Genomic DNA, 57,420 nt, shown 5'->3' with positions numbered 1-57,420 from the left:
CTTTCAGCAAGCGTTTCGCAGCAATCCAGGGTGGCAAATACCCATCGATGGTGCAAGCCGGTGTTTACTCCAGCGTGATCCACTACCTGAAGGCTGTGGATGCGGCCAAGACCGATGACGGCGGCAAAGTCGCCGCCAAGATGAAAGAACTGCCCACCGACGATCCTTTGTTTGGCAAAGGCACCGTGCGCGCTGACGGTCGCAAGATCCACCCGGCCTACCTGTTCCAGGTCAAGAAGCCTGCCGAATCCAAAGGCCCATACGACTACTACAAGCTGGTGGCCACCATTCCTGCCAACGAGGCTTTCCGCCCCCTGGCTGAGAGCGAGTGCCCGCTGGTCAAGAAGTAATTTCAACCCTTTGTTCAAGCAAGTCGATACATCACCATGGAAATCTTTGGCATACCCTCGCAAGCCCTGTTCGGGCAATTGCTGATCGGGCTGATCAACGGCTCTTTTTACGCATTGCTCTCGCTGGGCCTGGCCGTGATTTTCGGCTTGTTGAACATCATCAACTTCACCCACGGCGCCCAGTACATGCTGGGCGCCTTTGTGGCCTATTTGTCGCTGACAAAGCTGGGCATCAACTACTGGGTGTCGCTCATCCTGACACCCATCCTGGTGGGTGCGACAGGCATGCTGATTGAGCGCACCATGCTCAAACAGCTTTACAAGCTGGACCACCTGTATGGCCTGCTGCTCACCTTCGGCCTGGCCTTGATCATCCAGGGTTTGTTCCGACACGAATTTGGCTCTTCGGGCATGCCTTATCCGGTGCCCGAGGTCTTCAAGGGTGCCTACAACACCGGCTTCATGTTCCTGCCCAAGTACCGCGCCTGGGTCATCGTGGCTTCGCTGGTCGTTTGCTTGTCCACCTGGTACGTGATCGAGCGGACCAAGCTGGGCGCTTATCTGCGCGCCGCCACTGAAAACCCCAGCCTGGTGCAGGCTTTTGGCGTCAACGTGCCCCGAATGATCACCCTGACCTATGGCTTCGGCGTGGGCTTGGCCGCTTTTGCCGGTGTGATGGCCGCGCCCATTTACCAGGTCAACCCCACAATGGGCGCCGACATCATCATCGTGGTGTTTGCGGTGGTCGTGATCGGCGGCATGGGCTCCATCATGGGGGCGATCCTCACCGGTTTTGGCTTGGGCCTGATCGAAGGCTTGACCAAAGTGTTCTACCCGGAAGCCTCCAGCACGGTGATTTTCATCATCATGACCATCGTTCTTTTGATCAAGCCTGCAGGCCTGTTCGGCACCCAGAAGTAAGACCATGACCACTGTCTCGACCCCCTCACTCAAGACCCAGTCGTTCACGCACCAGTGGGTGGCCTTTGCCATCATGGTGATGGTGCTGGTCATTGCCCCAATCTGGGTGTACCCGATCTTCCTGATGAAGGTGATGTGCTTTGCTTTGTTTGCATGTGCCTTCAACCTGCTCATTGGTTTTGGTGGTCTGCTCTCTTTTGGCCACGCCATGTTTTTGGGCACCGCCGGTTATGCCGCCGCCCACGCGGCCAAAGTCTGGGGCTGGAACCCCGAATTGGCCGTGTTGTTTGCCACCGCTTGCTCTGGCTTGCTGGCGCTGGTGACGGGCCTGTTGGCAATTCGCCGTCAAGGTATTTACTTTGCGATGATCACCTTGGCGTTTTCGCAGATGGTGTTCTTCTTTTACCTGCAAACGCCCTTCACAGGCGGTGAAGACGGCATCCAGTCGGTGCCTCGCGGCAAGCTGTTTGGCGTGTTTGATTTGTCAGAAAACTCGGTCATGTACATGTTTGTGCTGGCGATTTTCCTGGCCGGTTTTGCCTTGATTTGGCGCATCATTTATTCGCCCTTCGGCCAGATCCTCAAAGCCATCCGCGAAAACCAGGACCGCGCCATTTCGCTGGGTTACGACACCGACATGTTCAAGCTGATTGCCTTTGTGATCTCGGGTGCCTTGGCAGGCACCGCTGGGGCCACCAAGTCGCTGGTGTTTCAGTTGGCCTCGTTGACCGACGTGCATTGGTCCATGTCGGGTGAGGTGGTCTTGATGACCCTGCTGGGCGGCATGGGCACCTTGTTTGGCCCTGTGGTTGGCGCTGCGGTGATCGTCAGCATGCAAAACTATTTTGCCCAATTCGGTGCATGGGTCACCATCATGCAAGGCGTGATCTTTGTGGTCTGCGTGCTGGCTTTCCGCCGGGGCATCATTGGCGAGATCGCCAACTGGATCAAGAAGCCGCTGTGATGCAGCGTCACTGAGCTGCGGATCAACAACAAAAAAACCGCTCCTTGGAGCGGTTTTTTGATGGTAGCAAAGCCGTTCAGCGCATGAAGATCTTCACGTAATCCGCCCCCAAGCCCACCGCCTCAAAGTGGGCCCGGTACTTCTCGATGCGGGTGAATACATCGTCATAACCCGTGGCGTTGCCTTGCGTGTCCACGTACATCAACGCGCCATGCACGGTGAACATCGTCACCATGTCCTGGCAGTCGTCGGGCACCACCAGGGTGTGGGTTTCACCCGGGGGCTCGAACACGTAGCTGCCTTCTTCGGCCACCCAGTCGTGTTCCAGGTACAACCATTTGCCGCGCAGCACATGGGCATGCACCTGGCCCGAATGGCGGTGGCGCTGCAACAGACCCGAGCGCTTGACCTTGAGCAGGTGCACGTAAAAGCCACCCGTCACGTTCAGGTGCAGCGGGCGTGACCAAATGCCCGGGGCCACTGGTGCCCATAGGCGTTCGTCGTCGGTTTGCACGTCGTGCACCACCATGTCGGGGGCCATGCCCCAAGGTTGGGGCTTGGCGTAAGGCACGCGGTCGTCGGCGACCGCTGCTGGGGTGTGGGGAGCGTTCATGGCAATGAGTGCGAAGAGTTGAAGTGCGCAGCTTAAAACGGGTCGCCGGGCCTGTCTGCGTCATGCGCGACACTTTCCAGAACTCTTAATGTCCTTCGAACGACACCAGTGTGAACAGATTCAAGCCGCTGTCCTGGATGCGCTGCGAGCCTCCCAGTTCGGGCAAATCCACAATGGCCGCCCCTTCGATCACCGCAGCACCGAGTTTTTCAAGCAGCTTTTTGCCCGCCATCATGGTGCCGCCCGTGGCGATCAGGTCGTCGATCAGCAGCACCCGTTGACCCGGCATGACCGCGTCGGTGTGCAGCTCCACCGTGGCGCTGCCGTACTCCAGCTCGTAGGTTTCTTCTACCGTGGTAAAGGGCAGCTTGCCTTTTTTGCGGATGGGCACAAAGCCCAGGCCCAGTTCATAAGCCACCACCGAGCCCAAGATAAAGCCCCGCGCATCGAGACCCGCCACCACATCCGGGCGCAAGGCGGGGTGCATGTAGCGGTGCACAAAGACGTCGATCAGCACCCGGAACACGCGCGGGTCTTGCAGCAGTGGCGTGATGTCACGGAACTGCACCCCCGGCGCGGGCCAATCGGGCACCGTGCGGATGTGGCTTTTCAGATAATCGTTGACGCTCAGATCGTCCATGTCTTCAGCCTTGCAGGAGTTTTTCTTCGGCCACCGCCAGCGTTTGGGATTGGCCCGACAGCACCAGCGTGTCGCCCGCGTGCAACTCGGTGTCTTCGCTCACGTTTTCAGGTTGGCCATTGGCGCGGCGCAGGTTGACCACGCGCACCCCCATGGCATGAAAGGCCAGGTCTTTCACCCGCTTGCCCAACCAAAGCGAGGCCATGGGCAGCCCCACCGAGGTCAGGCGTTCGTGGTCAATCTCGTCCAGCGTGTCGTCGTCGGCTCCGTGGAAATACCCTCGCAGCAGGTTGTAGCGGGCGTCGCGCTGGTCTTGCACGATGCGGATCACGCGGCGCATCGGCACGCCCACCAGCGCCAGCGCATGGCTGGCAAGCATGAGAGAGCCTTCAATCGCTTCGGGCACCACCTCGGTGGCCCCGGCCAGTTGCAGCTTTTCCAGGTCCAGATCGTCCTTGGTGCGCACGATCACCGGCACCTGAGGTGCGTGGCTTTGGGTGTGGTCCAGCACCTTCATGGCAGCGGGCACGTCCAGGTAGGTGATCACCACCGCGCTGGCGCGGGCCAGGCCTGCGGCCATGAGCGACTGCAGCCGTCCGGCGTCGCCAAACACCACCGAGTCCCCGGCCGCAGCGGCTTGCCGCACCCGGTCAGGGTCCAGGTCGAGTGCCATGTAAGGGATGTTTTCTTTGTCGAGCATGCGCGCCAGGTTCTGGCCGCAACGGCCATAGCCGCAAATGATGACGTGCTTGCTGGTGTTGATCGACTTGCGGGCAATGGTGGTCATTTGCAGGGACTGCTGCAGCCACTCTCCGGCCACCACCTTGAGCACGATGCGTTCGCTGTGCATGATGATGAAGGGCGTGGCCATCATGGACAGCACCATGCTGGCCAACACGGGGTTGAGCAAGGCCGGCGGAATGATGTTGCTCTGCGCGCCCAGCGTGAGCAACACAAAACCGAACTCACCCGCCTGCGCCAGATACAAACCTGTGCGCAGCGCCACACCATTGGGCGCACCCGTGAACTTGGCCAAAGCGGTCACCAAAACCAGCTTGAAAATCACCGGCAAGGTGGTCAGCACCAGGACCAAGGGCCAGCGTTCGACCACGATGTGCCAGTCCAGCATCATGCCGATGGTGATGAAAAACAGCCCCAGCAACACGTCGTGGAAGGGCCGGATGTCCAACTCCACCTGGTGCTTGTATTCAGTCTCGGAAATCAACATCCCCGCAATGAAAGCGCCCAAAGCCAGGCTCAGCCCCGCCACCTCGGTGATCCAGGCCAGGCCCAGCGTGACCAGCAACAGGTTCAGCACAAACAGCTCTTCGCTCTTGCGCCGCGCAACCAAGGTCAGCCACCAGCGCATCACGCGCTGCCCGCCCGTCATGAGCAAGGTGATCAAGACGGTGGCTTTGAGCGCGGCCATCAGCAAGGCGGTGAGCATTTCGTCGGCCGGGGCGCTCAGGGCCGGAATCATCACGATCAGCGGCACCACTGCCAAATCCTGAAACAAGAGCACGCCCACCACGCGTTTGCCGTGCTCGGACTCGAGCTCCAGCCGGTCGGCCACCAGTTTGATCACGATCGCTGTGCTGCTCATGGCCATGGCGCTCGACAGGGCCAGCGCGGTTTGCCACTCCATTTTCCAAAGGGTGGGCGCCAGCGTGGCCACGAACAAGGAAAACACCGTCACGATCACCAGCGTCAGCAGCACCTGCAGCAGGCCCAGGCCAAACACATGCTTGCGCATGGAGCGCAACTTGGGCAGGTTGAACTCCAGTCCGATCACGAACATCAGAAACACCACGCCGAACTCGGCCAGATGTTTCACGCCCTCGGAGTTTTGCTCCAGTGCCAGCGCGTTGGGGCCAATCACCACCCCCACGGCCAGATAGCCCAGCATGGGCGGCAGCTTGAGCATGCGGCAGCCCACCACACCCAGCACGGCCGCCAGCAAATACAACAGGGTCAACTCCAAAGCGCTCATGCGTCCATGGTAACAAGCGCGCATGGCCCCGTGGTCTGCAACCGTTCCATTTCAAGGGCCATGTGCAGCGCCCGATAAAATACAAAACATGCTTGTCCATCCCGCCCACACCCTGCAACTCGCCCGCGAGACCCTTGACATTGAGGCCGCAGCCTTGCTCCAAGTGAAAGACAGGCTGGATGAGCGCTTTGTCCAGGCCGTGAACATGGTGCTGGGCGTGCAAGGCCGCGTGGTGGTCACCGGCATGGGCAAGAGCGGACACATCGGCCGAAAGATTGCCGCCACGCTGGCATCGACCGGCACCCCGGCCATGTTTGTGCACCCCGGCGAGGCCAGCCATGGCGACCTGGGCATGATCAAAACCGTGGATGTGGTGTTGGCCATTTCCAACAGTGGCGAGAGCGATGAGTTGGTGGCCATCCTGCCGGTGCTCAAGCGCCAGGGCGTGCCCCTGATCGCCCTGACCGGCGGCCTGCAGTCTTTCCTGGCCCGCCATGCCGACGTGGTGCTGGATTGCTCGGTCGACAAAGAGGCCTGCCCTTTGAACCTGGCTCCCACCGCCAGCACCACCGCCCAGCTGGCCATGGGTGACGCGCTGGCCGTGGCCCTGCTGGATGCCCGGGGCTTCAAGCCCGAAGACTTTGCCCGCTCGCACCCCGGTGGCTCACTGGGCCGCAAGCTGCTCACGCATGTGGGCGATGTGATGCGCAAAGGCGCCGATGTGCCGCAAGTCGGGCCAGATGCCCAATTCACCGCCCTGATGCGCGAGATGAGCAGCAAGGGCTTGGGCGCCACCTCGGTCACCGATGCCGAAGGCCGCGTGCTGGGCGTGTTCACCGATGGCGATTTGCGCCGTTTGGTTGAAAAAGGTGTGGACCTGCGCAGCCTGAGCGCCCGTGATGTCATGCACCCCAATCCACGCACCATCCGTCATGACGCGCTGGCCGTCGAAGCCGCCGAGATGATGGAGCTGCACCGCGTCACCAGCATTTTGGTGGTGGACGCGCAGGGCCTGCTGTGCGGCGCGATCAACTCCAACGACCTGATGCGGGCCAAGGTGATCTGAGATGCCAACCCTGAAAGCGCTCACCCCCGCCCTGCATTACCCGCCCGAGTTGCTGCTGCAAGCGCAAGGCATTCGCGTGGCCTTTTTCGACATCGACGGCGTGCTGACCGATGGTGGGCTGTATTTTTCTGAAAGTGGTGAGACCCTCAAGCGTTTCAACACGCTCGACGGCCAGGGCCTCAAACTGCTGCAAAAAGCCGGCATCACGCCCGTGGTCATCACCGGCCGCGACTCGGCCCCACTGCGCTTGCGCCTGAAGGCGCTGGGCGTCACCCACGCCCGCTTTGGCACCGAAGACAAGCGCCCGGCGGCCGAAGCCTTTTTGGGGGATCTGAATTTGAGTTGGGCGCAAGCGGCCGCCATCGGCGATGACTGGCCCGATTTGCCCGTGATGCAACGCGCTGCTTTTGCTTGCGCCCCGGCCAATGCCCATGCGCAAGCCAAAGCCATCGCCCACCACACCACCGCCGAACGCGGCGGCGAAGGCGCGGCCCGCGCCTTTTGCGACCTGCTGCTGGTGGCCGGCGGGCACTACGCCGCCTTGCTCGCACAAGTGGGGGTGCACGACCACCCGGGCGCATCGGCATGAACTTGCTCATGCGGCTGCGCCGTACTTTGGACCGTTTGACGATTTACCTGCCCTTGTTTCTGTTTGCCATTTTGGCTTTGGGCAGCTGGTGGTTGGTGCGCAGCGTGCCCGAGTTGATCCCGCCCGGTATCGACCCCCAGTTGCGTCAGGACCCGGATTTTCGTCTGAACCAATTCACGGTCAGATCGTTTGACGCTACAGGTCGCCTGACCCGCGAGATCAGCGGGCAAAGCGCCACCCACTTTCCGGCGACGCAAAGCCTGCACATCGAGGGCGTGCGCATTCTGGCCGAAAACGAGGAGGGCACACGGCTGACGGCCCAAGCCCAAAAAGGTATTTCCCGTGAGGCCGACCAACAGGTGACCCTGACCGGCGATGCGCAGGCAGTCAGACAGGCAGACGCTCAGGGCCCGCGCGTCGAACTGCGCGGCAAAACATTCACGGCTTGGTTAGAAGAGGAGCGGCTGGTTTCGGACCAGCCGGTGCGCATCACGCGCGGCGCTGAAGTGTTCACGGGCCAAAGCATGAACTTTGACACCCGAAGCGGTCATTATGAGCTGCAGGGCCGCGTGCGCGCCGTTCTGTCGCCACGTTAGACCCCTTAAGAGGACCAAAAACCGGAATAAGCCCGTTTCAAACACCGTCGATACCCCGGCGGATGGGGCCAGATTCTTCTGCAGGTTCGCGCCACGCAGGGCGTCAGAAACGACAAAGCCCTGCAACGCAGGGCTTTGGGCTTTCATGGACTGAGTGATCAGCCCATGTGCTCAATCAGTAGTCGCCACCGCCTTCGCGGCCACCTTCGCGACCACCTTCACGGCGACCACCACCACGGGGGCCTGCGCCATAGGGGCTTCGGAAACCGCCGCCATCACCACGGCCGCCGCCATCACCACGGCCGCCGCCTTCACCACGACCGCCGCCACCGTAGCCGCCACCGCCATCGCCACGACCGCCGCCGCCATATCCGCCGCCGCCATATCCGCCGCCGCCTTCACGGCCGCCGCCATAGCCGCCACCGCCTTCACGACCGCCGCCGCCGCCGCCGTAACCTCCGCCACCGCCGCCGCCGTAACCTCCGCCACCGCCGCCGCCGCCGCCGAACCCACCACCGCCGCCGCCGCCTTCGCGGCGAGGGCCGCCGAAGCCACCGCCGCCTGACCGTGGAGGGCGAGCTTCCATCGGACGTGCTTCGTTCACGACCACATTGCGGCCGCCCAAAGGCTGGCCATTCATACCGTTGATCGCGGCTTGGGCTTCGTTATCGCTGCCCATTTCCACAAAGCCGAAGCCTTTGGAGCGGCCCGTATCACGTTCCATCATGACTTTGGCACTGGTCACAGCACCGAATTCACCGAAGGCTTGTTCCAGATCACCGTCTCGCACCGAGTAAGGCAGGTTGCCGACGTAAAGTTTGTTGCCCATGAAAGGGACTCCTCAAAACACAGAGATAAAAGCGATGGAGTTCCGAAAGCGCATTCAACAAACCTGAAAACATCGGAAGGAAAGCGAAACTGACCTGTTCATCGCAAACTGGACTTCATTGAAAATGCCGCTGAAGCCTGTCCAGTATCTTCGAGAAAACAAAAATAAATGCAAGGCATTTTCATTAAATGCTTTGCAAAACCTGTGAGCTTACTCATATTTGTTGTTTTACCAACTCACTTCTCGCTCGGGCGAGGCGCTGATTTTGTGAATCGTCAAATCGGCCCCGTCATATTCTTCTTCTGGGCTGAGTTTCAATCCGAGGGTGATTTTCAATAGGCCGTAAAGCGCCACACCCCCCAACAGGGCCCAGCCCACACCGAGGCCAGTGCCGATTAACTGCGCGCTCAGGTTGACGCCGCCCAACCCCCCCAAACTGCTGGCCCCAAAAATGCCCGCCGCAATACCGCCCCAGGCACCGCAAATGCCATGCAAGGGCCACACGCCCAGCACATCGTCGATCTTCCATTTGTTCTGGGTCAGTGTGAACATCACCACAAACAAGGCTCCGGCCACAGCGCCGGTGACCAAGGCACCAAATGGGTGCATCAAATCAGAGCCTGCACACACCGCCACCAAACCAGCCAAGGGGCCGTTGTGCACAAAGCCGGGGTCGTTCTTGCCCAAGACCAAAGCCGACAAAGTCCCGCCCACCATGGCCATCAGGGAGTTGACCGCCACCAGACCCGAAATTTTGTCCAGCGTCTGAGCACTCATCACATTGAAGCCAAACCAGCCCACGATCAAAATCCAAGACCCCAGGGCCAAAAAAGGGATGCTCGATGGCGGGTGGGCCGAGACCACGCCGTCCTTGCGGTAGCGGTTGTAACGGGCACCCAGCAAGACCACGGCAGGCAGCGCGATCCAGCCGCCCATGGCGTGCACCACCACCGACCCCGCAAAGTCATGGAACTCATCGCCCGTGATGGCCTTGATCCAGGCCTGCACGCCGAAGTGCTGGTTCCAGACAATGCCCTCAAAGAAGGGGTAAACAAAGCCCACGATCACGGCCGTGGCGATTAACTGCGGCCAAAACTTGGCCCGCTCGGCAATGCCGCCCGAAATGATGGCGGGAATGGCGGCGGCAAAGGTCAGCAAAAAGAAGAACTTGACCAGGTCGTAGCCGTTTTTGGCGGCCAGCTGTTCGGCCCCCACAAAAAAGGTGGTGCCATAAGCCACGCTGTAACCGACCACAAAATAAACCACGGTAGACACCGAAAAATCCACCAGGATTTTGACCAGCGCATTGACCTGGTTCTTTTTGCGAACCGTGCCCAGTTCCAGAAAAGCAAAACCGGCGTGCATGGCCAACACCATGATGCCGCCCAACAAAATAAAAAGCGCATCTGCGCCCTGTTTTAGTGCTTCCACGATCGTCCTTCGAGAATTTTTGATTTGATTTGGTGCATTTCGGGGGCGGCCCACCCCCGCGCACCAAATAAAAGCAAGAAACGCACCCAAAGTCCCTCGCTGGTGCCGAGCGTCATGTCATGCCCCCAAACCGGTGCACAGGGCCCTCCCGTAAGATGCGCAGCTCTTACCAATTCGGTGTTCAGGCTTACGCCCGCATTCCCCCATGGAAGCATTCTTCGTCTCTACTGGCATCGTGGCTTTGGCCGAAATGGGTGACAAAACCCAGCTTTTGTCACTCGTGCTGGCCGCCCGTTTCCGCAAGCCCTGGCCCATCGTGCTGGGCATTTTGGTGGCCACGCTGGCCAACCATGGCCTGGCCGGTGCCGTGGGCAGCTGGGTCACGACCGTGATGGGCCCCGATGTGCTGCGCTGGGTGCTGGGCGCGTCTTTCATTGCCATGGCAGCGTGGATGCTGATTCCCGACAAGCTGGACGACGAAGAGGGCGACAGCGCCCCGCGCATGGGGGTGTTCCTGACCACGGTGGTGGCTTTCTTTCTGGCCGAAATGGGCGACAAGACGCAGATCGCCACCGTGATGCTGGCGGCGCAGTACAACGCCTGGTTTGCCGTGGTGGCGGGCACCACGCTGGGCATGATGCTGGCCAACGCCCCCGTGGTGTGGTTGGGCGACGCCATCACCCAGCGTGTGCCGCTGCGCCTGGTGCACCTGATCTCGGCGGGCATTTTTGCCGTGCTGGGCGTGATCGCGCTGTCGGGCTGGGGCAGCTGAGCGGTCCTTTGGCCCGAATGCTGGAGTTGCTGACCCTGGCTCAGCCTTGAGGTTCATCGCCCTTATACTCACGCCATGCGCCGATTTGAACCCGATTGCGGGCGCCGGAACCACCATGGTTTCGAAATTCAGCTAAATGGCGTGTGTTTCATCTCACAGAAACCCGGCCCAGCTGAGTGCGAAGCCGGGTTTTGTTTTTTTGCACACCAGAACACATTCGATGCTGATCGCCGAATCCCAAAGCATGCTGTTTGAAGCCCCTTTGCCTTTGCAAAGCGGCGCGTCCATCCGTGACTATTCACTCAGTTTCGAAACCTACGGCACGCTCAACGCCGACAAGTCCAACGCGGTGCTGATCTGCCACGCGCTCAACGCCTCGCACCATGTGGCGGGCGTGTACGCCGACCAACCCAAAAACCTGGGCTGGTGGGACAACATGATCGGCCCTGGCAAGTCGCTCGACACCGCCCGCTTTTTTGTCATCGGCGTGAACAACCTGGGCTCGTGCTTTGGCTCGACGGGCCCCATGCATGAGAACCCCGACACCGGCCGCGTGTACGGCGCCGACTTCCCGGTGGTGACGGTGGAAGACTGGGTCAACGCCCAGGCCCGTTTACTGGACGCCTTGGGCATCACGCAACTGGCCGCCGTGATGGGCGGCAGTTTGGGCGGCATGCAGGCGCTTTCTTGGACGCTGCAATACCCCGAACGCGTGAAACACGCGGTGGTGGTGGCCAGCGCACCCAACCTGAATGCGGAAAACATCGCCTTCAACGAAGTGGCGCGCCGCGCCATCGTGACCGACCCCGACTTTCACAACGGCCATTTTTACGCGCAAGGTGTGGTGCCCAAGCGCGGCCTGCGCATCGCCCGCATGATTGGCCACATCACGTATTTGAGCGACGACGTGATGAATGAAAAGTTTGGCCGCGAGTTGCGCGAAGCGGTGACGCACAACGCCACGGGCTACAAATACTCCACGCAAGAAGTCGAGTTCCAGATCGAAAGCTACCTGCGCTACCAAGGCGACAAGTTCAGCGAGTACTTTGACGCCAACACCTATTTACTGATCACCCGGGCGCTCGATTATTTTGATCCGGCACGCGCCTTTGGCGGCGACCTGTCCAAAGCGCTGGCCCGCGCCAGTTGCAAATTTTTGCTGGTCAGCTTTTCCACCGATTGGCGCTTTTCGCCCGCCCGCAGCCGCGAGATGGTCAAGGCCCTGCTCGACAACCGGCGAGACGTGAGCTATGCCGAGATCGACGCGCCGCACGGGCACGACGCCTTCTTGCTCGAAGACCCCCGCTACCTGAACGTGGTGCGCTCTTACTTTGACAACATGGCCAATCCCCTCTCTGAAGGAGGTGTGTCATGAGCGACCCCCTGACCATGCAAGCCATGGCCCGCCTGGTGCCGCAAGGCGCCCGCGTGCTCGATTTGGGCTGTGGCGATGGCGCCTTGCTGGCTTACCTGCAGCAACACAAGGGCTGCACCGGCTACGGCGTGGAGCTGGACGACACCAATGTGCACGCCTGCGTGCAGCGCGGTGTGAACGTGATCCAGCTGAACCTGGACGAAGGCCTGAGTCTGTTTGGCGATCAGTCGTTTGACGTGGTGCTGCAGATCGACACCTTGCAGCACCTGCGCAACGCCGAGACCATGCTGCGCGAGACGGTGCGTGTGGGGCGTGTGGGCATCGTGGCCTTTCCCAATTTTGCGCATTGGTTCAACCGCTTGAGCGTGTTGCGTGGCCGCATGCCGGTGACCAAGCGCCTGCCTTACCAGTGGTACGACACGCCCAACATCCGCGTGGGCACCTATGCCGATTTTGGTGACCTGGCGCGCAAAAACGAGCTGCGCGTGGTGGATGCTTTTGGCCTGCAAAACGGTCAGGAAGTGCGTCTGTGCCCCAACCTGATGGCGGGCACAGCGGTCTACAAGTTGCAGCGCGGCTGACATGGCCAGCGCGCCTGGGACCCAGGAAACGGCCGCCCACAGCCCCTGGCTGATCGCCAACGTGTTGGCACAAATCGCCTTTGGCCTGCTGGCCATGACGCTGTGCCTGCCCTCCATGCAAGAGTGGGGCGCGATTTTTGACACCCCCCAAGCCGATGTGCAGCTGACCTTCAGCGGCTACGTGGTGGCCTACGGGGCGCTGCAGTTGGTGTACGGCCCCTTGTCGGATCGGTATGGGCGCAAGCCCATCCTGATGCTGGGGCTGGTGGTCGCGGGGCTGGCCTCGGTCATGGCCGCGCTGGCCACCGACATCACCACACTGATTGCCGCCCGTGTGCTGCAAGGCGCGGGCTGCGCCGCCAGCATGGTGGTCAGCCGCTCCATGGTGCAAGACCTGTTTGTTGGGCCGCAGCGCACGCGGGTCATGGCCTACATCGGCATGGCGCTGGGCTTGTGCCCGCCCTTGGCCACGTTGATTGGCGGGCATATCCATGTGCGTTACGGCTGGCAAACCAACTTTACGTTGCTGGCTGTTTTGGCCGTGCTGCTCTTGGTGGCAGCGTGGCTGGGCTTGCCGCGTGGGGCCCAAACCGTGCCTGCAACGGGCCACTGGCTAAGGGCCATGCTCAGCGCTTATGCGCGCTTGCTGCGCGAGCCGCGCTTTTTGCTTTACGTCGCCATCCTGGCGGCCACCACCGCCACGTTTTACGCTTTCCTGGCAGGCGCACCCATCGTGCTCAAGGGCTACGGCATCGGGCCGGACGGCATTGGCTGGTTCATCATGGCCGTGCCTGTTTCGTACATTTTGGGCAATTTCATGACTTCGCGCCTCATCGCGCAAGCAGGCGAATCGCGCGTCATGGCCTGGGGCCAAGCCCTGACGCTGGGCGGCTTGGTGGTGATGCTGGCGCTGGGCTTGGCTGGCGTGCAGACGGCGCTGGCCGTGGCCCTGCCCTTGTTGCTTTTGGGCTTGGGTCATGGCCTGCTGAACCCACCCACGCTGGCAGGCACGGTGGGCGTGTTGCCCGCGCTGGCAGGCTCGGCCGCTGCGGTGGCGGGCCTGATGCAGCAACTCACCGGGGCCAGCGCCGGCTACCTGGTGGGCTTGGTGCCGCACGAAGGCGCGGTGAACTTGGGTTGGATGATGTTGGGCTTTGCGTTGGTCGGGGCGGCCGCGCAGTGGGGCATGCGCCGCGACCGGCGGCATTGAGAGCCTTCAGCTTGGCAGTTCGGCCTCGTGCATCCAGGCCGCGTGTTTGGGGGCGCGTTTGGTTTGCGCCCACTCGTTGAGCATGTCCCATTTGCACGCGTCGAGCTGGGCGTACATCTCGGGCGTGCCCACGTCGGCGGCCAGTTCCAGGCGGTGGCCGTTCGGGTCAAAGAAGTAGATGCTCTTGAAAATGGTGTGGTTGGTCGGGCCCAACACCTCCACGCCGTTGGCTTGCAGGCGAGCCTTGGCGTCTTCCAGCGCTTGCAGGCTCTCGACCTTGAAGGCGATGTGCTGCACCCAGGCGGGGGTGTTTTCGTCACGGCCCATCTCGGGGGAGTTGGGCAGCTCAAAAAAGGCCAATACGTTGCCGCCACCCGCGTCCAAGAACACATGCATGTAAGGATCAGGAGCCTTGGTGGAGGGCACCAAGTCTTCGGCGATGGCCAGCACGAAATCCATGTTTAGGTTTTTGGCGTACCACTCGACGGTGGCTTTGGCGTCTTTGCAGCGGTAGGCGGCGTGGTGGATGCGGTCAATTTTCATGGAGGTCTCCGGTATTTGTTTTGGCTTGTCTGTGGGCTCAGTCGGTTTGGCGGGCGGCTTGCAAGGCCTCACGCAGCACGCGCAAGTCGCCAATGTGGTTGGCCAACAGCAAAATCAAGCGGGCGTTGAACGCTTCGCTTTGTTCGTCGCTCAAGCCGTTGTGGGCGTCGATCAAGTTTTCGTAAAACTCGTCACCCGGTGAAAAGTCGCGAAAAAATCGGCGATCGGCTTCATGGAAGTTGGGGTCGGTTTTGAGGGCTGTGGGGGTGTCGGTGGGCATGTCGGCTCTCACTTCGGTTCAGGCGTGTTCGCCCACTTGGCCTAAGGCACGGGCCATGGCCGCTTGCAGCCGGTCGCTGTCCAGGGTGCGCCAGCGGGCGAGCACATGCTGGTCGGGGCGCAGCAAATAGGTGGTGCCGGGTTGGGCGTCGTAGCGTTTGGCCACCAGACCTTGGGTGTCGACGATGACGTTCATGCCGGGGATGTTCAAGGGGCTTGGGGCGACGATGAGAATTGTTGGCTTGATGGGAGAAGCAATCGCGCGCAGGGGCGTGCTCGCACCATGACAAGAGACATCCGGAAGTTGCGCCAGCACATCGGGCGAGAGCGGCGCATCCACAAACAACATGACCTGAAAACCCTTGCCCACTTGGTTGAGCAACCAAGCATCTTGTCCGTTCACCTGCACGGGCGCATCGTCCATCGGCGCGCCGGGCACCATGTTGCCTTCAAACGCGTCGGCATCGGGCGTGTTGAGCACCGAGCCAGTCAAGAAAGAGGGCACCGACAGGCGACCCGAATTGACCAGCTTGCGCGCAAACGGGTGGTGCTTGGCCAGCGCCAGCACTTGGTTGCGAAAGGTCTTGCTGGTGCGGCTCTTGGGCGTGATGAAGTCGGTCGAGCGCGTCGAGTTCATGATGTTCTCATCGGCCGCAAACTGGCGGTCGTGGGCGTAGCTGTCGAGCAATTTGTCCGAGGCCAAGCCCTTGATGACCAGCGCCAACTTCCACATCAAATCGTCGGCGTCCTGAAAGCCCGAATTGGCTCCGCGTGCGCCAAACGGCGAGACTTGGTGCGCCGCGTCGCCTGCGAACAGCACGCGGCCATGGCGGAAGTCGGTCATGCGGCGGCATTGGAAGGTGTAGATGCTGACCCACTCCAGCTCAAACGGCCGGTCATCGCCCAACATGGCTTTGAGGCGTGGGATGACTTTTTCGGGCTTCTTTTCTTCTTCGGGGTCGGCGTCCCAGCCCAGCTGAAAGTCGATGCGCCAAACGTTGTTGCTCTGCTTGTGCAACAGCACGCTTTGGTTGGGGTGAAAGGGTGGGTCAAACCAGAACCGGCGCTCTGCGGGGTAGTCGGCCTTCATGATCACGTCGGCGATCAAAAAGCGGTCCTGGAACACCCGGCCTTCGATGTCCAGGCCCAGGTGGCGGCGAACGGGGCTGCGTGCGCCGTCGGCCACCACCAGCCAATCGGCTTCGATGTCGAACGTGCCTTCGGGCGTCTCCACCGTCAGCGTGGCGTGCGCATCGTGGGGCGTGACGGCCGTGACTTTGTGCTGCCAGCGGATGTCGGCACCCAGCTCCAGCGCTCGGGCGATCAGCATTTCCTCCACGTGGTACTGCTGCAAGTTGATCATGCCGGGGCGTTTGTGACCGGCGTCGGGCACCAAGTTGAACTGGTACACCTCGTCTTCTTCCAAAAAAGTGCGGCCAATGTTCCAGCTCACGCCCAAGCCGCAGGCCTCGTCGGCAATGCCCAAGCGGTCCAGAATTTCCAGCGAGCGCTTGGCGTAGCAAACCGCCCGCGAGCCGACTGACACGGTCTTGTCGTCGTCCAGTACCAGCACCTCAAGCCCCTGCAAGCGGGCATCGATGGCCGCGGCCAAGCCCACAGGCCCCGCGCCAATGACGATCAAGGCTTTGCGCTGCGGCGGCGTGGCCATCAGGTCGGCAGGCGACTTGTACGGATAAATCGGGTTGACGTTAGCACCCATGTGCGAGCTCCAGAATGGTCAAAAAGCACCCTGCGGTGCCCAGGCCGTAATTTACCATTGATAAATCAGTTTACCTAAACGTAATTTTAATGGCGTTTGGTGTTGAGGGTTCAGCGTTCAGCGTGGTGGGTTGCACGCTCAACGCCCAACGCCCAACGCCCAACGCCCAACGCCCAACGCCCAACGCCCAACGCCCAACGCCCAACGCCCAACGCCCAACGCCCAACGCCCAACGCCCAACGACACCTTGTTGACAGCACCCCGCCGCACTGCCCGTTATGCTTGGTTTTGTTTTTTGTATGACAAATCCATGGGCCCGCACTTCACCCCCGTTTCCAGTGGCGCACGCCTGTCCGACCAGGTGGCGGAGCAACTGAGCGCCGAGATCAAGCAGGGCCGCCTGGCGCCGGGCGACAAGTTGCCCACCGAGGCGCGCTTGGTTGAGCAATTTGCCGTCAGCCGCACCGTCGTGCGTGAGGCGGTGTCGCGCCTCAAATCGCTGGGTCTGGTGGATTCGCGCCAGGGCAGCGGGGTGTTTGTCAGACAGCAACTGCCCTTTGCGCCGCTGCAGTTCGAAGCCCGGCAAGCCGCATCACAAGAGGCCGTGATTCAGATGGTGGAGGTGCGCCGCGCCTTGGAGGCCGAGGCGGCGGCGCTGGCGGCCGAGCGGCGCAGCGCCAGCGACCTGCTGGCCATCGAACGATCGGTCCAGGCTCTGGAACAGGCCGTCCAGTCGGGCGGCGATGGTGTGGCACAAGACGTGCATTTCCACAGGGCGATTGCCGAGGCCACACACAACCCTTTTTTGATTCAGACCTTGGGCTACCTCAGCCAGTTCCTGCACGGGGCCACCCAGGTCACGCGGGCCAACGAGGCCCGGCGGGGCGACTTTGCCGCCGCTGTGCGCAGCGAGCACCAGGCCATTTTGCAGGCCGTGCGGGCCGGTGATCCTGTGCAGGCCCGGCAAGCCGCCGCCGCGCACATGGGCAACGCCATCGGCCGCATCCGCAACGCCGACCCGGCCTTTTGGGTGCAAGAAGGCGAGCGGCTGGCGCAGCCCCTGGTCAAAGGGCTGCAGGGCTGAATCACTCGGCCTTGATGCCCGCCGCTTTGACCACCGCCGCGTAGCGCGACAAGTCACGCGCCATGTCGCGGCCAAAGCGCTCAGGGCCGCCTGGGCTGGCGGTGATGCCCAGGGTGTTCAGGCGCTCGCGCACCGCGGGGTCGTTCAGCACGGCGTTCAGCTCGGTGTTGAGCTTGTCCACAATCGCCCGGGGTGTTTGGGCCGGGGCCAGCAAGCCGACCCAGGAGTTGATGTCGAAATCGGCCACGCCGCTTTCAATGAAAGTGGGCACATCGGGCATGGACGGGGCGCGTTGCGCGCTGGACACCGCCACCGCATGCAGCTTGCCCGCCTTGACGTGTTGAATGGCACCCGCCACGGCGGTGTAGACCAGCGGGATGGAGCCGCCCATCACGTCGATCATGGCCTGACCGCCGCCTTTGTAGGGGATGTGGGTGAGGTTGGCGCCGGTGCGCTGCTTGAGCAATTCGCCGGCGATGTGCGGCGTGCCGCCTGTGCCGGAAGTGCCGTACGACAAACCGCCTGATTGTGTTTTGGACAAAGCGATCACTTGTTGCAGTGTCTTGGCGGGCACACCGGGGTGCGACACTAAAATCAAAATGGCGTCACCGATCTTGCCAATCGGCGCGAAGTCTTTGGCGGTGTCAAAACCCACTTTGGGAAACACATGCGGGTTGATCACCAGTGTGCCGTCAAAGCCCAAGAGCAAGGTGTAGCCATCGGGCGCGGCCGTGGCCACCATTTGGGTGCCGATGTTTCCCGAGGCGCCGGGCTTGTTGTCCACGATCACCTGCTGGCCCAAGCGCTTGGACAGCTGCTCGGCGATCAGCCGACCACTGGTGTCGGTCACGCCACCCGTGGCAAAGGGCACCACCAGGCGGATCGGTTTGGCAGGGTAAGCAGCTTGCGCAGCAGCCGTGCTGGCGCTCAGGGCCAGACCGCCGAAAGCCGCTGCCATCAGGGCTGCGTTCAAAGTGGTTTTGAGCCATTGGCGGCGGGGGGTTGAGGTCTTCATGGGCATCGTTGTCTCCTGGTGGTTTCAGAGGTGAATCAATCGGTCTCGGCGTAGCGCTTTTCGAAAGCCCACACGTCTTCAAAACCCATGAGCCGGGTCAGGTCGGCGAAGTCATAGAGCGGCGTGCTGCCCTTGGCAGATGAGCCCGTCTCTTTGAACTGCTGGTACACCTGCGTCATGGCCTGTACACCCGCCAACAAGGCGGTGACGGGGAAGATGGCGATCTTGTAGCCCAACGCTTCAAGGTCTGGCTTCGTCAGCACCGGGGTCCGGCCTTTTTCGACCATGTTGGCCACCAGCGGCAGGTCAAAGCTTTGGCCAATGCGGCGCATTTCATCTTCGGTCTCGGGCGACTCGACAAACAAAATGTCGGCCCCCGCCTTGGCATAAGCCTCGGCCCGGCGCAGCGCTTCATCGAGGCCCAGCGTGGTGCGAGCGTCGGTGCGGGCGATGACCAAAAAGTCTTTCGACGCGCGCGAGTCAACGGCCACCTGGATCTTGCGTACCATGTCGGCCGTGGGGATCACGCGTCGCCCCGGGGTGTGGCCGCATTTTTTGGGGAACTCTTGGTCTTCGAGCTGGATGGCGCAAGCGCCCGCCGCCTCATAGCCCTGGATGGTGTGGCGCATGTTGAGCAAGCCGCCGTAGCCGGTGTCGGCATCGGCAATCAGCGGCGTGCGGGCCATGCCCGCCATGGCGGTGACGCGGCCGACCATGTCGCTGTAGGTGGCCAGGCCCGCATCGGGCAGGCCCATGTGCGAGGCCACGGTGCCGTAGCCGGTCATGTAGAGCGCATCAAAGCCAAAACTGTCGGCCAGTCGCAGCGAGACCATGTCAAATACACCGGGGGCGACCACCAGACCCGGTTGGTTCAAACGCGCACGCAGGGCAGAGGTTTTGGTGTTCATGGGGCAAAGGAAAAAGAAGGGTGTTTAAATCACGAAATCCAAAATGTCATTTCATCAGAAGAGTCCCCCATGAATCTGCACCTAAGCGACAAGCATGTTTTGATCACTGGCGGCAGCAAAGGCATTGGCCTGGCTTGCGCTCACGCCTTTCTGGAAGAAGGCGCGAAGGTCACGCTGGTCTCGCGTGACGCGGCCAACCTGAACAATGCCCTGCAAAAACTGCATGTCCATTTTCCGGCCGAGCGCATCCACACAGTGGCGGCCAATTTGCGCGATGCGGCGCATGCCCTGGCGGCGCTGAACTCGGCCGAAGCCGCGTTTGGCCCGGTCGATGTGTTGGTCAACTCGGCTGGCGCGGCCAAGCGCACGCCCGCACCCGAGCTCACGCCCGAGGCCTTTGCCGATGCGATGCAGGCCAAATACTTCACCACCATCCACATGCTCACCCCCACCATCCAGCGCATGGCTGCGCGCGGCCAGGGCACGGTGGTCAACATCGTGGGCAATGGCGGCAAAGTGGCTAGCCCCATCCACTTGCCTGGCGGTGCGGCCAACGCGGCTTTGATGTTGGTGAGCGCGGGTATGGCCGCGGCTTACGGGCCACAGGGCATTCGGGTGAATGCGGTCAACCCCGGCCTGACCCTGACCGATCGCCTGCAAGAAGGCATGGTGGCCGATGCGCGTATCAAAGGGATCGGCACCGATGAAGCCATGGCGCAAGCGGTCGCCAAAATTCCCTTGGGCCGCATGGCCGAGCCCGAAGAAATAGCCCACGTCGTGCTGTTTTTGGCATCCATCAAAGCCAGTTACGTCACCGGCATTTGCATGAGCATGGACGGTGCGATGAACCCGATCGTGGTGTAACCGACCGACCCGGTGCGAGCGCTGTGGCAAGCTGCTTCGCAGCGGCCCAGACGCCCTGCGATACCCCCGAAAGGACCCCACCATGAACCCCACCCTCAACCCTGCAACCCGACCGTTGAACGCGCCACACCGACGGGCCTTCCCAACCGTTCATTCCGCCCTGACCTGCATGGCTGGCGGATGGCTGGCCCTGACCCTGAGCGCCTTCACGGCCATCGCCCCAGCACATGCCGAACCCGCGCCTTTGCAAACCGTGCCCTCGGTAGATGTGCCGCGCTACATGGGCACCTGGCACGAGATCGCCAAATACCCGAACTGGTTTCAGAGGAAATGCGCCAGCAGCACGCAGGCCACCTACACGCTGCAAGCCGATGGCCGGGTGCAGGTGCTCAACCGCTGCAAAACCGACAAAGGCGAATGGACCGAGGCGATGGGGGCAGCACGCCAAATCGGCGGACCTAACTCTCCACGGCTCAAGGTGCGCTTTGCCCCCGAATGGTTGTCGTTCATTCCGCTGGTCTGGGGCGATTACTGGGTCATCGACCTGGACCCGAACTACCAATGGGTGGTGGTGAGCGAGCCGAAACGCGAGTACCTGTGGATTTTGTCGCGCACACCGCAAATCCCTGCGGCCATTTACCAAGATCTTTTGGGCAAACTGCACGACCGCGGCTTTGACCTGAAACGGATCGAACCCAGTCGGCCCTGAGCTAAGGGATTCGAGCAGGGCCACCGCGTGCAGGTGCAGCGGTCCAGGTCATTGCCCTTGGTCCTGCAAGACTGCGCCGGCTGAACCACACTGGGGTTTTTCCAAACCTGCAGGCCATGGCCAGTTTTTCATTTTTTCAATCCCCTTGGCGCACGCAGCTGCAAACGCACCTGGAAGCGCAGATCAAGGACCAACTGGGTCAGCGCGTGCGGGCCATGACCGGGGCCACGGGCGATGCGCGCGACTTTTTGCAACCTGCGGGCGACCCCGGCCTGTTCGGCCCCGACTCGGCCGCTTGGCAGGTGCACGCCCAATTTGTGGCCATGATGACCGGGGGCTTGTCGTCGCTCATGTTGCAAGCCCTGCACCCCCGCGCTTTGGCCGCTGTGTGGGACCACTCCAGCTTTCGCACCCAACTGCAGGCGCGCTTGGGGCGCACCGCCTTGTTTGTGGCCACCACCACCTATGGCGGCACCGCTGCCGCCTTGCAAACCATTGAGCGGGTTAACCGCATCCACGCGCACATTCGCGGCACGCTGCCGGACGGCACGCCCTATGTGGCCAACGACCCGGAGCTCATCCGCTGGGTGCACCTGGGCGAGACCACCAGTTTTTTGCGGGCCTACCAAGACCTGTCGCTTCAGCCTTTGCGCACGGACAGGCAAGACCTCTACTTTGCCGAAATGGCGCACATCGGCGAGCGCCTGGGCGCGCACGACCTGCCTCTGACGCGCCACCAAGCCTTGAGTCAGCTGCAAGCCTTTCGGCCCGAGCTGCGGGTGGACGAGCGCACCCGAGAGACGATTGCGCTGATCGAAAACTACCCGTGTGCCCCCTTGGACCGGCCCTTGGTGAATTTGATCGTGCGGGCCGCGTTTCAGATGCTGCCCGATTGGGCGCTGGAGATGCTGGGGCGCGAACGCAGTTGCGCTCTGGAGCAAGCCGCTGTGCGCACGGCCTTGCAAGGCATGGGGGCCTCGCTGGCCTGGGCTTTTGCCGACACGGGGGTGGCCGCCCGTGCCCACCAGCGCATGGCGCCTGAACTCAAGGCTGTTGGATCGTCTCCAAGTATTTGAGTAAAGACACGATGCGGTTGCGTGCCGACCACTCAGCGGTGCGTGGTGAGTCGCTGGGGTGGGTCAGGGCACGGGCTTTGAACTCGTTCCCCCACACTGGCATCTCGCGCGAGCCATGAGGGCCGCCTTCACCAGACCAGCGGCCATCGATCACTTCCCACATCAGCTCTTGTGGAAATGTTCCGCCATGGCGTTGCGCAATGGTGGTCAGGTCAGATGGCGGCTTGACCAAAAACGAGTGCACTGGGCCGTCGCCTTTGCCGGAAGCCCCGTGACAGCTGGCGCAGTTGTCCTTGTAATCGGCGCGGCCCAGCCCGACCGAAGTCTGTGCCCAAGAAGAGGCGGTGATGCTGAGAACGCTGGCAATCACGCAACGGCAAATGCTTTGCTTGTCCATGTGGGCTCCTGTTGTTCTATGAGAGCCTCATGATCGTGATAACTGCAGCCAGCGTCTGTGCGTTGGCACGCCAAAACCCGAGGACAGGTCTACCCGTTTGCATGTGATGGGTTCTGGCGCACAGGCGGTACCCTTGATGAACAGCCCCCTTGATGAACAGCCCCTTTGTAGAAGCCCGCCCCGTGGGCGATGGGCGTGGAACACGCCCTCAATTCAGCTCAAAGTGCCGCCACTGATGGTCGCATCGCCCAAGCCCTGCTGCCGATGCGCCACCAGCACTTTCAGGGCGTGCTGCGCCGCCGCGATCTGAAGGCTGGCAGGCCAGCTGGGCAGGGTAGGGCCCTTCCAATGCGCGGCTTGTTCGGGCAACAGCGGCAGATGCACAAAGCCGCTGAGCACGCCTTGCCCCGCCAGCGCGTGCTGCAGGGCATAAAACACTTGGTTGCAGACAAAGGTGCCTGCCGTTTGCGACACCGATGCCGGGAAGCCGCCATCGCGCAAACCCGCCACCAGCGCCTTGATGGGCAAGGTGCTGAAGTAGGCTGCCGGCGCTCCAGCCACCACGGGCACATCGATGGGCTGCGCCCCCGCGTTGTCGGCGATGCGCGCATCCATCACGTTGATGGCCACGCGCTCGACCGAGAAATCGCAGCGCCCCTCGGCCTGGCCCAGCGCCAGCACGATGTCGGGCCGGTGCTGCGACAGGGCCTGCTGCAAGGCGGGCAGCGCCTGCACAAACACACAAGGCAGCTGCACCGACACGACCTGAGCTCCCTCCAGCGCCAAGCCATTCAAAGCACGCGCCACCTCCCACGACGGGTTGAGGCTTTGCCCGCCAAAGGGTTCAAAGCCCGTGACCAGGATGCGCACCACGGCCATTTTCTTCAGGCGTTGAAGATCGACACCGTCTTGGTGTTCAGGTAGGCCTCCAGCGCCTCGGGGCCGCCTTCGGAGCCGTAGCCCGAATCCTTCATGCCGCCAAAGGGCAGCTCGGGCCAAGGCGCGGCGGGCTGGTTGACCCACAGCATGCCCACGTCCAGGCGTTGGTTCAGCAGGTGCAGGGTTTTCATCGAGTTGGTGAACGCGTAGCCGGCCAAGCCAAAGGGCAGGCGGTTGGCTTCGGCGATGGCGTCTTCGATCTTCTCGAAACTGCGGACCGCAGCGATGGGGCCAAAGGGCTCGTTGACCACCACATCGGCGTCCAGCGGCACATGCGACAACACGGTGGGCGCAAAAAAGTTACCCTGGGTGCCGATGCGCTCGCCACCGGTCAGCACCTTGGCACCTTTGGCGCGGGCGTCTTGCACGATGGATTGCATGGCCGCCAAGCGGCGCTCGTTGGCCAAGGGGCCCATTTGGGTGCCTGCAGTCAGGCCGTCGCCCACCTGCAGCGCTTGGGCTTGCGCGGCAAAACGCTCGGCAAATTCATCGGCTATGGCGTGGTGCACCAAAAAGCGGGTGGGCGAGATGCAGACCTGGCCCGCGTTGCGAAACTTGGCCGCACCCGCAGTCTTCAGGGCCAAACCGATGTCGGCGTCTTCGGCCAGGATCACCGGGGCGTGGCCGCCCAGCTCCATGGTCGCGCGCTTCATGTGCTGGCCCGCCAGTGCGGCCAGTTGCTTGCCCACGGGGGTGGAGCCGGTGAAGGTGATTTTGCGGATCAGCGGGTGCGCGATCAGGTAATTCGAAATCTCGGCAGGGGTGCCATAGACCAGGCCGATCACGCCCGCAGGCACGCCTGCGTCGTGGAAAGCGCGGATCAGCTCGGCTGGGGCTGCAGGCGTTTCTTCTGGCGCTTTGACGATGATGGAGCAGCCGGTGGCCAGCGCGGCGGACATCTTGCGCACGGCTTGGTTGATCGGGAAGTTCCAGGGCGTGAAGGCGGCCACAGGCCCGACGGGTTGCTTGAGCACTTGCTGCTGCACGTTGATGTTGCGGGGCGGCACGATGCGGCCATACACGCGGCGGCCTTCTTCGGCAAACCACTCGATGATGTCGGCCGCCGACATGGCTTCGACCTTGGCTTCGGCCAGGGGCTTGCCTTGTTCTTGTGTGAGCAGCTCGGCGATTTGCGGGGCACACTCGCGCATCAGCGCGGCGGCTTTGCGCAGGATGGCGCTGCGCTCGTTGGCGGGGGTGTCGCGCCAGATTTCGAAGCCCTTTTGCGCGGCCTGCGCGGCACGCTCCAGGTCGGGGATGCCCGCATGGGCCAAGCGACCGATTTCGATGCCGGTGGCGGGGTTGAACACGGGCAGGGTGCGGCCACCCTCGGCATCGCACCATTGGCCGTTGATGAAGAGTTGGGTGTTGGGGTAGGTCATGTCGTGTTCCTGAATTCGAGGGGGTGGCGGTGAAAAAAATAGAGGCCTTTGGCCATGGGCAAATTGTGGCCGCATTTTGCGGCAAGTTGGTCAAACCCGAGACAGACAGAGAAGTGTCCGTTGCATTGGCCTAAAGTCGGGCACCTCAAAGCCACATTTTGAGAGCCAAATAGGAAGAACCAAATCAACGCCATGCACACACCTTCATCCGTTTTGTTTGTCCCCCATGGCTCGCCCATGTTTGCACTGCACCCCGGTGCCGCAGGCGCGGCCATGAGCGCACTGGTGCCCCAATTGGGCGCCCTGCGCGCCATTGTGGTGGTCAGCCCGCACTGGGAAACCGCTGTGCCCACGGTGGGCTTTGCCACCCGACCCGAGACCATTCACGACTTTGGCGGCTTCGACCCGCGCCTGTACGAGATGCAATACCCCGCCATGGGCAGCCCCGAGGTGGCGGCCCAGGTGGTCAGCGCGCTGCAAGCGGCAGGCTTTTCTGTGGCGCATGACGCCCAGCGCGGCCTGGATCATGGCGCCTGGACGCCGCTGCGCCAGATGTTCCCCGAATCCGAAGTGCCCGTGGTGCCCCTGTCGGTGCAAAGCCACTTGGGCCCCGAACACGCTTACCGCGTGGGTCAGGCGCTGGCCCCTTTGGCGCAGCAGGGCATTTTGGTGCTGGCATCGGGCAACATCACCCACAACCTGCGCGATTTGATGGCCGTGCGCATGCAAGGTGGCGCCACGCCCGCCTATGTGCAGGACTTTGCCGACTGGATCCACACCCACATGACGGCCCGTGATGTGCCCGGTCTTCTCGCTTACCGTCAGCAAAGTGCAGGCCAGCGTGCCCACCCCACGGATGAACACCTGCTGCCGTTGTTCACCGCATTGGGCGCGGCGGGACCCGATGCACAGCCCGAGGCTTTTTTCCGGGGCATCAGCGACCACGTCATCGCCATGGACGGCTACGCCTTTGTCTGAGACATGGAGCATTGGCGGTTTGAGCGGCTTGCTGACTGCCGCGTTGATGCGGTTGGCTTGATCGGCGGGAACGCCTGCAGGGCCAAGGAAGCCAAACCAGAATCAAACGGGTAGACCGGCAAACCGCTTTCGGCCATCGCAGGCAAGTCGGGCAGTTCTTTGCTGCGCTTCGGTGAAGTCACGTCCAGTAAGCGGATTTGAAGCCCTGGGTGACCCTTTCAGGGACCATGAAACATCAACGATGCCGATGACAATTCCGTCATCAAGCCATGCACTTTCTGCCATGACAGGCATCAAGTCAACCTCTTATGCGGGTCTGAGCGGTTTTGATTTGATTTGCTTGTTCAAGTGTTTAATCCAAGACCCGTAATGATCAAAATTATTTTTGCCTCAATGTAACAAAGCGCATGTCAAGTTTGATATTCATATTTTAATGTTTATATTAAAAATATATAACAACCTAAGTTATATTTTTAATTTCAATATATTCCTTCAGAAAGCATCTAGGTGCGCAAAAACGCCATGCAAATTCAATTGCGAAACGGGCTCATGCAAGAGAATGGCCTACGGGTGCCGTGACGACAAGCTGTTTGAAGGGGGATCTGGCAAAGGCATGAGCAGAGATATTTCTAATTTACCTACTCAATGAATGGATTTATCAGCGATGCTTTTGAGTTGAACAGGCAGGTTTTTGGAGGTAAAATCTGAAGTATTCAACGAGTTGAAGCTCCCCCACCAATCATTATCAAGGCACACAAGAAGATGACTTTTTCCAATATGCCAGCGATTTTCATTTCCTCGCGATTTTCTCTGGTTTTAACCCTTGTGCTGAGCTTCTTCATGGCCAGCGCAAATGCCCAGAAACCCCCTTCGGCAACTGAAAAACCTGCAGCCGCCACAGAATCTCGGGGCAGTTATTTGGTCAGCGTCCCGGGCGGGGGGCGCGCTGCGCCAGACATTGCTCGTATATTGAATCGGGGTGAATTGATTGTGGCCATGGTGGCCACCGACACGCCGCCCTTTTTCTCTGAAGTCAACGGTGTCATGGTCGGCATTGACATCGACTTGGTCAATGAAATTGCGGCCGAATTGAAAGTTCCCGTGCGTTACGAGCGCAGTGCCAAAACCTTTAACCAAGTGGTGGAGGTGGTGGCCGATGGCAAGGCCGATTTTGGCATCAGCAAACTGGCGCGCACTTTGGCACGCGCCAAAATGGTCAATTACACCATCCCCTACATGGGCATCAAGCATGCGTTGTTGGTGAACCGTTTGGGTTTTGCCAAAATTGCCAAAGACCGCCCTGCGCCCCAAGTCATTCGTGAGTTCAACGGTACTTTGGGGGTTTTGGCAGGTGCGTCTTGGGAGGAGTTTGCACGCAAGAACTTCCCCAAAGCAGAAATGGTTCGCTTCAAAACTTGGGAACTGGCGGTTGAAGCGGTCAAGCAAGGCAAGATCGTGGCGGCTTACCGAGACGAGTTCGAGGTCAACACCGTCTTCCAAGAAGACCCCAAGCTGACCCTGACCTTGCGCACGATCACCTTCAACGACCTGGAGTCTTCGCTGGCCATGCCTGTCGGCATCAATGACCGTGCCCTGTTGGGGTTCCTCAACGAATTCATCTCGCTGCGCGCTGAGAAGCCCTCTATTGAATCCATTATGAAAGCCATGAAATGAGCACGGCCATTCCCGCACCGCAGTTATCCTTGCAAAAATTTGTCGGCATCACCACCACGCCTTGGGCCGTGTTGGGGTGTTTGATTTTTGGCGGATTTTTAGGCACCCTTTTTCCTGAATTTTCCAAACCCCTGTCGGTCGTTGGCAGCGTCTATGTCGACCTGCTGACCATGATCGTGATGCCTTTTTTGGTTTCGTCTGTGATTTTTAGCTTGCAAAAGCTCTTCCGCGAAGGCGGTGCAGGCAAGGTGTTGGGCCGTTTGGTCACGGTCTTTTTGGTAGCCACTTTTGCCACGGCCTTGCTGTCCACCGTGGCCGCCAACGCGGTATCACCTGGCTCGTACATGTCAGATTTGGACCGCGAAACCTTGGGCAAAATCGTTGGCAAAGAGTCTGACGGCAACAACACCGTGATGGCCTTGCGGACGTTGGAGGAGCCCAAGAAGGACGTCACCCTCAAAGACGTGATGAATTCGTTGATTCCCTCCAATATTTTTGCCTCGCTGGCCAACGGCGAGACCTTGAAAGCGCTGATTTTTGCCTTGTTGTTTGGCATGGCTGCGGGTCAAGTGCCCACGCGCATCTCTGATGGTTTGAACCAAACCCTGGAAACCATTTACGGGGCCTGTCAAACCTTGACCAAATGGATCAACATCCCCCTGCCCATTGTGCTCATTTGCTTGTCCGCCAGCCAAATCGCTACGACCGGCCTGGAATCCATCTTGGCCATGGGCAATTTTGTCCTGAGCTTCAGCGCCATCGTGACGGTATTTTTGTTGATTTGCCTTTTGGTGCTGCGCTTTCGCTCAGAAATGCCCATGGGCAAAGTCATCAGCAGTCTCAAAACCGCTTTTGCCCTGGCCGTCGCCACCAACAACACCGCCACTTGCATGCCCGCCATGATCGATGGCATGACCAATGGTTTGAATTTCACCCGCAGCCGGGTGGAACTCTTGGTGCCCTTGGCCGCCTCTTTGATGCGCGCCGGGGCCGTGACCTATTTTGTCTGTGCCACCCTCTTCATTGCCGACATGTACGGCCGAAGCATCACCATGAATGAGTTGGGGATGTTGGTGGCCTTGGCCGCCATGGCCGGCTTTGCCACCGCGGGCATGACCGGCGTGGTCACGGTCGGCCTGGTGGGCACGTTGTGTACTTACCTGGGTCTGCCCTTTGAAGCGGCCTTCATTTTGTTTGTGGCGGTGGATCCGATTTGCACCATTTTCCGCACCTCGCTCAATGTGATCGGCAGCTGCGCCGCCATTTCAGTGATTTGCCCCACCCCACTCAAACTCTAAAGACCGGGTATCCATGCTGGTGACGAAGATTTCCAACGGGTCGCAAACGCCGCTTTGAGGCGTGTGATTACACTTTGTTTTCCAATACTTCCCGCATCCTGCAGCACCCGCTCTTTCTCTTGGTATGTGCGGCCATGGGCGGTCTGCTTGGCTATGCTTGGCCCGCAGCCAGCCCCACGCTGGAAGGGCTGGGCTATGTTTATCTTTTCTTGCTGGAGATGTGCGCCATCCCTCTGATCATGGTGGCCGTGGTGCTTGGGCTCAAGCAAATGATCAGCCTGCCCAATGCCTCAGTCAGGCTGGCTGGCATTTTGATCACCGGACTTGCTGCGGTATTGTTGGCAGGTTTGTTAGGCTCTTTTGGTGCTGCCGCCCTCATGGGCAAAGAAGTTTTGTCAGACAGCCAACGCGCCGTGCTGGGCGAATTCACTTCTTTGGCGGCACCCGCACTGGAAATCAGTCTGCGCGGCGCACCAGAAACAGCCAGCACGCACAACGTGCTCCAAGAATTGGTGCCCTCCAATCTTTTGATGGTTTTAGCCCAAGGCAGTGTGCCGGCCATTTTGTTGGGCTCGCTTTTGTTTGGCATTGCCTTGGCCCAACAAGTCGGTTCAAACTCCAAATCATTTTTTGGTACCTTGGAGATGATTTACCGATCCCTTGAGGTGTTGATTGACAGAATCAACTATTTGCTGCCATTGGCCGCCCTGTCTTTTGCGGGGGCCTTGACGGGCGCTAACGACAGCAAACTCATCGCATCCATTGGCGGATTCTTATGGCCTTTTCTCAGCTTGTCTTTCGTTCTGACCGGCTCGATCTTGGTTTTGATTGCCCATCTCAGTGGGCGCAGTTTGAGTGCCGTGCTGAAAATGATGATCAAGCCCATCACCACCTCCATGATCTCGCCTCTGCCCACGGCAGCAGTGCCCAATTACATCGAGATCATGAGCAACCAATTGGGGTTCACCCGCGCCATTTCAGAACTGGTGGCCCCCATTTCTCCTTATTTCTTTCGAACCGGAGAGGCCCTGTTTTTTGGCATGTTAGGGGTTTACCTGTCGCGCGTTTACAACCACGCCTTGCCGCCGATGGAGTTGGTCCAAATTGGGCTGTTGGCGGCCACTGCGGCTTTTGTCAGCGTGGGCTCTTTTGGCATCGCGCCGGTGTTGCTCAGTTCGGTGATGCTGGTGGCCTTAGACTTGCCACTCGAAGGCATTCTTCCCGCACTCCTGGCCATCGAGGTCATCTGCTCGGGCGTGCGCAACGTGGTTTCGTCCCTTTGCGCCTGTGGCCTGATTGCCTTGGCCTCAAAAGGCCTGGTTCGACGCAGCGCCGACGAACTCAGTGATTTGAAAAGCACGCTGATCATGGCGGTCTTTGACCGCAAACTGATGTGGGCCAGCTTGGCGCTGACCCTGTTGGCCTTGACCCTGACCTTCCTGACCGGGGTAGGTGTAGGCATGCGGCGTTGAACTCGCCTGAAACCGATGGGGCCGCCCTGCCAGGCACCACTTGATTCAGGCGATCAGCTTGAGGGTTTGCTCAAACGCAAACTTGGCCACCAGGGGCGACGTCATTTTGTGCAGGTCAATCACTGAGGCGTTGGGCGGAAAGCCTATCCGTTCAGACATGGCCACCAGTTTTCCGGTGTCAAATCCGTCATCCACAGCGTGGTATGCCACCTGTGTATGGGTGTGGCCATCGTCTTTCAAGGCTTGAAACGGGTTGGGGCCTGCGTACATCGAGGGCCAACGGTCGGCGAGGCAGGGGTGCAAGTTGAAAAATCCGAAACGCGGAAATGAGAACAAGCGTTGATCGATGCGCTGCCCGAATGTGGCCGAAATGCAAATATCCGGACGCCATTGCTGCTCATAGCGTTCATAAAAAGCCGCCGTCTTCACACGCTCTTTGTGAACCGGCAATCCATGTTTTTGCGCCAATTGCTCAACCATCAACTCCTCGTGCACTTCATGCGGGTACTGCCAAAGCCGCTTGTCCCTGCTGACGAAGGTTTGAGTCGGGTCGTCCGTGGCCACGCCGACCACCTCAATGCCGTGACGGGCACCCCGGTATAAAAACTCGTCCAACACGCAAAAACCTCGGTAAAAACTACCAAATATGACGAGTCTGATCATAAAACCTCTATGACAAGTTAAAAACTACGGTGCCCAGCATCAAGGCGAAGTCCAATCCGCAACCGTGGCGGGAAACACATTGGGCCAAGCCAGCAAATTGCGTTTGCCAACGGGACTGATGCCCAATTTGACAAATACTTTGGCCCTGGACTCAACGGGCATTTGCTGTGGACTGGCCCCCTTGGTTGAAACCGGGAATTCAAAGCGCAGCAGCTGTGAACGGTTGTCTCTTTGCGTGCTGGAGGTGGGCTCGCGGTGTTTGGCGATGAAACTCAAAAGCGCCCAGGGGTCAGAAAAACGGTAGCTGACCACCTTGTCATCCACTGCCATCCAAGGCTGCAGCAAATCGGGCATGGTTTGGGTGGGGCTATCTTTGGCAATGCGCATGGACAGCTCAATGTCTTTGCCTGGCTCCCAGCGCAAAGGCTTGGCCAGATCGCGTTGGCGCAACACCTGACCGCCGATGGTCAAGCGCCATTCGATGATTTTGTTGCCGTCGACCTCGTTGGCTTGGTTGGCCCTGAATTCGATCGAAACGTCATAGCCCGGTGTGGCGTTGTCGTCCGTTTCAAACAAGGGTGTCATGAAGGCACGCACTTGCTCCATTTGCTCGGCACTGCGTAAAACAGAAGCACTGTAAGCGGGTTTGGTGTTTTTGGATTTTTCAGGCCACAAAAGAACGGCCCGGGTATACAACTTCAGCACCGAGGCGATGGTGATGGCGTCTGCGGCCGTGCGACCTTGGGCCGCATTGAAAGTGCCTGTGGTGAAAGGTGAATTTCCAGCCAAATCACGATTGAAAGCTTCAGCAAAATTTGACCAAGCCGTCTGTTGTTCGATCGCACGCAGTTCACCGCAACGGCGTTGCAAGCCGCCTTGCATCTGCTGCAAGCGCTCTGAAAAAATGTCTCCGTCGTTTCGACCCACGGGCTTGACGCTGATCTTTTCGGCACAGTTCTTCAACTCAAGGTCCAAAGCACCGGCTTGCACAAACTGCTCTAAGGCCAACAGGTTGCTGCTCGGACTCTTGCTGCGGTAACGCTTGAGGTCTTTCACAATGCCTTGCCAGCGCCTGACCAACAAGCCTGAGGACTGGCTCTGCGAAATCAGGGGTAACAATTTTTCAGCTTCCTTGGACATGCCATCCAACAGGCTTTGCTGGTCGGCCACATAGCTGGACAGCGCCAAGGAATCGGCTACAGCAAAAGCCTGCAACATGGGATTTTTTTCACCCAACCAGCCTTTAAAATCTCTTTCTCGCACCAGATAAACCTCTGAGCGAAGCAGCACGTCGTCCAAGTCCCTCAAGCGCGCCATGGCGTCGTCCGACATCAATGCTTGCAAATCATTGGCCGCGGCTTTGTTGCCCATCTCCAGCAAAGCCGTTTGGATTCGGCTCAAGCGGCTACGTTCTGACTCTCCGCCCAAAACCGAGGCGCTGCCTCGGGGCATGGGCACCATGGCTTGCGTCAACAAGCTGGACATGTGAGCAGAGATCGCTTGCCTGACCACGCGGTCAATTTCCGAGCTGACGGCGGCTGGAAATTTGGGCAACAGGTCGGTTTGGAACTTTTTGCGCATGTCTGCCATGAGCAAGACTTTGTCTAACTTGGACTCATCCCAATTGATCATCGACTGCGTGCCCACCATGGGCAGCTTTTTCTGAATGGGGGTGTTCAAGTAGGACTGATTCAGCAAAACTGCCAGGCTGCTGCTCAAGGCCGCTCTCTCTGGAGAAAAGGCCCATTTGTTGTCTTTTTCTGACCAGGCCAAGCCATTGCCTAAACCGGGACTTTCTGACTCACGCAAGCGGGCCCACTCTCCGGCAAAAAGGGCGTATTGCTCATGGCCCTGCGCGATCATTTTGGCCAATGGTTCCGGCCCGATCAATGCAGATGTTTGAGCTCTTTGCATCAAGTCATCAAAGGCCTTGCCCAATTGCATGGTGGATTTTTGCATCCAAACGCCCTTGCCTGGCGTCATCAACTCATCTTGCAACTGCAAATCTTCCAGCAGCGACTTCAAGGACTGAATGCTCTGTTGCGTATCCAAGCCTGTGGAAGAGCCATCGACCAGCTGATTTAAGCGCTCAACGACCACATTTTCGGTTATCAGCAAATCATTTTCTACGAACAATTTTTGACGGATAGCCTTGAGTGACAGCTCCAAAGAGCAACTGGCTGCAGCCTGCATGGGCGCTAAAGCGATAGGCGGGAGGTTGCCAGCGTATTTTCTAAACAACGCGGCTAAACGATCTTCGTTACCCAAAACATCAAAACCCAACAGTGTTTTCATGATGAGTTTTACGTCTGCCCCGGCAGGCCGTTGTTTCACATCCGACAGTCTGGCTCTGGCCTGCAACACGCGGTCCAATGCTTCAACACGCGTCATGAATTGGAGCGTGGCGGAAAACTCAGCCAGCTCTTCCACGGAAAGTCCAGAGCTGGTTTTGTTGCCCACCAGCTCGTTCCATCCCGCAGGAAGGGTGCAGGGCGCGTTTTGAATCAACAAGCCTGTCGACGGATCCGTCGCAACCCCCGTTAATTCAGACAAGCGTGCATCCAAACCCAAGTGCACAGGCTTGAGGGCACTCTCCATGAAACTTTGCTCAATGCGCGCTTGCAATTTATCCTGAATCGGGTCGAAATAAGACAAAGACCCCGGCATGAAGAACGACACCAATTTGCCCGAGTCGATTTGCGCCAACAAGGACAAATCTTCCATGTCGCGGCGTTGATCAGCAGGCGCGTCAGAGGGCTTAAAACCACCTTGCCCAGCGCTGGTATTCATGCGCGAGATGGCCGCCACCATGTCGCTGACTTGGGTGTCGAGGCGAAAACTGCTGTAGGCCAGTCCAATGCTCCAAAAGCCAACCACGCCCACGCCCAGCCAGCGTGCCGTGCGGTTGATCATTGGCCGCTTCATGCGTTGGGTGGAGCTGGGTCGCACCAGGCCCGTCTCAGCGAAAACCTTGCGCTCGAAAATGTCTTTCAAGAAGGCTGGCCTCACGCCCCAGTCTTGCCCAACCAGCGCGCTCAAAGGCTCAGCCCCATCCAGGGCCGACATGTCGAGCGCCAGCTCGGAGGCGGTGGCCTGCGTTGCTTCGGACTGCGCACGCAACACCACGCTGTCGCTGCAATCGCCCGTCAAATAAAAACCGCGCAATATGAAGGGCTCGTGGTACGCGCTGGGTCGCATCAACTCATCGGCGAACAATTTCAAACCACCGCGCAAGCGTTCAACCGCGCTGGGCAGCAGGAAATAACTGGCGCTGTCTTCGCCCGGCAACTCCAAAGCGCTCATCTCTGCCGACGCATCGGACAAAGAAGAGACAACCGCATTCATCGCCTCGTCTACCCAAGACGATTGGTAAGGTGCCGACAGTTCATAAGGTGTTGACCAACCCAAAATGCTGCTTCTCAAAGCGTCTGGCAAGCCCGATGCAAAGCGTGAGAAGCCCGCCACTTGATCGCAATCGGACACCACCAAATAAATTGGAAACCGCAGCGCAAATCGGTTTTGCGCCAACCACAAGCGCCGGTGCAGTGATTTGGCCGTGGCCACCATCTCCAGCAATGCCTGTGGGTCATCGCGCAACAACAAATGGGCCGAAACCGACAACACCACCGAATCAAATGGCCGATCAGGCCGGTAATCACGGCAAAGCCCAAGAAACTCGTCCCAGGTTCGATGGTCTGAATCATCGCCCTCTGTCGAACCCAATGACTCCGCTTGCAACTGAACCGCAATGCCTTTGTCAAAAAAGTTCCAGGTCATGCCCTGGGCCGCGGCCTTCATGGACGCATCGGCGCTCAGGGCGCTTTGCAATCCCGACTGCACCAAGGGCAGGCCTTCAGAGCCGCCTTTTTCATTGATGACCAACACCCAGGGAATGTTGTAACGCTCGGCACGCGAGACCACATTGGTCTCAATCAACTCGACCGCATTGCGAAAAGACTGTTTCAACGAATCCACGCTCAACAGCGCGATTTGGCTGCTTTGGGGTTTCTTGGCCTCGTCGGCTCCGCGCACAGCGGCCCAAACCACCACGCCCAAAAGGATCAGTACAACAACAATGAGCCCCAGCAGGGTCATGATTGCCAAGTTGTCAGATAAAAAATTCAGCACAGCAAGACCCTTTGATGTTTTCAGCCTGCCAACAGGCTAAGCGCCTGCACAACGGCCACTGGCGCTTCCAGCAATTTGCGAATGGGCCAAGACTGCCAAAGCCACAACAGCTCAGACAAGCCCAGCAGCAGCAAGAGCGATAACAAAAAGATGAACGTCCAACGGTTGATGCGGCCCAGACGCTGGGCTTTCAAGTGCGACAAAGTGCTGGTGTAGGCCTGCGCCACGAGGACGCGGTCGCGGCCTTGCAAATCGGGGGCCCGCTGGTAGACAAACTGAAACAACTCGCGGCGCAACGCGGCCAGTTGTTCTGCGCCATCGGGCATGCCACGGTGTCGGCCCTGAAAGCCCAGAGACAGCACATGCAGGTACAGCGCAGCGGCACGTCGCTGCGCCGACTCGCGGGCCAACAAAATTTGCTCAATCTCGTTAAAAACCTTGTCACCCGCCAAACTGCTGCGAAACAACGTGGCCTCCAACAGCACATGCCTCCAAGCATTGCGCCCAGCCCAATCCAAATTGAGCATCAACTCGTCTGCCAGGACCGCCTTGAGGAAGCGGGACTGGTTTTCGGTGTCCACCCCGGCTTTGCCGCCCACGCGACGCACTTCAAGGGTTTGCATCTCGATGACTTGCACCAATTGCTTGCTGAGATTGGCCGCAACCGCCTCTGCATCGACTTCGGTTGCCCGCAAGGCCATGCGACGCGCACGCTCAATTTCACTGTAGAAAAGTCGAAAATGGGTGGTCGCCAGATCAACCGACTCCCCCATCACTGCAACAGAGGCGGAATCAGCCATGGGCGATGTCTCTCCAAAAACAAGGGGTGTTCATGTGGCTCATCCTTTGGTGAACAAAACCAGTTCTTGAGGCCGAGTGGCAGAACGCGATTCATTGGCGTTGCTGATGACCAAGGCCTGCGCCGCCACAATGGTGTCGCTTGAAACATCGATGCTGAACAAGGTGTAGCCCACACTCGAGCGCACCCCCAATTCGGGGGCCTCTTCAATGCGCTGGCGAGCCGCGCCCAGCACACGGCGGTCGCTCAATGAGGTCCAAACCGTTTCCGAGCCGATCACAGCACCGGCCATCCAATTCACCAACTCGCGCTCTGACGGCCCTCGCAAACCGATCACCAAGGTTTTGCCCAACCATTGCGGGTCCATGTCGAGGGAGAATGCCCCCTCTTTGAAGCCAAATACGCGGGAACGCCAGTCTTGACTGACCTCGCCCACCGAATCCTCAATGGACTGCAAAAGGGGCTCAAAAACACCCCAAGGGTCTGCATGGTCCCAAGGCGGCGGCATGAAGGGCACCGCCCCTGGACGCAGCATGGACAGCCCCCCCAATTGGGCACACAGGGCCAAAAACAGGGCATAAGGTGTGATGACAGGGGAACGCAAGACCGCTTCCAGCAACGGCAGCATCGACGACAAATGCGCCAAACGCTCACGCTGCTCCAGCATGTTCAACCGGTCCTCGATGCGCGACGACGGCACCGCCGTCTGCTTGGCCAAAAAAGCTGCCTTGCTGCGCATTTGAGCTGCCAATATCTGGGCACGGCTTTTCAAGAGGCTGCCAGGCGATACTTCCAGCAAAGCGGGCATGTAAGTGCCCAACTTGAACACCTCGTTGTCTTTTTGCACCGTCAAAATTTGCAAGTGCAACAGCACCGACGGCGGCACATCACCCGCCATCAAGGCCAAATTGGCACACATGCGCGGCACATCCACGGGCAAGGCTTCAGAGACTTCGTCTTCAACGGGCAGTGCGTTCATCGCCCTGAAACGCGAAGGCTGACCAGGGTCGCGCATCGAGCGAATCCGCCCCATGGTCAGGTACACCCCCATGGGGCCCTGCTCCAGCGATTCGGAAAATGGCAACAAATCGAACTCCAAGCCGCCCGCCAAATGGCTGCCCGACAAAACCACCGCGGTCCCATCGGGCATCACCACATCGAGCGCCGTCACCCGCAGCAAGCCCGTGGCCAGCAGGCCTTGGTCAATCTCGAGCGTGCGCACACCCCAGCCATAGGGGTTGGCAATCAAGCCATGCCAAGCCAGCAACGCGTCCACACGCGCGCTTTCTTGTTGAAAGTGCTGAGGACTGAGCAACATGCCCTCATGCCATTGAATGCGTTCAGGAGGGGGTTCTTTGAATGTCACTTTGAGAATCCGTTTAATGGTTGGCCAAAAGCGCCCGGTCAGGGCTTCTTCACTTCTGAAGCCTGAAAGCCTTTGGCGCCCAGTTGAAGCACATACCCTGGGGAGGCCATTTGCAAACGCTCTCGGTGCTCACCGGGGGTGGGGTAATCGGCAAAAACAAGTGCCGCCAAAGCAAAGTTGCCAGCAAGCGCCTTTGCGTCCAACCGAATGGACTGGCTTGGCATCAGCTCAAAACTGCTTATCTCAACAGAATCACCAAATGAGCGAAGCAAATCCGACCGTGTGGCAAACCATTTGCTTGAAGAAGTGGCCAACAGTGCCGTCACCATGGCTTTGTCTTTGATATAAACCACATCCACCGCAATGGGACTGTTTTGGTTGGCGTCGTTGTTGGCCGTGATCACCAAACTTTTCCAATCGGGCGCAGCGGGTTTGGGCTCCATGACGGAAGAAACCATGGACGTCACCGCCGACATGGCACCACACCCCGCCAGTAAGCCCATCGACAGGCACAGCACCCAGGTGCGCAGAAAACACCAACCCACTGAAGGCCAGCACCCTTGAGCCTTGAGATTCCAAGCGTTCATCCAAAGTCCTTTCGATTCATACAGAGGGTCTTCGTGGAAGCAAACCTGTGCACCAGTTGAATTTAACGGTTTGTCTCGGTTGGAACAAGTTTATTTGTGAATTATGACAAATTTATCATTTAAAACAGCCACTTACGGCGGTTTTTGAAGCTACTTCCTCATTTCTCAAGTAAAAAACCACTTGAAGTTGCACATTTACAACACAACATTTTCCCTTGTTGTCCAAATATGAGTAAAAAAATTATTATTTTTAATGTAGCTCTAAATTCCCATTTCAAATTCAAGGTTGATTGATAAAAGTTCAACAAATGAAATGACGTTCTTCTGACTCACCCATTTCACGGACTTTTTACCCTTGTGTGGCAACTTTGGCCCTTCTAGTAATCAATCGGCTACGGTTCCGGCGCACTCATACCGCTGCTGCCTGAATAATTCGTTTTCTCACCATCCAAGAGTTGCTCAGTCCAAACAGCGTGATCAGTTGCACCGTTTTTGATCAACCCCACTACCGAGTCTTGCGATAGTTAAACTGGTATTTGAACACCCTGAAGGGGTGTTCCACTTTGGCCCAAATGCTGGCCTTGATCATCTCTAACCTGTCTATCTGGTCATCAACAACTTCACTTTTTTTCAAAGCCCGGCGCTTGCCTGGCATTAAGGAAAATTGCCAGTCCAGCCCGGGGTGCCGCGCTTGAATTTCTTCGTGCATTGTGAAGCCGCGGCCCTTCATGATCATTTTCGATGACAAAAGCGACATGAATAAAGTATTTTTGAATTTGTACACCTAAAATAACAACTAGGCCAAATCGCCGTTGTGCGCTGACAGTTCCTGAATGAAGTGTCGTTTAAAGGCACAAGAATTGTAAGGATTTCTTTGATTGCACCGAATTCCACTCAGTCAATTAATTCCAATAATTTAAAACAAAATAATGCAATTTTTTGTCTTTGAACATTGAAATCATGCACGAACTAATTAATCAATGGGCACAAAGTGTTCGCGCGAACTTTGAGCTAAGATCTTTTTTGTTTGGACACCAACATAAAAAAACGCTATCGTACAACATCTTGAATAACGCTGCGAGAGACATCTTGTTGTACTCCCTAGAAAAAAATACACATTTTTCGATGTTCACGAAACGCTGAGAGAAAGGAAGAAATATGAAAAAACATTACAATTCAATTCGAATTTCTGATTTCAGAGTTCAAATGGTAAATGTTCAGTCGAGGGCCGCATCTTGTCAGCAGTATCCAATTTTCAAAAGAGCCTGGACTTCATGCAAACGTCCTTCAACTATGGCTCCAATTAACTTACAATAATTATAATGACTGATATTGCAAATAATAACCCACAATTTATTTCGATATTTAATTTTCGCCAAATTAAATATATGCAATTGCCACATCAAATTATCAAAAACACCCAAATCCAAATTAATTAATATCTAATATATTAATTTTATTCATTTTCAAAAGGAAACTAGTTATGATTATCCCCAGCGCTGCATTTGAAAAGTGGATTGGACAACCCACAGCTTTTTTTAAATCGAAAGCATCTCAAACATCAAACCCCGGGCTTCCATTTTTCAAACTGATATTTGAAGACAAAATGACGGATACTGTAAGAAGTTCTACCAGTGGAGCGGGTAAAGCTATACAGGATCTACTTAAAAAGGCAACTGTACAAGATCAGTATGAAAGAGATGTCGCCATGTGGTATGGGTACTGCAACCGTACTTCACAAGGTTCTGCGATTTGTTTAAATATTTTTTCAGTTTTACAAAAAGTTGGGGTTTTATACAAAACAAGGACTGCTGGTTGGCGTGATTTTGGTAGAGATTTTCCTGAAATACCTATCGCCTCTATGCTCTCACATGGTGGACGAATTCTTTTTCTACTTCCGATGTCAAATTCTTTGACTCGAGAAGTTTCGAACACATTGGGAGCCTTTGTCAAAGGGATTACATATGATCCTTTGGCAGCAGTTGTAAATCGAGGAACTTACCACACCACGCGCATGGGGGGGACAGTAGGTCAGGTGGCAATTAATGTCTTTACTCGGGGGTCAGGATTGGCTTCTGCAGGTGCCATTTTGTCTACGCCCTCTAAAATGTCTGCTGCAGGTGATGATAGGTTCTGGAATAAACTCACAAAAAATAATTTGCATGATCGAGCTTTAGCATCGCACAGTACATATCAAACTGATTGGATGGACCCTCCTAGTTTACCGGGTGGAAGACACCTTTGGTTTACTGAAGAAAAGGCGAAATTAGCAAGCAATGTATTAGATTCAATGGCTGGAAGGCACTATTATAAAAATGTAGCCCTCGGAGGAGTGGGTAATATCAATCCCTTTAGTGGAGTCGAGATTGATGCAAATGGAGCTCACGGGCATCTTTATGTAAACTATAGAGCACCTCAATATAAAAGATTCGGTTCTATTTTGTTGGGGGTAGAGGGTTCAGCACCGGGATGCGAGAATCAGTATGGAAAACTTCACGATGCACATGCTACAAAGGGTGAATTTTCTGCTACGGGAGGAAAAAAGTGGGAATCATTACTAGGAAAAGAAGCTTTTTACTCAGATTTTGAATCTAAAAAGGATGTTACTCTTTTCGTATGTGATCTGTCTGACCAAAATACATCCAAAGCAATGATTAATATAGAGGGGTTTAGCGCAAACCAATTGGGCGAACCGCTGCAGCCAGTTAGACCTGCTATTTGGGATGAAGTTAGAAGACGGATTTAGTCAAATTTTGCGAATTAATGCACTTTTAGAAAATTCCTTTTGAATTTTCTACTAATGAAAAAAATTATCAACAAGGTTAATGAATTTGATGGCACCATACGACTGTTCTTGCAACAGAATCACAATCTGAAACTCAGATGTCATGGTTTAAGTTCAACCTTGTTTGTGGTTCAGAGGTTGAGCTCGTCCATGTTTTATTTTAGTTAGAGACGTCCCTACTTTAAGCATGGTAAAAACAACAAACGATGCTAGGAATTGCGTCCATATCAAATGAGGAACCATTTGCAGGGGACGAATATAAAAACATTAGATCCAAACGACTTCTAAACAAGTTTAGTGAGTTGAAATTCAAACTCCAGAGATTGTATAATTTCGTAGATTTCTGGAATTATTAAAGGGCGGTTATTAATAAAATTAATATTGCTACGAATTATTTCTGTTATCGACCATACCGAGTAGATTGACAAGCTTATTCAAGTCGCCTTCTTCTCTGATCACTTCAGCCATTAATTCTGGCAAGGACATTTGACCCCAATTGACCGCACGTTTAATCAAGTAGGGCGTTGGGCTGTGGGGCTCGGTTTTATTCAGGAAGTCAGCAATCGATTCAAGCGCCATATAGGCTTGTTCTCGGGTTTGCCAACCCAGCGTGACCGCCTTTTCGGGCGTCTGCACCAAGGGTTTTTCTAATGACAAATTTGATAAATCATTCGACTCGTCTTCGGTAGCAGGCATCAGAACTTCCTCTGGCTGGTTTATTGGAGGTGAGGCTTGGGGTAGGTTCACTTGCTCAGGGACTATCTGATCGAGTGCCCTGCCAATCTGATTGAGCGCATTGGAGATGTTGCTCAAACTGGGCGTGTTATTTGCCAATTGGGCACGCAGCACAGCATCCAATCTTGCCAAAGCCTCCCGACATTGGCGCGTGTTTTTTTTCTGATCTGACACATGGGCATCGGTCAGTTTTTCAGCATAAGCAATCACCAAACTTCTGGTGAACTCTGGCTCGAGGTAAGTCTGCCTGTTATCCCTGCCTGGATCACCATTGATCAATTCCGACTTGGTCATCTTGTCCCAATCGGCCAAGTTCAGGCGGGAGGGTTTTCGATCGACCAAGTGCACCAATGTGATGTGCAATTTCAAGGTCAAGGGCAAGCTGTCATTGAGCCACTCAAAAGGCGCCAGGCGCGCGTCCACATCGTCGCCATCCATGGCCGGAAACAGGGGCTCCCAGTAGCGCTCGATCAAACCAATCAGCAGCTGCAGACCTTCCAGCAAACCCCGCAATTGGTATTGGCGCACCCAGGCTTCAAGCAACCAGGCCGCTATCTGCAGGTCTTTGGATTGATGGGCCAAGGCCGCGCTGCAGCGGCGTTCAATGATCGACCAGTCCGCCACCTTCAAAGGCCTCTCCCAGTGGCGCATGGACAAAGTGGCATCGTCTTCTTCGCGTGCAAGCCTGATTTCAGTGAACAGAGGATCTGCGCGCAAAGACTCACCACAAGGCGCTTCCTCGGAAACTGGGGCCAACAAATCCTCAACTGACATTTCTGGTGCCGTGCTCATGCTGTTTGTCTTTCGTAAGCATCTTCTAAGGTTTGACCACGCCGCAGCATCAAGGCTTGGCCTGAACCGCTGGGGCGGCTGGGGCTGGCGTTGCGGGCGGGGCTGGAGCTGGGGCTGCAACTGCCGCCGATGGGGTCAATGCCGTTGGAGCCGACCCCGCTAAGGGCAAGGACCCCGATGGCGGGGCCGACAAATTGGGCAGGTTTGACGGTGCCAAGGCAGCTGCAGGCCCCAGGCGTTGCCCGACAAAAAGGCCCAACAAAAACAACAAGGTAAACAAAGCCAACAGGCTGAGCACGGCCAAAATCAAGAGCCGCGGCGTGATGCTGAATCGGTAATCCATGGGGATCGTCTTTCCTGTGATTAAAAAAGGGGGTTCAAGGGATCATGGCGGTGAACTGCCCCGGGGCATTGATGCCGATCATCCCCCCCCACATGCACATCAGCTTCGAAGAATTGTTGAGCGCGGGCATATTGCCCAGCAACACCTTGGGTGAGCCGGGTAACCAGGGCACAAAGGTCATGGGCACGCAAGGCATGGGTGTCAAGGCGCCCATGGCTGCGATGGTGGCCACCATGACCATGGGATTCATGATCGACTGGCACATGCCAAACGGCATGACATTGACCATGGGTTTGTTGTCCATGATGTTGGCGTCAGGAATATTGGTCAAAACCCTGCTGATCGGCATGACCATCAAGGCACCTGGTGCGACGCCAAATGGGCATTTCAGCAGTGCGCCCATGCAAACTTGTTGTCCCATCTCAATCTCCTCTGACCAAACTTTGAACCCGATCGAGCAAACTGGGTGTTGCCCCGATCGGATCGGTTTCCTTGCCTTTGGCGTCGTAGCGTTTGGGCGGCGCAACCGGTTTGCCGTCCTTGTAAACCAGCTCTTCCATGACCTCGCCATTGGGCCAAAATCGCCGCAAGCGGCCTTGCAAAACATTGGCTTCGAAATGGCACTCTTGCACCAAATTGCCCTGAGGGTCGAAATCGCTCGAAGTGCCGTGCAACATTCCTTTGCGGTACTGGGCGCGGCGCATGACCGATCCTTCGTAGTAAAACTGCACCAAGCCCTCAAGCTCGCCGTTGACATAAGGCATGCTGGCGACCACTTGGCCTGAGGCATCAAAGCTTTGGCTGGGGCCATGCAACAGGCCATGCGCATAGGTTTGCTCTGACAAGCACTGGCCTTTGACATAGACGCGCAAAATGCCATGCTGCTCGCCCTGAAAATACTCGCACTCTTGGGCCAACAGCCCCTGTTCATCGTAAATCGATGTCAATCCGTGCATGACGCCCTGATGGAAAAAACTGCGCATGGACAGTTGACCGTCAGGCAAAAAACGCTCCATGGGGCCATGCAAGACATCGCCAAGCAGTGTGGTGCGCAAAATCACCTGCCCTTGTTCATCCATCTCTTCAATCTGCATCTCAACGGGCTCTGGTGGGTCCTGATCGTCAAGGGCTTGTTCATCCTGTTCAGTCACATCCTGTCCATCTCCTTGGTCGTCTCCTTGACCTTTTTCAAGCTCGGCATTGTCTTGCTCAGCTAATGCTTGCGCAACTTCTTGATTCGGCGTCAATGCCAAATCGCTGGCCTCTGGCTGACCCAGCTCTGCGCCCAAGCCCTGCGGGGCTTGTGTGGGGTCAGCCAAGTCTTGCGGGCTGTGTGTGTCGTTCATGGCGTGTTGTGTTTCTCAGTTCAATTTGGCAATAGCGCCTTTGACGATCATCAAGGCACCCGCTTGGACGGTGTGCATCGCACTGGCCTTGCTTTCAATGATGGCGCCCTTGTTCTCCAGTTTGGTACTGGCTTGGTTCGCGACGGTCAGGCCCTTGTTGGTCAAGGCGGTGCCCGCCTGATTGGTCAGGGCTGTACCCGCTTTGTTGGTCAGCGCCGTACCCGCTTGGTTGGTCAAGGCCGTGCCGGCCTTGGCCGTCAGGGCCGTCCCCGACTTGATCTCGACACTGCCGCTGGAACTCAGGGCTATATTGCCCGTCACCTTGATGGTTAATTTGCCTTTGATGGTCAACTCATAGTCACCGTTCACCGTGTGCGTGTACTTGGCTTTGTTGGTGTGGCTTTCATTGCCCGTCATCTCCAGGGTGCGCGTGCCTTTGACTTTGTGCGTTTCATTGCCCTTTTTCAGCTCCACCGTGCGGTTGCCTTCGGTCAATGTGTGGGTTTCATTGCCTTTGATCAAGGTGGTGAGCAGGTCGTTTTCAACGTCCACTTTCATGTCTTTTTGCGCGTGCATGTACAGCTGCTCGGAATCTTTCTTGTCTTCGAAGCGCAACTCATTGCCCGCCGTGCCCTTCTTGGAAGACCGGGTTTTAAAGCCAGACTGGGTCGAGTTGGCAGGCAAGGTGACAGGCGTGGTGTGGTCGCTGTTGTAAACGCAGCCGGTCACCAAGGGGCGCTCAGGATCGCCGTTGATGTAGGTGATGACCACCTCCTGGCCTACGCGCGGCAAGAAAAGGGTGCCAAAGCTCTTGCCCGCCACCGGCTGCGACACCCGAATCCAGGGCGAACTGGTGTCGTTTTTTTTGCCTAAGCGGTCCCACGGAAATTGCACCTTGATGCGGCCAAATTTATCGGTCCATATTTCTTCGCCCGAAGAGCCGACCACCAAGGCCGTCTCGCTGCCCAAGGCCTTGGGGCGGGGCGTCACTATGGGTGGACGAAAGGGCACGGTGGCCGGAAAGGCCTCGAACGAGTTGGAATAAAGGTCGCTCGTGGCGTTGTGGTGCAAGCGCCTGAGCACATGGGCGGTGTTGAGTTTGGTGACAAAGTGTTCGCTCAGGGTGAATTTGGTGCCCGCAGTGAAGGGGTAGACAAAGCTGTCGCCTCGCAACACCTCGCCCATCACTTGGCTGGACTGCACCCTGATTTTGGCCAAGGCCGTGGCAGCCGATGCGCTGTCGTTGCCTGCTGGGTATTCGTAAATTTCGCCAACGCCCTTGGCCTCGGTGTGCAGGCCTTGCAAGGAGGTGCTGGCCTTTTCAAAGTCGTAGTCCGACAAAGTGGCCTTTTTGAGCACCACCCGATGCTCGTGCTCAAACCGCGAGATGGTGTCGATCGGGTTTTCGCTGCCGGTGGGTGGGAAAAACCGCACCTTGGCTGCATCGGTGCAGGCCAGGTGGGCCGATGTGGCGTCGGCCAGCACCATGGTGTGGGTGCCGCTGGCAAATTTGAAGAAGTAGAAAATGCCCGCACGCTCCATCAAGCGCGAGATGAATTCAAAGGCGGTTTCATCGTACTGAACAATGTAGTCCTGCGCTTTGTAGGTGCCGGTGAGCTTGCTTTCAAAGGTAACGGCAAATTCACCCAAAACCGCCTTGACCACATCGGCCACCGATTTGGCTTGGTAAATTTTCCGGTCGCGTGAGAGGGTCAGCAACCACAGCTTGGGCACCAACTCAGCGGTGTAGGTGGCGAAATCAACGTTGTAACCACTGTGTGTGAACCGGGAGATGATTCCGCTGATGTAGCGTTTGGGGCCGCCCTCGATGGTCATCAAGACGGTGACCACTTTGCCCACAATGTTGTCGGCCACCAAGCTGGTGCTGCCTGCACGCATGTGCAAGCTGAACTTGAACATCTCGGAAATGCCCTCTGTCCCCTCCAATGAGTCCAGCAACAAAGCATCCTTGCCCAACGGCGTTGTCAGGTTCAGGAAGCCCGTTTGCGCGAAGCCAGTTCTCATGCACCGGCCCCCAGCGGCACATCGTCAAAATCGTAATGCACCTGCCCATCGGCCGTGATCGACATGTGCACGGCGGTGAACGGCTTGTCCATCGACATGCGCTCCAGCACCAGTGTTGACAATTCTGGCAGCACCGATTGCGTCAATATAAAGTCAATGTTGCGGGCCCCACTGTCCACCTCGGTGCAGCGGGCCGTGATCATGGCGGTCACGCTTTCGTCCCAACTGAATTCGGCGCGGTGGTTGAGCCGGAAACGCTCGGCGAGCTTTTCCAGCTTCAAGTCAACAATGCTGCGAATTTGGGCATCGCCTAAGGGGTAATAGGGCACAAGGACCAAGCGGCCCAAAAACGCCGGGCTGAACTGCCGCATCAGCACCGGACGCAAGCGCTCTGTCAGCGCCGTGGCATCGGGACGGCGTCCTTGTTCGCAGGCCTGGGTGATCACATCTTGCGCCGCATTGGAGGTCAGCAAAATCAAGGTGTTTTTGAAGTCAATCGTGACCCCTTCACCGTCTTCCATCGTGCCTTTGTCAAACACCTGGAAAAAAATCTCCAAAACATCCGGGTGGGCTTTTTCCATTTCATCGAGCAGCACCACCGAATAAGGCCGCCGCCGCACCGCCTCGGTCAGCACCCCTCCCTTGCCGTAGCCCACATAGCCTGGCGGCGCACCTTTGAGGCTGGAGACGGAATGGGCCTCCTGAAATTCAGACATGTTGATGGTGATCATGTTGCGATCACCCCCGTACAGCATGTCGGCCAGCGCAAAGGCGGTCTCGGTTTTGCCCACGCCACTGGGGCCCACCAGCATGAACACGCCCACGGGCTTGCCCGGGTCGTCCAGGTCGGCCCGAAAGGTTCGCACCCGCCGAGCAATGGCGTCCAGCGCCTGGTCTTGGCCCACCACCCGAGCGGCCAATTTTTCCTTCAAATGCAAGACCGTGTGGATTTCATCGGCCATCATTTTGCCAACCGGGATACCGGTCCAGCCCGAGATCACGTCGGCCACGATGCCCGAGTCCACACAGACGGGCACCATGGGCTCGTCTTCTTGAATGGCTTCCAACCCTTTTTCAAGGCGCTGCAATTGCGCCGCGGTCATTTGGCGCTCATCTTGGTCCTCTAGCACCTCACCCTCAATTTGCGAGTTGACGTTTTCAGAAATGCGTTTGCGCAGGTTCACAATTTCCTGCACGGCCTGGCGTTCAGCGGCCAATTTTTCACGCAGACCCTGCTCGCGTTGGCGCAGACCGGCAATCACAGCATCGAGTGCCCGCATGTCATCTTGGTGGTCTTCTCCCATGGCGTTGGCGTGTTTAAGCAAACGCAACTGGCCTTGTTTGGCCAGCAAGTCTCGCTCAATCAGTTCAATCTCTTGGGGCACCCCCGATTGACCGACCGCCACCCGGGCGCAGGCCGTGTCCAGCACGCTGATGGCCTTGTCGGGCAGCTGCCGACCGGTGATGTAGCGGTGCGAGAGTTTGACCGCATCGCGCACGGCTTCATCGAGGATTTCAACGCCGTGGTGCCGCTCCAGGGTGGTGACCATGCCGCGCAGCATTTCGATCGCCACATCGGGCGCCGGCTCCTCGACCTTGACCACCTGAAAGCGCCGCGCCAAGGCGGGGTCGCGCTCGACGTATTTTTTGTATTCTGCCCAAGTGGTCGCTGCGATGGTGCGCAGCTCGCCCCGCGCCAGCGCAGGTTTGAGCAAGTTGGCCGCATCGCCTTGGCCCTCGGCGCCGCCTGCACCAATCAGTTGGTGGGCCTCGTCGATGAACAAAACAATCGGCACGGGCGAGGCGCGCACCTCGGCAATGACCGATTTAAGGCGGTTTTCAAACTCGCCCTTGATGCCCGCGCCCGCTTGCAGCAAAGCCAAGTCCAGCGTGCGCACCGAGACGTTTTGCAGCGCTGGTGGCACATCCCCTTGCACCACGCGTTGGGCGAAACCTTCCACCACCGCCGTTTTGCCCACACCAGCTTCACCGGTGAGGATGGGGTTGTTTTGCCGCCGCCGCAACAACACGTCGATGATTTGGCGGATCTCGGCATCGCGTCCCTTGATCGGGTCAATCGTCCCTTGCCTGGCTTGCGCCGTCATGTCGATGGTGTACTGGTCCAGCGAGGGCGTGGCATTCGCTCCTTTGCGCGACACGCTGGGCATCTGCCCACCGGTGCCTGCGCCTTGTGCCCCAGCCTGCGTGCTGCCTGGCGCAGCTGCGTTGGCCAAAGGCATGGATGACTGGGCGCGTGCCGCGCCGCCGGCGTCTTCCGCCGACTCAACCAGCAAGTCAACAATTTTGTTTTTCAGTGTTTCACGCGGGATTTTGAGCAAGCCGGGGGCCATGTCGATCAACAAGCCGCGCAAGCTGTCCACCTCCAGCAAAGCCAACAACACGGTGCCCGAGCGGATCTGCTGCTCCCCCATCAACATGGAGCTGGACAACCAAGCCTCTTGGAACAAGGGCGCCAAATGCGGCGACAAGGCCGGGGTGCGGCCGTTGCCACGCTTGAACCTGTCCATGCTTTGCTGCAATTGGTTCAAGATGGTTTGCGCATCGAGCTCAAAGTAGTCCACCAATATCTGAAGGTCGGGTGCCATGGGTTCCAGCAAACGGCTGAGCAAATGCTCCACCTCCACATTGAAGTGGGTCTGCTGCACGCAAAATTCAGCGGCTTGGGCCATGGCCCGCTTGCACTCGGGGTTGAGTTTGGAGAGCAAGGTGCGGATATCGATGTCCATTATTCGGTTTCTCTTTCAACGAACGGGTCCATGCGGACTTTGAAACGGGCAGGCGCAAAAGCCACCTTGCTATCACCTGGGGGTCTGGGCGCACCAAGCAGCCAACTGGTCAGGCCAAGGCGCGGGCCTTGCGCACAGCCCAGCCCCATGACCGCTTGGAGGGCGGCCTGCGCTGCAGGGCGGTCGCCGGTGGGCATTTGCATGGTGATGCACAAGCGAATTTCCACCTCACTTTGCAGGTGACTGCTCGCCAGCCACGCCAGCAAAACATGCGCTGGCCCTCCGGGCAAAAGGCTCAGGTATTGCGCAATGGGCAGGGCAGCCGTTTCCAATTCAATCCCCGCGGACTGGTCCCATGCGCGTCTGCCCAGCGTGGTTTCTTCGCCCAACCGTCGACCACCGGCCATGCGCTGGCCCTGTATACCGTTGCGCCGCCCCAGCACGGCGCGGTCTGTTTCCGAAAGCGGGTACCAAGCACCCACAAATTGGCGGCCTGACAAGCGGATCTTCAAGCGGTCATTGAGCAAGGCCAACAAGGTCGTCATGGACCTGGGGGCCGGGCCTTGCAAGCCCGCATGGCGCAACCAAGCTTGCTCTCCCCCTGGCGCGCGCGCACCGGCTGCGCGGCCCAGCCCGGACAAGTGGTCCAAGCTGCGCGTAACAGGCGCATCTGCTACGCCTTTGGTGTTCAGGCCCCACTGGTGTTTTTTTCTGTTGCGATACAAAAACGCCAACATGCGCTGGTTGAAGATGTCCAAAAACTCCAAACCAGAGGGGTCTTTGTCGCGCCGCCGGTCCAGCAGGCGTTCGGTCCAAGGCACGGGCAAAGGCCCGTGCGCGCCCGCAAGGGACAGCACCGAAGTCAGCAAGGTCAGGGGTGGCCCTTCACGCTTGCTGTGGCGAACAGACGACACGTCGCTGGGCATGAAAGTGAGCGTGACATCGGCAGACAGGCGCACGGCTTCGTTCAAGCCCACCGAAGTCCCAATCGCCGCACGCTCGGGCTCGCTGCGCTCGAGCAAGCTCATGGCTTGAAACAGATCGTAGTTGGGTGCTGACTCGGCTAGTTGGGTGATCAGATCAGGCAAAGCGTTCTCCTGTCAAAGAAGACTCTGTCGACCTGAAAGCGCCGGCCATTGTTTCCACAATTCGCCATTGCGCTCCACTTTCACACGCACAAACGAATTGACCGTGGTGTAAAGGGCAAAAAAACGGGCCAAAACACCGGCCAGCACCAAGGGGGAGTTGCCCGCAAAAGCATCCAGGTCAAACTCCAAACTCACCGCAGTGCCGCGACACAGACCGCGCCAGGTTGGCCCCCCCAGTTGCGCGGTAGCCGCACTGGCTTGCAAGCGCTTGATACCGCGCACCTGGGTTTGGTCGCGGGCGCTGTCACCGGCAAACAACATCAAAATGTCCTTCAGCGTCTGCACCCCGGTGGTGCCATCGACCAAGGACCTGTGGTTCAAGCGCAACAAAGACACCAAGGCCCACAAAGCTTGGCTGGACATCACCGGGTCGCGTTGGGTCGTGGGCTCATAGAGGGTGCGAATTTGCAGCGAACTGGGAATGGCCACGCCAAGCATGCGTACACCGGGCGGCATTTGTTCTGCCACCCTGCGGTTGGTGCACCAGAGCTCGGCAAACACAACGGGTTCTGCGGGCGTTTGGCGCACGTTCGTGCGGTCGACAAAACTCAAAAAACTGTCGGTGCCCAGAATGTCTTTGCGCAAACTCATTTCACGCCGGCAGCTCCAAAAAAGCACGCTCTCGGCGTCGTCCGCTTCACTGGTGGTGTACACGCTGGGGATGTACTTGGGCTTTTGGGCTTCGGGGTCTGACTGGATCACCGCTCGCACCGAATGGATTTCGGTGCCTGCTTCTCTTTGCCGATCGCCCACCAGCATGTATTCGTGTTGGCGCCTGTCCACCACAATGGGTTCGCTGGTGAGCGCAAACAAATTGATGATGGGCACGCAGCCGAGCTTGAAGCTGTCAGCCGTCACCGAGGACAGCACGCGTGCCGATCGGTCAAATACCAGCCGCAGTGAAAAAGAAGAGCCCCGACCCAATTTGCCGCGCAATCCGCGCAGGTCAAAAAATTGAAATTTGCGCGGAAAAACAAAATACTCTTGCAACAAGCCATAGGCCGGGTGGGCATGGCCGGGGCGCGGTATCACCTCATGACCTTCGTCAAAGCCGCATTCATGCAGGCTGTTGGCACCCAATCGGTGCAAGGTTTTGCCCGAATCGGCCACCAGTTCCACACGCTCCAGCCCGCTGATGAGCAACTCGTGCAGCGGCATGGTTGTCATCAGTTCGCCGCCCAGGTGAAAGCGCAACTGGTCAATGTCCAGTTCCGCTAAGTCCAAACCCGCCTCGCCAGAAATTTCCAGCAACAAGGTGCGGCTGTCTTCGAGTTTGATTTTCTTGGTTTGCAGGGGCCACAAAACCGTGTCCCAGCTCACTTGGAAACGGCAGGGTTGACCATCACTGCCTGTGGCCTGCACCATGGCCCCTTTGGCAATGGGCACGCCCGCAGTGACCTTGCCTTGCGCGGCATCCAGCGTCATGTGCACCACGGTCATAGAAGGTACAGGCTGGGTCAAACTGGGGCAAAGGTTTTCAAGCAAGGCCTCTGCCACTTGGGGGAATTCTCGGTCCAGATCGCGGTGCACCCTGGCCGATAAAAAGGCCACCGCCTCAATCAGGCGCTCGGTGTGCGGGTCAGACGACTCACCGCCAGTCAGTGCCAAACGTTGTGCCACCTTGGGGTGACGAAATGCAAAATCTTGCCCTTGAACTCTCAGGTAAGAGAGTTCCCGGCGATAGTATTCAAGGATGTCATCTTGCAATTGCATGGATTTCGTTTCAGGTGGGACCTTGGCCATCAGGCGGGCTGAAGCCTCATGCCTCCTAAAGGTGTAAAGGCCACGTCGAAATCCACACGCAAAGCCTGGCGGCCAATGGTCACTGCTGCTATGACCGTGGCATGTGCAGTCGTTTTGTTGGCAGCATCTGGCTTGACCGTCACCAATACCATGCCCAGACGCGGCTCATACTTTTCCAAGCATTTGGTCAAAACCTCGGTCACCAGGGTAATGTCATTTTCTGCAGCAGGGGACAAGGTAGTGAAATCGGGTAAGCCATAGTCCAACACAGTCAGCTCATGGGTCAGATATTCAGACAATGTGAGCCGCGACTTGGTGCTGAACAACTGCCCCATTTCTCGGGCCAAAGATTGTTTGAGCCCAACGGAGTCCAATTTGGTATCGATTTCGCTGCTGTCCGAGGTACCCAGCAAACGGTCAAACAACGGGGCCGCACAAGCAAAGACAAGTTTTGACATTTGACAACTGCTTTAAACAGTGCGCCCCCATTTTGTAAAACGCAATTACTTAGGCGCTGTGGTTGACTTGTCGTAAATGAATTCTGTGTTGCCCTTGGCCGCACCAGTATCTTCTTGCTTGGTGTAAGTGCCGGTTATCTTTGAGAAGTTCAACACAAAAGTATCCTGCGGGTAACCATCTTGACCTGAAGTGCTGACGGCTCCGATCAACACGTCCTCCATCACGTAAACAATGGTCGCAACCCAAGCGCCATTAGCTCCCGTATTGGTGCCCACGCTGAGGGTTACTTTCGGAATGGGCGTTGCCTTGAGGCAGTATTCATACAATTCAGTGGTCGAGAGATCCGTGGATTTGTAGCACGTCACATCACTAAACCTGGGCTGGCCTTTAGTACGCTGGGAGTTGGCTGTGTCATCGGTAAGGTCCCGACCAGCACTGTGGCTGTAGCTGTCCAGAGCAATCTTGTCGATGAAAGTCTGGTGTTTTGAATTGCCTTTGATGGCACCTAAATCAAGAAAAATCGTATTGTTTGCCATGAAATTCTCCAAAAAAATGAGCGCCGAAATGGCGTAGAAATGGTTCAGATGTGCTTGCTGGGCCCAGCAAGCACATCCGTTTTGTCTTTAAATCAACCGGCTGCAGCAGGCAACTCGGCCACCAAACGGATAGAAGCCGTCAGCTCTTCCATTTGGAAGTGCGGCTTGAGATAAACAGTGGCTTGGAAAGCACCGGGCTTGCCGGGCACCTCGACCACATCCACCCGACCCTCGGACAGAGGGAACCTGGCTTTGGACTCTTGGCTTGCGTTGGAGCTGAGCAGCACGTAACTTGCCAACCAGTCGTTCAAATACCCAGAAACGCTTTCTGCCGATTGGAAACTGCCAACTTTGTCGCGCATCATGACTTTCAGGTAATGGGCAAAGCGCGAGGCAGCCAAGACATAAGGCAAACGTGAAGACAGAGCCGCGTTGGCGTTGGCCGAATCCAAGCTGTAGACCTTGGGCTTGTTGGTGGTTTGACCCCCAAAGAAAGCCGAATAATCAGAGCCTTTGGAGTTGACCACGGCAATAAAGCCCAGGTCATTGAGTTCTTTCTCACGGCGATCGGTGATGGTGACCTCGGTGGGGCACTTCAACACCACATCGCCTTCGTCGGTCTTGTAACTGTGGGCCGTCATGCCAGAGACTTTGCCACCGCCTTCAACACCCCGAATGGCGGTGCTCCAGCCGTGCTTTGCAAATGCATCGGTGATCCGCAAGCCCAACTGGTAAGCCGAGTTGGCCCACAGGTATTTGTTGTGGTCTTTGCCGTCGACATCCTCTTCGAAACCGAAAGTTTCAACGGGGTTGGTCTTCGCACCATAAGGCAAACGGGCGGCGTATTTGGGCAAGACCATGGCCACATAACGCGAATCTTCAGACTCACGGAAACTGCGCCAAGTGGCCAGTTCTGCGCTGTCAAAAATCTTGGACATATCACGTGGAATGCCCAATTCGGTGAAGGACCGCATGTCAAAAAGTGCAGGCGCAGCCGATGCAATGAAAGGCGCATGCGAGGCCGCTGCCACCTTGGAAATGCGCTCGAGCAAAGCCATGTCTTGGGGGTGACGACCAAAATAATAGTCACCAATCAAGAGGGAATAGGGGTGGCCACCAAAAGTGCCGTATTCCTCTTCATACACCTTCTTGAACAACACGCTCATGTCGTGGTCCACAGCGGTTTCCAAGTCCTTCAAGAGTTCCTTTTTGCTCACGTTCATCAAACGCAGCTTTAAACGGGAACTGGTCTCGGTGCCAAACACCATGTCACGCAAGCCTGTCCAAGAGGCTTCAAGTGCCTGGAAGTCTTGGTGGTGCATGATGGCATTGAGCTGGTCAGAAATGATTTTGTCAATTTCTGCAACGCGCTCGTTGATCATGGCGACCACGCCCTTGTCGGGTGCCGCTTTCATGCCTTCGTCGAGAATTTGCGTCGCAAATTGCCCCAGCAGTTGTTTTGCGTAGGCATTTTGAGATGGCTCTACAGCCATATTGCCTTCTTGAACGATGCGGTCAAGCAAACTCAGTTCGCCTGCTTCTACAACCGCGGTATCGCCCGTTTGTGCTTCTTTTTTCGTTGCCATGTTAATTACTCTTTGATCGTGATGGGTTTAAACGATGGGGACTGCAATCAAGCAGCCACCTCGGCTTTGTCGCCGTCGGCTTTGTCGCCGTCGGCTTTGTCGCCATTGCCCTTGAGCGCTTTGAGTTCTTCTGTGTTTTGCACAATGTTTTCAAGCAAGGCATCCAGTTCGTCGTTGCCATCCAACTTGCCCAACAAATCGCGCAGTTGTTGACGTGCTTCCAACAATTTTGTCAAACGAGGCACTTGGGCCACGATGGACTCGGGGTGGAAATGCGCAAACTCGGTGAAATTCAGTTCCACTTTGATGTTGCCCTCGCCCTTGTATGTGTCAGGCACAGACAAGTCCAAGCGGGGTGCAATTTTGGTCATCACACCGGTAAAGTTTTCGCGGTCCACCTCGATGAACCGACGCTCTTTCAACTTGGGGAGCGGGTTCAGCGGCTGACCCGACAAGTCAGCCATCAGGCCCACAACCAAGGGCAGTTCTTTTTTCTCTATGGCTCCGCCCGATTCGACGTCATAGGTAATTTGTACACGGGGAGGGCGGTTGCGGCCGACCCATTTTTGCAAGCTATCAGACATTCAAGACCTCTTTCCATGTTTAAGTTCATAACAGGCTGCCACCCCAAAGGAGATGGTCCCAACCCTGATCACAAGCTTTGCGCCAACACTGTCACCTTCCCCCCTTTCTCATTCAGGGGAGGCAGTAACGGAAACAGATAATTCCAAAAGTGAAATTGGATATCTAATTTTGTTGGCCAGTGCCTGTTATATTGATCATATTGAAAAGTCTATCAATTTCAATGAGTTTTTTGTCATAAACCAAAAAAAGACATTTTTAATACATTTGGGAGAATAAAACTCGCCATGGAAATTTCAATAAATCGGCATAAAGTATTATTTGAAGCGATTTCTTGAGGGAGCCCTTTGATTCCGCCTGAGCAAGGCCCCATGCTGATCAGCGTTTGAAGGTGGACACATACCAAGCGACGAGCCTAGACCAAAGACTTGGATCAGCTGACGCCGTCTCTTGGGCTGGGCCAGGCGCAAGTGGTGTAGCTGAAGTTGGGCCTTCAATTGGACCCTCGGCTGCCCCCGACTCGGTCCTTGGAATGGCTTGCCGATCGGATTGGGGCAGAGCCGGCCCATCGCTCACCATGACTGGCGTGGCCGGTAAGGATGAGGCGCTGGACAAATCCGCCTGCAAAGAAGCAGGGCCTGTCGCGGCATGGGGGATCATTGTTCCTGAGGGCGTCACCGGCATCCGCCGATCTTGCGGATCAAGGGATGAGGCCAAGAGCGGCTCGCCTGTACCTGCCAAACTGCGGTTTTTATACGCTTGGAGATCTGCAATAGGCTGTGAACCCAACGAAGTTGACTTGCCCGAGACCGAGCTGTTGGATTCACTTGCCCTGCCTGAGCCTTCTGTTCCGTCTGTTCCACCTTTGCTGTCTGAGCTCGCTGAAACTGCACCGGTTTCCGCTGATTGGGATGGGGCATGGCCAGCCTCAGCCTCAAAGGCTTCAAATGCCCCCGCATCGCCAGACAAGGGGGAAGAAGAACCGGTCTGACTGCCCGACACCAAACCAGAAGTCAGGCTGCCGCCCTGACCCGAAAAGCCTGTCAATGACTTGACCTTCTTTTCAGCCGAAAGAAGCGCTTTGGCATTGGCCAGCGCATCTGGGTTCTTTGGTTTGGCTTGCGTGTCTTTGCCATCGGCTTGTGCGCTTGCAGCGACTACACCATTTGTACCTGCAATGTCTTCAGCAGCACCGCCTTCTTTGTCCGAGCCGGTGCCGTCGCCGCCCGCGCCGCCCGCGCTGTCCGTGCCGTCCGCGCTGTCTGCGCCGTCTGCGCCGTCTGCGCCGTCTGCGCCGTCTGCGCCGTCTGCGCCGTCTGCGCCGTTTGCGCCTTCCGAGCCGCCCGAGCCGTCTGCGCTGTCCGCACCTTCCGCACCTTCTGCGCCGTCTCCGCCGTCTGCGCCGTCTCTGCCGTCCGCGCTGTCCGCGGCAGCAGAGCCGTCCGCGCCGTCCGCCTTGTCCGCGCCGTCCGCCTTGTCCGCGCCGTCTGCACCGTCTGCACCGTCTGCACCGTCTGCACCGTCTGCGCCATCTCCGCCCTCCGTGCCGTCCGTGCCGTCTGTGCTGTCTGCGCCGTCCGCGCTGTCTGCGCCGTCCGCACTGTCCGCGCCGTCCGCACTGTCAGCACTGTCAGCACTGTCCGCGCCGTCCGCGCCGTCCGCGCCGTCCGCGCCGTCTGCACTGTCCGCGCCGTCCGCGCCGTCCGTGCCGTCTGCACTGTCTGCGCCGTCCGCGCCGTCCGCGCCGTCCGCGCCGTCCGCGCCGTCCGCGCCGTCCGCGCTGTCTGCGCCGTCCGCACTGTCCGCACTGTCTGCGCTGCCTCCGCTGTCCGCGCCATCTGCGCCGTCTGCGCTGTCTGCGCCGTCTGCGTCGTCTGCGCTGTCTCCGCTGTCCGCGCCATCTGCGCCGTCTGCGCCGTCTGCGCCGTCTGCGCCGTCTGCGCCGTCTGCGCCGTCTGCGCCGTCTGCGCCGTCTGCGCCGTCTGCGCCGTCCGTGCCGTCTGCGCTGTCCGCGCTGTCAGCGCCGTCATCGCCATCTGCACTGTCCGCACTGTCCGCACTGTCTGCACTGTCTGCGCTGTCTGCGCTGTCTGCGCTGTCTGCGCCGTCCGCACTGTCTGCGCTGTCTGCGCTGTCTCCGCTGTCCGCGCCATCTGCGCCGTCTGCGCTGTCTGCGCTGTCTGCGCCGTCTGCGCTGTCTGCGCCGTCTGCACTGTCTGCACTGTCTGCACTGTCTGCGCTGTCCGCACCTTCTGCGCTGTCCGCACCTTCTGCGCCGCCCGAGCCGTCTGCGCCGCCCGAGCCGTCTGCGCCGTCCGCACCTTCTGAGCCGTCTGCGCTGTCAGCGCTGTCTGCGCCGTCCGTGCCGTCCGCGCCGTCCGCGCTGTCAGCGCCGTTATCGCCATCTGCACTGTCAGCACCGTCTGCACTGTCAGCACTGTCAGCACTGTCAGCACTGTCAGCACTGTCTGCGCTGTCCGTGCCGTCTGCACTGTCTGCGCCGTCTGCGCTGTCAGCGCCGTCCTCGCCGTCTGTGCCGTCTGCACTGTCTGCGCCAGCAGAGCCGTCTGCGTCGTCTGCGCTGTTCGCGCTGTCTGCACTGTCCGCGCCGCCCGCACCTTCTGCGCCGTCTGCGCCGTCTGCGCCGTCTGCGCCGTCTGCGCCGTCTGCGCCGTCTGCGCCGTCTGCGCCGTCTGCGCCGTCTGCACCGTCCGCGCCGTCCGCGCCATCCGAGCCGTCCGCACCTTCTGCGCCGTCTGCACCTTCTGCGCCGTCTGCACTGTCC

Annotated in this window: 51 protein-coding genes and 1 pseudogene (1 of these 52 only partly in view); 20 read left to right on the top strand and 32 right to left on the bottom strand. The window is 58.0% G+C overall.

The window, feature by feature from the left end:
- The 3 genes in view from Q0O99_RS11160 to Q0O99_RS11150 are tightly spaced (at most 36 nt apart) and all read left to right on the top strand, a layout consistent with a single transcriptional unit that may run on beyond the window.
- Positions 1–350 carry the end of an ABC transporter substrate-binding protein gene (locus Q0O99_RS11160; RefSeq protein WP_293751384.1) on the top strand. Its footprint begins 865 nt before the window's first position, so the window shows 350 of its 1,215 coding nt (coding positions 866–1,215); its start codon lies off the left edge, out of view; the stop codon is at positions 348–350.
- Positions 351–386: 36 nt separating this feature from the next.
- Entirely contained in the window at positions 387–1,271 is an 885-nt protein-coding gene (locus tag Q0O99_RS11155; RefSeq protein ID WP_293751382.1) for a branched-chain amino acid ABC transporter permease, read from the top strand.
- Positions 1,272–1,275: 4 nt separating this feature from the next.
- The gene (locus Q0O99_RS11150; protein WP_293751380.1) at positions 1,276–2,235 is read left to right on the top strand and encodes a branched-chain amino acid ABC transporter permease; all 960 of its coding nucleotides are present in this window, start codon (positions 1,276–1,278) and stop codon (positions 2,233–2,235) included.
- 76 nt (positions 2,236–2,311) lie between these two features.
- Here Q0O99_RS11150 and Q0O99_RS11145 read toward each other — a convergent pair whose 3' ends face one another.
- From Q0O99_RS11145 to Q0O99_RS11135, 3 genes are all read right to left on the bottom strand, one after another.
- Complete coding sequence (locus Q0O99_RS11145; protein ID WP_293751378.1) at positions 2,312–2,848, bottom strand: 2,4'-dihydroxyacetophenone dioxygenase family protein; 537 nt, start codon at positions 2,846–2,848, stop codon at positions 2,312–2,314.
- Positions 2,849–2,933: 85 nt separating this feature from the next.
- The gene (locus tag Q0O99_RS11140; protein WP_293751376.1) at positions 2,934–3,488 is read right to left on the bottom strand and encodes an adenine phosphoribosyltransferase; all 555 of its coding nucleotides are present in this window, start codon (positions 3,486–3,488) and stop codon (positions 2,934–2,936) included.
- A 4-nt stretch (positions 3,489–3,492) separates the two neighbouring features.
- A complete protein-coding gene (locus Q0O99_RS11135) occupies positions 3,493–5,478 on the bottom strand; it encodes a monovalent cation:proton antiporter family protein (protein ID WP_293751507.1) in 1,986 nt (661 codons plus the stop codon).
- An 88-nt stretch (positions 5,479–5,566) separates the two neighbouring features.
- On the opposite strand from Q0O99_RS11135, the gene Q0O99_RS11130 reads away from it, so the two are divergent.
- The 3 genes from Q0O99_RS11130 to lptC are packed head-to-tail and all read left to right on the top strand — an operon-like array spanning position 5,567 to position 7,729.
- Positions 5,567–6,544, top strand: coding sequence for a KpsF/GutQ family sugar-phosphate isomerase (locus Q0O99_RS11130; protein WP_293751374.1), 978 nt, complete (start codon positions 5,567–5,569; stop codon positions 6,542–6,544).
- Position 6,545: 1 nt separating this feature from the next.
- Entirely contained in the window at positions 6,546–7,133 is a 588-nt protein-coding gene (locus Q0O99_RS11125) for an HAD family hydrolase (RefSeq protein WP_293751372.1), read from the top strand.
- Positions 7,130–7,729: an LPS export ABC transporter periplasmic protein LptC gene (lptC, locus tag Q0O99_RS11120; protein ID WP_293751370.1), complete on the top strand. Its 600-nt coding sequence runs from the start codon at positions 7,130–7,132 to the stop codon at positions 7,727–7,729. The genes Q0O99_RS11125 and lptC overlap by 4 nt, the downstream gene beginning before the upstream one ends.
- Before the next feature lie 175 nt (positions 7,730–7,904).
- Here lptC and Q0O99_RS11115 read toward each other — a convergent pair whose 3' ends face one another.
- Entirely contained in the window at positions 7,905–8,558 is a 654-nt protein-coding gene (locus Q0O99_RS11115; RefSeq protein WP_293751369.1) for an RNA-binding protein, read from the bottom strand.
- Between the two features lie 228 nt (positions 8,559–8,786).
- Positions 8,787–9,989: an ammonium transporter gene (locus Q0O99_RS11110; RefSeq protein WP_293751367.1), complete on the bottom strand. Its 1,203-nt coding sequence runs from the start codon at positions 9,987–9,989 to the stop codon at positions 8,787–8,789.
- A 205-nt stretch (positions 9,990–10,194) separates the two neighbouring features.
- Between Q0O99_RS11110 and Q0O99_RS11105 the strand changes: the two genes are divergently transcribed.
- The 4 genes from Q0O99_RS11105 (at position 10,195) to Q0O99_RS11090 (ending at position 13,927) form a co-directional block, all read left to right on the top strand.
- Entirely contained in the window at positions 10,195–10,761 is a 567-nt protein-coding gene (locus Q0O99_RS11105; protein ID WP_108352712.1) for a TMEM165/GDT1 family protein, read from the top strand.
- A gap of 220 nt (positions 10,762–10,981) precedes the next feature.
- Positions 10,982–12,136, top strand: coding sequence for a homoserine O-acetyltransferase (locus Q0O99_RS11100; protein WP_293751363.1), 1,155 nt, complete (start codon positions 10,982–10,984; stop codon positions 12,134–12,136).
- Positions 12,133–12,717, top strand: a complete 585-nt coding sequence (gene metW / locus Q0O99_RS11095) for a methionine biosynthesis protein MetW (RefSeq protein WP_293751361.1) — start codon at positions 12,133–12,135, stop codon at positions 12,715–12,717. The genes Q0O99_RS11100 and metW overlap by 4 nt, the downstream gene beginning before the upstream one ends.
- Position 12,718: 1 nt before the next feature.
- On the top strand, positions 12,719–13,927 hold the full coding sequence (locus Q0O99_RS11090) for a Bcr/CflA family efflux MFS transporter (RefSeq protein ID WP_293751359.1): 1,209 nt from the start codon (positions 12,719–12,721) through the stop codon (positions 13,925–13,927).
- A 6-nt stretch (positions 13,928–13,933) separates the two neighbouring features.
- Here Q0O99_RS11090 and Q0O99_RS11085 read toward each other — a convergent pair whose 3' ends face one another.
- From Q0O99_RS11085 to Q0O99_RS11075, 3 genes are read right to left on the bottom strand one after another with little or no spacing between them, the layout of a single operon-like run.
- Positions 13,934–14,470, bottom strand: coding sequence for a VOC family protein (locus Q0O99_RS11085; protein WP_293751357.1), 537 nt, complete (start codon positions 14,468–14,470; stop codon positions 13,934–13,936).
- A gap of 37 nt (positions 14,471–14,507) precedes the next feature.
- Positions 14,508–14,750 carry a DUF2783 domain-containing protein gene (locus tag Q0O99_RS11080; protein WP_293751355.1) on the bottom strand — a complete coding sequence of 81 codons (243 nt, stop codon included), beginning with the start codon at positions 14,748–14,750 and terminating at the stop codon, positions 14,508–14,510.
- Positions 14,751–14,768: 18 nt separating this feature from the next.
- Complete coding sequence (locus Q0O99_RS11075) at positions 14,769–16,469, bottom strand: FAD-dependent oxidoreductase (protein ID WP_293751353.1); 1,701 nt, start codon at positions 16,467–16,469, stop codon at positions 14,769–14,771.
- Between the two features lie 310 nt (positions 16,470–16,779).
- On the opposite strand from Q0O99_RS11075, the gene Q0O99_RS11070 reads away from it, so the two are divergent.
- Positions 16,780–17,553, top strand: a complete 774-nt coding sequence (locus Q0O99_RS11070) for a FadR/GntR family transcriptional regulator (protein WP_293751505.1) — start codon at positions 16,780–16,782, stop codon at positions 17,551–17,553.
- A 1-nt stretch (position 17,554) separates the two neighbouring features.
- Here Q0O99_RS11070 and Q0O99_RS11065 read toward each other — a convergent pair whose 3' ends face one another.
- Positions 17,555–18,511, bottom strand: a complete 957-nt coding sequence (locus Q0O99_RS11065; RefSeq protein ID WP_293751503.1) for a tripartite tricarboxylate transporter substrate binding protein — start codon at positions 18,509–18,511, stop codon at positions 17,555–17,557.
- 92 nt (positions 18,512–18,603) lie between these two features.
- Entirely contained in the window at positions 18,604–19,476 is an 873-nt protein-coding gene (locus Q0O99_RS11060; RefSeq protein WP_293751351.1) for an isocitrate lyase/PEP mutase family protein, read from the bottom strand.
- 69 nt (positions 19,477–19,545) lie between these two features.
- Between Q0O99_RS11060 and Q0O99_RS11055 the strand changes: the two genes are divergently transcribed.
- From Q0O99_RS11055 to Q0O99_RS11045, 3 genes are all read left to right on the top strand, one after another.
- A complete protein-coding gene (locus tag Q0O99_RS11055; protein WP_293751350.1) occupies positions 19,546–20,340 on the top strand; it encodes an SDR family oxidoreductase in 795 nt (264 codons plus the stop codon).
- A gap of 169 nt (positions 20,341–20,509) precedes the next feature.
- A complete protein-coding gene (locus tag Q0O99_RS11050) occupies positions 20,510–21,049 on the top strand; it encodes a lipocalin family protein (RefSeq protein WP_293751501.1) in 540 nt (179 codons plus the stop codon).
- A gap of 116 nt (positions 21,050–21,165) precedes the next feature.
- Positions 21,166–22,125, top strand: coding sequence for an oxygenase MpaB family protein (locus Q0O99_RS11045; RefSeq protein ID WP_293751349.1), 960 nt, complete (start codon positions 21,166–21,168; stop codon positions 22,123–22,125).
- On the opposite strand, the gene Q0O99_RS11040 is transcribed toward Q0O99_RS11045, so the two are convergent.
- The 3 genes from Q0O99_RS11040 to Q0O99_RS11030 all read right to left on the bottom strand — a co-directional run bounded on the left by Q0O99_RS11040 (position 22,094) and on the right by Q0O99_RS11030 (position 24,843).
- Positions 22,094–22,522 (bottom strand): c-type cytochrome, encoded by a 429-nt coding sequence (locus Q0O99_RS11040; RefSeq protein WP_293751347.1) that lies wholly within the window; start codon positions 22,520–22,522, stop codon positions 22,094–22,096. The two genes, Q0O99_RS11045 and Q0O99_RS11040, sit on opposite strands and share 32 nt — an antisense overlap.
- A 213-nt stretch (positions 22,523–22,735) precedes the next feature.
- Entirely contained in the window at positions 22,736–23,401 is a 666-nt protein-coding gene (gene pcp, locus Q0O99_RS11035) for a pyroglutamyl-peptidase I (protein WP_293751345.1), read from the bottom strand.
- Between the two features lie 5 nt (positions 23,402–23,406).
- Positions 23,407–24,843: an NAD-dependent succinate-semialdehyde dehydrogenase gene (locus tag Q0O99_RS11030; RefSeq protein ID WP_293751343.1), complete on the bottom strand. Its 1,437-nt coding sequence runs from the start codon at positions 24,841–24,843 to the stop codon at positions 23,407–23,409.
- Positions 24,844–25,035: 192 nt separating this feature from the next.
- Between Q0O99_RS11030 and Q0O99_RS11025 the strand changes: the two genes are divergently transcribed.
- The 4 genes from Q0O99_RS11025 to Q0O99_RS11005 all read left to right on the top strand — a co-directional run bounded on the left by Q0O99_RS11025 (position 25,036) and on the right by Q0O99_RS11005 (position 30,265).
- Positions 25,036–25,821: a class III extradiol ring-cleavage dioxygenase gene (locus tag Q0O99_RS11025; RefSeq protein ID WP_293751341.1), complete on the top strand. Its 786-nt coding sequence runs from the start codon at positions 25,036–25,038 to the stop codon at positions 25,819–25,821.
- Between the two features lie 996 nt (positions 25,822–26,817).
- Complete coding sequence (locus Q0O99_RS11015) at positions 26,818–27,495, top strand: ABC transporter substrate-binding protein (RefSeq protein WP_293751338.1); 678 nt, start codon at positions 26,818–26,820, stop codon at positions 27,493–27,495.
- Positions 27,492–28,793 carry a cation:dicarboxylase symporter family transporter gene (locus Q0O99_RS11010; RefSeq protein WP_293751336.1) on the top strand — a complete coding sequence of 434 codons (1,302 nt, stop codon included), beginning with the start codon at positions 27,492–27,494 and terminating at the stop codon, positions 28,791–28,793. Before Q0O99_RS11015 ends, Q0O99_RS11010 begins: the two co-directional genes overlap by 4 nt.
- Positions 28,794–28,867: 74 nt before the next feature.
- On the top strand, positions 28,868–30,265 hold the full coding sequence (locus tag Q0O99_RS11005; RefSeq protein WP_367185243.1) for a dicarboxylate/amino acid:cation symporter: 1,398 nt from the start codon (positions 28,868–28,870) through the stop codon (positions 30,263–30,265).
- Between the two features lie 45 nt (positions 30,266–30,310).
- Here the strand turns inward: Q0O99_RS11005 and Q0O99_RS11000 are convergent, their stop codons facing one another.
- The 5 genes from Q0O99_RS11000 to Q0O99_RS10980 are packed head-to-tail and all read right to left on the bottom strand — an operon-like array spanning position 30,311 to position 37,625.
- On the bottom strand, positions 30,311–30,928 hold the full coding sequence (locus Q0O99_RS11000) for a formyltransferase family protein (protein WP_293751334.1): 618 nt from the start codon (positions 30,926–30,928) through the stop codon (positions 30,311–30,313).
- Positions 30,929–30,967: 39 nt separating this feature from the next.
- Entirely contained in the window at positions 30,968–35,023 is a 4,056-nt protein-coding gene (locus tag Q0O99_RS10995) for a type VI secretion system protein (RefSeq protein WP_293751333.1), read from the bottom strand.
- Positions 35,024–35,076: 53 nt separating this feature from the next.
- Positions 35,077–35,856 carry a DotU family type IV/VI secretion system protein gene (locus tag Q0O99_RS10990; RefSeq protein WP_293751331.1) on the bottom strand — a complete coding sequence of 260 codons (780 nt, stop codon included), beginning with the start codon at positions 35,854–35,856 and terminating at the stop codon, positions 35,077–35,079.
- 39 nt (positions 35,857–35,895) lie between these two features.
- Positions 35,896–37,221, bottom strand: a complete 1,326-nt coding sequence (gene tssK, locus Q0O99_RS10985; RefSeq protein WP_293751329.1) for a type VI secretion system baseplate subunit TssK — start codon at positions 37,219–37,221, stop codon at positions 35,896–35,898.
- A 38-nt stretch (positions 37,222–37,259) separates the two neighbouring features.
- Positions 37,260–37,625 carry a hypothetical protein gene (locus Q0O99_RS10980; RefSeq protein ID WP_293751327.1) on the bottom strand — a complete coding sequence of 122 codons (366 nt, stop codon included), beginning with the start codon at positions 37,623–37,625 and terminating at the stop codon, positions 37,260–37,262.
- On the opposite strand from Q0O99_RS10980, the gene Q0O99_RS10975 reads away from it, so the two are divergent.
- Entirely contained in the window at positions 37,618–37,785 is a 168-nt protein-coding gene (locus tag Q0O99_RS10975; protein ID WP_293751325.1) for a hypothetical protein, read from the top strand. The two genes, Q0O99_RS10980 and Q0O99_RS10975, sit on opposite strands and share 8 nt — an antisense overlap.
- Positions 37,786–38,217: 432 nt before the next feature.
- Here Q0O99_RS10975 and Q0O99_RS10970 read toward each other — a convergent pair.
- A pseudogene (locus tag Q0O99_RS10970) lies at positions 38,218–38,409 on the bottom strand (IS5/IS1182 family transposase); the annotation flags it as partial.
- Positions 38,410–39,291: 882 nt separating this feature from the next.
- Here Q0O99_RS10970 and Q0O99_RS10965 point away from each other — a divergent pair.
- On the top strand, positions 39,292–40,554 hold the full coding sequence (locus Q0O99_RS10965; RefSeq protein WP_293751323.1) for a hypothetical protein: 1,263 nt from the start codon (positions 39,292–39,294) through the stop codon (positions 40,552–40,554).
- Between the two features lie 423 nt (positions 40,555–40,977).
- Here the strand turns inward: Q0O99_RS10965 and tssA are convergent, their stop codons facing one another.
- From tssA to Q0O99_RS10900, 13 genes are all read right to left on the bottom strand, one after another.
- Entirely contained in the window at positions 40,978–42,102 is a 1,125-nt protein-coding gene (gene tssA / locus Q0O99_RS10960; protein ID WP_293751497.1) for a type VI secretion system protein TssA, read from the bottom strand.
- Between the two features lie 67 nt (positions 42,103–42,169).
- Positions 42,170–42,463 (bottom strand): hypothetical protein, encoded by a 294-nt coding sequence (locus Q0O99_RS10955; protein ID WP_293751513.1) that lies wholly within the window; start codon positions 42,461–42,463, stop codon positions 42,170–42,172.
- A 34-nt stretch (positions 42,464–42,497) separates the two neighbouring features.
- Positions 42,498–42,884: a DUF4280 domain-containing protein gene (locus tag Q0O99_RS10950; RefSeq protein WP_293751321.1), complete on the bottom strand. Its 387-nt coding sequence runs from the start codon at positions 42,882–42,884 to the stop codon at positions 42,498–42,500.
- 1 nt (position 42,885) lies between these two features.
- Positions 42,886–43,809, bottom strand: a complete 924-nt coding sequence (locus Q0O99_RS10945; protein WP_293751319.1) for a toxin-antitoxin system YwqK family antitoxin — start codon at positions 43,807–43,809, stop codon at positions 42,886–42,888.
- Between the two features lie 15 nt (positions 43,810–43,824).
- Entirely contained in the window at positions 43,825–45,834 is a 2,010-nt protein-coding gene (locus Q0O99_RS10940; protein ID WP_293751317.1) for a type VI secretion system Vgr family protein, read from the bottom strand.
- Positions 45,831–48,581: a type VI secretion system ATPase TssH gene (tssH, locus tag Q0O99_RS10935; protein ID WP_293751315.1), complete on the bottom strand. Its 2,751-nt coding sequence runs from the start codon at positions 48,579–48,581 to the stop codon at positions 45,831–45,833. The genes Q0O99_RS10940 and tssH overlap by 4 nt, the downstream gene beginning before the upstream one ends.
- Positions 48,581–49,669: a type VI secretion system baseplate subunit TssG gene (tssG, locus tag Q0O99_RS10930; protein ID WP_293751313.1), complete on the bottom strand. Its 1,089-nt coding sequence runs from the start codon at positions 49,667–49,669 to the stop codon at positions 48,581–48,583. Before tssG ends, tssH begins: the two co-directional genes overlap by 1 nt.
- A 12-nt stretch (positions 49,670–49,681) precedes the next feature.
- Positions 49,682–51,442, bottom strand: a complete 1,761-nt coding sequence (tssF, locus tag Q0O99_RS10925; protein WP_293751312.1) for a type VI secretion system baseplate subunit TssF — start codon at positions 51,440–51,442, stop codon at positions 49,682–49,684.
- A 29-nt stretch (positions 51,443–51,471) separates the two neighbouring features.
- Complete coding sequence (tssE, locus tag Q0O99_RS10920) at positions 51,472–51,930, bottom strand: type VI secretion system baseplate subunit TssE (protein WP_293751310.1); 459 nt, start codon at positions 51,928–51,930, stop codon at positions 51,472–51,474.
- A 45-nt stretch (positions 51,931–51,975) separates the two neighbouring features.
- A complete protein-coding gene (locus Q0O99_RS10915) occupies positions 51,976–52,467 on the bottom strand; it encodes a type VI secretion system tube protein Hcp (RefSeq protein WP_293751308.1) in 492 nt (163 codons plus the stop codon).
- Between the two features lie 92 nt (positions 52,468–52,559).
- The gene (gene tssC, locus Q0O99_RS10910) at positions 52,560–54,053 is read right to left on the bottom strand and encodes a type VI secretion system contractile sheath large subunit (RefSeq protein WP_293751306.1); all 1,494 of its coding nucleotides are present in this window, start codon (positions 54,051–54,053) and stop codon (positions 52,560–52,562) included.
- Between the two features lie 47 nt (positions 54,054–54,100).
- Positions 54,101–54,637, bottom strand: a complete 537-nt coding sequence (gene tssB / locus Q0O99_RS10905; RefSeq protein ID WP_293751304.1) for a type VI secretion system contractile sheath small subunit — start codon at positions 54,635–54,637, stop codon at positions 54,101–54,103.
- Between the two features lie 376 nt (positions 54,638–55,013).
- Positions 55,014–57,420 (bottom strand): hypothetical protein (locus Q0O99_RS10900; RefSeq protein ID WP_293751302.1); only part of this gene is annotated, 2,407 nt, incomplete at its 5' end.

The organism is Limnohabitans sp. Rim8 (assembly GCF_945901735.1).
In the GTDB taxonomy this organism is placed as follows: Bacteria; Pseudomonadota; Gammaproteobacteria; order Burkholderiales; family Burkholderiaceae_C; genus Limnohabitans_A.
The sequence above is the reverse complement of the archived record's forward strand: the minus strand, read 5'-3'. Positions and strand labels throughout refer to the sequence as shown.

Coding starts and splice junctions, on each gene's coding strand:
- Q0O99_RS11155 (WP_293751382.1), top strand. CDS start 387: ATGGAAATCTTTGGCATACCCTCGCAAGCCCTGTTCGGGCAATTGCTG.
- Q0O99_RS11150 (WP_293751380.1), top strand. CDS start 1,276: ATGACCACTGTCTCGACCCCCTCACTCAAGACCCAGTCGTTCACGCAC.
- Q0O99_RS11145 (WP_293751378.1), bottom strand. CDS start 2,848: ATGAACGCTCCCCACACCCCAGCAGCGGTCGCCGACGACCGCGTGCCT.
- Q0O99_RS11140 (WP_293751376.1), bottom strand. CDS start 3,488: ATGGACGATCTGAGCGTCAACGATTATCTGAAAAGCCACATCCGCACG.
- Q0O99_RS11135 (WP_293751507.1), bottom strand. CDS start 5,478: ATGAGCGCTTTGGAGTTGACCCTGTTGTATTTGCTGGCGGCCGTGCTG.
- Q0O99_RS11130 (WP_293751374.1), top strand. CDS start 5,567: ATGCTTGTCCATCCCGCCCACACCCTGCAACTCGCCCGCGAGACCCTT.
- Q0O99_RS11125 (WP_293751372.1), top strand. CDS start 6,546: ATGCCAACCCTGAAAGCGCTCACCCCCGCCCTGCATTACCCGCCCGAG.
- lptC (WP_293751370.1), top strand. CDS start 7,130: ATGAACTTGCTCATGCGGCTGCGCCGTACTTTGGACCGTTTGACGATT.
- Q0O99_RS11115 (WP_293751369.1), bottom strand. CDS start 8,558: ATGGGCAACAAACTTTACGTCGGCAACCTGCCTTACTCGGTGCGAGAC.
- Q0O99_RS11105 (WP_108352712.1), top strand. CDS start 10,195: ATGGAAGCATTCTTCGTCTCTACTGGCATCGTGGCTTTGGCCGAAATG.
- Q0O99_RS11100 (WP_293751363.1), top strand. CDS start 10,982: ATGCTGATCGCCGAATCCCAAAGCATGCTGTTTGAAGCCCCTTTGCCT.
- metW (WP_293751361.1), top strand. CDS start 12,133: ATGAGCGACCCCCTGACCATGCAAGCCATGGCCCGCCTGGTGCCGCAA.
- Q0O99_RS11090 (WP_293751359.1), top strand. CDS start 12,719: ATGGCCAGCGCGCCTGGGACCCAGGAAACGGCCGCCCACAGCCCCTGG.
- Q0O99_RS11085 (WP_293751357.1), bottom strand. CDS start 14,470: ATGAAAATTGACCGCATCCACCACGCCGCCTACCGCTGCAAAGACGCC.
- Q0O99_RS11080 (WP_293751355.1), bottom strand. CDS start 14,750: ATGCCCACCGACACCCCCACAGCCCTCAAAACCGACCCCAACTTCCAT.
- Q0O99_RS11075 (WP_293751353.1), bottom strand. CDS start 16,469: ATGGGTGCTAACGTCAACCCGATTTATCCGTACAAGTCGCCTGCCGAC.
- Q0O99_RS11070 (WP_293751505.1), top strand. CDS start 16,780: ATGGGCCCGCACTTCACCCCCGTTTCCAGTGGCGCACGCCTGTCCGAC.
- Q0O99_RS11065 (WP_293751503.1), bottom strand. CDS start 18,511: ATGGCAGCGGCTTTCGGCGGTCTGGCCCTGAGCGCCAGCACGGCTGCT.
- Q0O99_RS11060 (WP_293751351.1), bottom strand. CDS start 19,476: ATGAACACCAAAACCTCTGCCCTGCGTGCGCGTTTGAACCAACCGGGT.
- Q0O99_RS11055 (WP_293751350.1), top strand. CDS start 19,546: ATGAATCTGCACCTAAGCGACAAGCATGTTTTGATCACTGGCGGCAGC.
- Q0O99_RS11050 (WP_293751501.1), top strand. CDS start 20,510: ATGGCTGGCGGATGGCTGGCCCTGACCCTGAGCGCCTTCACGGCCATC.
- Q0O99_RS11045 (WP_293751349.1), top strand. CDS start 21,166: ATGGCCAGTTTTTCATTTTTTCAATCCCCTTGGCGCACGCAGCTGCAA.
- Q0O99_RS11040 (WP_293751347.1), bottom strand. CDS start 22,522: ATGGACAAGCAAAGCATTTGCCGTTGCGTGATTGCCAGCGTTCTCAGC.
- pcp (WP_293751345.1), bottom strand. CDS start 23,401: ATGGCCGTGGTGCGCATCCTGGTCACGGGCTTTGAACCCTTTGGCGGG.
- Q0O99_RS11030 (WP_293751343.1), bottom strand. CDS start 24,843: ATGACCTACCCCAACACCCAACTCTTCATCAACGGCCAATGGTGCGAT.
- Q0O99_RS11025 (WP_293751341.1), top strand. CDS start 25,036: ATGCACACACCTTCATCCGTTTTGTTTGTCCCCCATGGCTCGCCCATG.
- Q0O99_RS11015 (WP_293751338.1), top strand. CDS start 26,818: ATGGTGGCCACCGACACGCCGCCCTTTTTCTCTGAAGTCAACGGTGTC.
- Q0O99_RS11010 (WP_293751336.1), top strand. CDS start 27,492: ATGAGCACGGCCATTCCCGCACCGCAGTTATCCTTGCAAAAATTTGTC.
- Q0O99_RS11000 (WP_293751334.1), bottom strand. CDS start 30,928: ATGATCAGACTCGTCATATTTGGTAGTTTTTACCGAGGTTTTTGCGTG.
- Q0O99_RS10995 (WP_293751333.1), bottom strand. CDS start 35,023: ATGACCCTGCTGGGGCTCATTGTTGTTGTACTGATCCTTTTGGGCGTG.
- Q0O99_RS10990 (WP_293751331.1), bottom strand. CDS start 35,856: ATGGCTGATTCCGCCTCTGTTGCAGTGATGGGGGAGTCGGTTGATCTG.
- Q0O99_RS10965 (WP_293751323.1), top strand. CDS start 39,292: ATGATTATCCCCAGCGCTGCATTTGAAAAGTGGATTGGACAACCCACA.
- tssA (WP_293751497.1), bottom strand. CDS start 42,102: ATGTCAGTTGAGGATTTGTTGGCCCCAGTTTCCGAGGAAGCGCCTTGT.
- Q0O99_RS10955 (WP_293751513.1), bottom strand. CDS start 42,463: ATGGATTACCGATTCAGCATCACGCCGCGGCTCTTGATTTTGGCCGTG.
- Q0O99_RS10950 (WP_293751321.1), bottom strand. CDS start 42,884: ATGGGACAACAAGTTTGCATGGGCGCACTGCTGAAATGCCCATTTGGC.
- Q0O99_RS10945 (WP_293751319.1), bottom strand. CDS start 43,809: ATGAACGACACACACAGCCCGCAAGACTTGGCTGACCCCACACAAGCC.
- Q0O99_RS10940 (WP_293751317.1), bottom strand. CDS start 45,834: ATGAGAACTGGCTTCGCGCAAACGGGCTTCCTGAACCTGACAACGCCG.
- tssH (WP_293751315.1), bottom strand. CDS start 48,581: ATGGACATCGATATCCGCACCTTGCTCTCCAAACTCAACCCCGAGTGC.
- tssF (WP_293751312.1), bottom strand. CDS start 51,442: ATGCAATTGCAAGATGACATCCTTGAATACTATCGCCGGGAACTCTCT.
- tssE (WP_293751310.1), bottom strand. CDS start 51,930: ATGTCAAAACTTGTCTTTGCTTGTGCGGCCCCGTTGTTTGACCGTTTG.
- Q0O99_RS10915 (WP_293751308.1), bottom strand. CDS start 52,467: ATGGCAAACAATACGATTTTTCTTGATTTAGGTGCCATCAAAGGCAAT.
- tssC (WP_293751306.1), bottom strand. CDS start 54,053: ATGGCAACGAAAAAAGAAGCACAAACGGGCGATACCGCGGTTGTAGAA.
- tssB (WP_293751304.1), bottom strand. CDS start 54,637: ATGTCTGATAGCTTGCAAAAATGGGTCGGCCGCAACCGCCCTCCCCGT.